Here is a 56,146-nt window from a genome sequence, read left to right as displayed (position 1 = left end):
GGTTGCGGAGGGGGCTTTGGGCAGACGGTTACCTCAGCTAATGAAAATCCCGTCTGTGCAGGACGTTTCCGGCAGGCTTTGCCCTTTCTTCTGTGTGAACTTTCCTAGAAAATCTCAAGCCCTTGCGCCTGTGAAATCCCGACACTAGGCTGCGTCGGTCGCTGAATATCAGCGATCGGGTTTAGCAGCCTGAATCAGTTTTTCCAGCGCAAGTTCCGCTATGGCGGCTTTGCGTGGGGCACTTTCGAGTGCGCCGGAATTGGGAAAACTGCCGGTCTGCTAACCCGCGTCAAAGCTGCCACCCTTGTTTGTTTAGCAGCAAACATCCGATGGCTTTATCGGAGTTTTCCCAATGATCGATTCAACACCGTCACCCCCCTTCCCATCACTGGAAGAGTCCCTGCTGCACGTCAGCGACCTGCTACGCTGTGCCGCTGCAACCGCCTATGAAACCGGCGATACCCTCAACGGCCCCAAGCGTGATCTGGCCTTTTCGGTCGTGCATCTGATCGGCATGGCCAAGGCCGAACTGGAGCGTTCGCTGGCGCATGTCGAGGTGCGCAGAGCCTGAGTGTATAAGCGAATTTATTCGCGAGAGGCAGGTACATCCCATAGCGATATGTCGTTTGAACCTCTGCCTACGCGAATGAATTCGCTTCTGCATGTCTCCAGTGCATTCGTTACTTCAGTCTGTCCGACACTTTTTCAACTAGCGAGATTTTTTATGCAGAAGAGAGTTGAAGCACATATCTTTCTATCTGCGTTTTTGCGTGATCACTAACTTTTTGGTGCACCTTGCTCAACCAGAGCGCGCCAGGTCTGAACGCTTGGGCGTTCTTGCATTTTGGCATGCCATGCTCGCAACGCTACGCACTCTTCCGGTACCGGGAGTTTTACCAGCGAGGCGAAGATCATCCCTCCTAGTACAGCGATGTCCGCCATCGAAAATCTGTCGCCTGCAACGAAAGGCCGATCTTTGAGCAGGTCGTCGAAATAACGCATCCCTCTGATCGCTTTCTCGCCCATTTTTGCGCCCCACTCGGCGTTCTGATACAGCTCGACCTTTGGCCCCAGGCCCAGAGTGGCGTGATGAAAGTAGACGCTCACAGCATCGAGAAATTCGATTTCGGCGCGCTTGGTCATCATATGGATGAGCCCCTTCTCCAGAGGCGTTTCACCCGTGAGCGTCGGCTTACCGTCCAGGCTGTCTAGATACTGGGTGATCGCGGTGCACTCTGCGATCAGCGTTCCGTCTCCGAGCTCAAGCACAGGGAGCGTGCCAGAGTAGTTGATGGCAAGGAACTCGGGTTGCTTGTGTTCGCCGGTCCAGAGATTCACTGAGACGAATTCAATCTTCGGCAACAGCCCCTTTTCGGCGAGAGCTATGCGGACCCGAGCCGGGTAGGGTCCATCGAACCAGTCATAAATTTTCATCGGGGTAACATTGGAAGCGTCAACGCGTTGCTGTGAAAGAGTCATGGTAGAATTACCTGCCTGTCAGTTGGTAGGTAAAGATTGGGCGAAGATTTTCTCTCTGTCAATACCCTACCTGTCAGTTGGCAGGTGGATGTGTAGCGAGTAGACTGCCTGGCACACAAGGTCTGAATAAAAGTCGAGGATTACACGTGAGCGAAAACGCCCGAGAGGCCATTTTGGCGGCCGCGAGATCCGCGGCGCAGTTGCATGGATACAGTGGCATCAATTTCCGTAGCATCGCCGAAGAAGTGGGTATCAAGAACGCAAGCATCTACTACCACTTTCCAAGCAAAGCGGAGTTGGGCGCTGCCGTTGCTGAACGCTACTGGCAGGATACGCTGGCTATGCTGGAAGACATCCGGGCCTCTAACTCTGATCCGCACCAGTGCTTGCAGTTGTATCCGTCCATCTTTCGCAAGTCATTGAAGGACGATAACAGGCTCTGCTTGTCCAGCTTTATGGCTGCAGAGTACGAAGATCTGCCTGAGCAGGTTTCAAAAGAGGTCCAGGCATTTGCGGACGTTAATGTGAAATGGCTCGCTGAAGTGCTGGCAGATGCCGGTGGGGACGCTGGCCTGAGCTGTGAGCGGCGTGCTCGCGCCATCTACACCGCCGTCGCAGGCGCACAGCTCATCGCGCGGACAAAGGCGGATCTGGATCTGTTTGATGATTTGATGCGCAGCTATCAGGAAGCGGGCCTGATTCCGGCCTGATAACTCACCTGTGCAATCATCCATGCCGTGATGGAAAGACTGATCAGCCCAATTACGCAACAGGTTTGTGTCGTCTGAAGTGTCTCTGGTACAGCGCTGGTAATGCTGTGGGAGGCAGCTTGCTGGCGACAACGGTGAAGTCGCCAGCAAGCTGCCGCCCACACTCCTCTGACGGACTTGCAACACTTCATGCAGACAGAGCGAATGAATTCCTGCGGTTGACTGAAATGATCAGTGCTTCAAAGGCTTGAGCCCGCTGTCTTCGATTGCAGCGTCGGCCTGGCGAGAGGCCAGGTAGTCCAGCAGGGCCTGTGCCTGTTCCTGGTGCGAGCTCTTGCTGACGACGGCACCGGAGTACATGGTCATCTTCTGTGCGTCGGCCGGAATCAGGCCAACGATATCGATGCCGCTGACCGGTTTGAGTTCGCTCAGTTGCTGGAAGCCGAGCTGGGCGTCGCCGCGTGCGACGACGGCACCGACAGGTTCGGCGGGGATCATGCGTGCCTTGGCAGTGAAGTCGCTGCCCAGGTTCATGCTCGGGAACAGGGTGGTGGACAGATACACACCGCTGGCGCTGTCGGAGTAGGCGACCGACTTGCTGTCGAGCAGGCTCTGGCGAAAGCTGTTCATGTTGCTGATATCGGGTTTGGCTTCGCCCTTGCGCACAGCCATGGCGATGTACGACTCACCCAGATCGACCCGGCTGGCTTTGTTCGCCTGACCGTTGGCCACCAGCTTGTCCAGTGCCGAACCGACCATCAGCAGCACATCGGCCTGTTCGCCACGTGCCAGACGGTTGGGGACTGCCTGGGGCGTTTCGCCCATGGAGGGGGCGGCCTGGATGTTCAGTTTGATATGGTGGCTTTTCTCGTAGGCCGGAGCGACTTCGCGGATGGCTCCCATGATGCCGCCTGAGCTGAGTACGGTCAGCGTGTCGGGCTCTCGGGTTGCCGCATCTGCTGCCGAAGCCGCGAATGTGGCAATTAGCAGGGCGGTGCATGACAGTGCTCTGAGCATGGTGTGAACCTCCGTTGAGAAAACGCCGATTTTACAGACGCAGGGTCGGCATAAGGTCTTGATCCCAATGAAGAATTGTTCACGTCAACGAAAAGGGAAGCTGCAAATAGGCTCTATCGCACGTTATACGGCGGCGTCCCGGACAGGTGGCGATAAGGTTTTATGGATAGCCGTTCTCGACAATCGGTCGCAGCCCTTGAACATCAGTGCTCATGCTGATATTCGCGCGGAGTACACCCGAATTCCCGCTTGAACACCGTATGCAGATACTGCGCAGACTTGAAGCCGCAATTGCGTGCCGTATCTGCAATCGTCGAGTCCGTGCGCTTGAGCCCCTTGGCTGCGGCCGCCAGTTTGAAACGCAGTATCTCGTCATGCACGCTGCAGCCGCGCACGCTGCGAAAGTGCGACTCCAGCGATGAGCGCGATACGCCGACATAGGCCGCCACCTGCGCGGTCTTGATGCCCTGGCAGGCGTATTGGCGGATAAACAGCAGGGCCTGCATGACGTAGGGGTCGCCCAATGGCTGATGCAGGCTCGATACCTGCACGTTGATCGAGTCGGGCGGGATCAGAATCTGGGTGCCCTTGGTCGGCATGCCGTGCAGCATCTGGTGCAGCAGTTGTGCGGCGGTGCGGCCCATGGTTTCGGTGCCCTGGACCACTGAGCTGAGCGGTACGCGGGTCAGGCTGCGGGTCAGCGGGTCGTTGTCGATGCCGATCAGGGCCACCTGTTCCGGTACGGCAATCCCGGCGGTCAGGCAGGCTTGCAGCAGTTGCCGGGCGCGAGCATCGCTGACGGCGATGATGCCGATGGGTTTGGGCAGGCTTTGCAGCCAGGCGATCTGCTGTTCGACGGCGCTGTCCCACAAGGGCGCGCTGGTGCCCATGCCACGGTAGACCTCGGCATGCAGGCCATCGCGGTACATCAGCCAGCGAAAGGCCTTTTCCCGTTCCTGAGCCCAGCGATTGGCCTGGGCTTCGGGCAGGCTGAAGCAGGCGAAGCGCGTCAGTCCGGCCTCGATCAGGTGTTCGTAGGCCAGGGTGATCATGGCCTTGTTGTCGGTGGCGACGTAGGGAATGCCTTTGGGGTAGGCGCGTTCGTCCTGGTAGGAGCCGCCCACGGCTACGACCGGTAATCGGCTTCCGGCCAGCGCTTCGCCGATCAGCGGGTCGTCGAAGTCGGCAATGATGCCGTCACCTTGCCAGCGCTCGATCCCTTTCAACCGGCACAGGAAATCCTCCTCGAGAAACAGGTCCCAGGAGGCGCGGGTGCTGCTCAGGTAATTGCCGATGCCGCTGATGATGCCGCGGTCATAGATCTTGCTGCCGTTGAACAGCAGGGCAACGCGGTGAACGGGCGGTACGGTTTTCATTATTGTTGTCCCGGGTCTGCCAACACCAAGGTGGTCGTCACAGCCTAGGCGTGCTTGCAGTGAATCTCAATACGCAAAATCGCACTCGCTGTTGGTGACTTTCATAATTTCCGGGCACAGGGCCGTTGCTAGTATCGAGGCACCGACAAGAACAACAAAAGGACACGAGCCATGCCGTTCTTCCCTGATATCGACAGGATTCGCTACGAAGGCCCGGCCAGCGATTCTCCTCTGGCTTTCCGCCACTACGACGCCAACAAAATCATCCTCGGCAAACCCATGCGCGAGCACCTGCGCATGGCCGTCTGCTACTGGCACACCTTCGTCTGGCCGGGCTCCGACGTGTTCGGTGCGGGGACCTTCAAGCGCCCGTGGCAGCATGCGGGCGATCCCATGGAAGTGGCCATCGGCAAGGCTGAGGCAGCGTTCGAGTTCTTCACCAAGCTGGGGATCGACTACTACTGCTTCCACGATACCGATGTGGCCCCGGAAGGCCGTTCGCTGAAGGAGTACCGCAACCACTTTGCGCAGATGATCGATCATCTGGAGCGGCATCAGGAGCAGAGCGGCATCAAGCTGCTGTGGGGCACCGCCAACTGTTTCAGCAACCCGCGTTTTGCCGCAGGGGCCGCCAGCAACCCGGACCCGGAAGTGTTCGCCTGTGCCGCCGCTCAGGTGTTCAGCGCCATGAACGCCACCCAACGCCTCAAAGGCTCCAACTATGTGTTGTGGGGCGGCCGCGAGGGCTATGAAACGCTGCTCAACACCGACCTGAAGCGCGAGCGCGAACAGATGGGGCGCTTCATGCAGATGGTGGTCGAGCACAAGCACAAGATCGGTTTCAAGGGCGACCTGTTGATCGAGCCCAAGCCGCAGGAGCCCACCAAGCACCAGTACGATTACGACAGCGCTACGGTCTTCGGCTTCTTGCAGCAGTTCGGTCTGGAGAACGAAATCAAGGTCAATATCGAAGCCAACCACGCGACCCTGGCCGGTCATAGTTTCCACCACGAGATCGCCACGGCCGCTTCGCTGGGGATCTTCGGCAGCATCGATGCCAACCGCGGCGACCCGCAGAATGGCTGGGACACCGACCAGTTTCCCAACAGCGTCGAAGAAATGACCCTGGCCACCTATGAAATCCTCAAGGCCGGTGGTTTCAAGAATGGCGGGTTCAACTTCGACTCCAAGGTGCGCCGCCAGAGCCTCGATGAGGTCGACCTGTTTCATGGCCATGTGGCGGCGATGGATGTTCTCGCCCTGTCCCTCGAACGTGCCGCCGTCATGCTGCAGAACGACCGGCTTCAGCAATTCAAGGATCAACGCTATGCAGGCTGGCAACAACCGTTGGGGCAGAAGGTACTGGCGGGCGGGTTCAGCCTGGAGTCACTGGCCGAACATGCCTTTGCCAACGATCTGAACCCGCAGGCCGTGAGCGGCAGGCAGGAAATGCTCGAAAACCTCGTCAACCGGTTCATCTATAGCTGACGGACAGGCTGTTACATTCCCACGACAAATCTGTGCGGGTCCGGCTTCATGACGCTCTACAGTTGTACCAGCACGATACTCATCGTCAGGCAGTGTCTTTCAAACAACAATAAAAGGACGCACCACCATGAATAAAGTCAAACGCACCTTGCTGGCCGGCGCTCTGGCCCTGCTGTCCATCCCGGCCATGGCCGATTCTGCCAACCCGAAAATCGGTTTCTCCATCGATGACCTGCGTCTGGAGCGCTGGTCACGGGATCGGGATTACTTTGTCGCGGCGGCCGAACAGCTCAACGCCAAGGTCTTCGTCCAGTCGGCCGATGCCAACGAGCAGAAACAGATTTCCCAGATCGAAAACCTGATCTCCCGTGGTGTCGATGTGATCGTCATCGTGCCGTTCAACGCCACCGTCCTGACCAACGCCGTGGCTGAAGCCAAGAAGGCCGGGATCAAGGTGGTGTCCTATGACCGTCTGATTCTCAACGCCGATATCGATGCCTACATTTCCTTCGATAACGAAAAGGTCGGCGAGATGCAGGCCAACGGCGTGCTGCAAGCCGCGCCCAAGGGCAATTACTTCCTGCTCGGTGGTGCGCCCACCGACAACAACGCCAAGATCCTGCGCGAAGGTCAGATGAAAGTGCTGCAACCGGCCATCGACAAGGGCGATATCAAGATCGTTGGCCAACAGTGGGTCAAAGAGTGGAACCCCACCGAAGCGCTGAGCATCGTCGAGAATGCCCTGACGCGTAATAACAACAAGATCGACGGCATTGTCGCTTCCAACGACGCCACTGCAGGCGGGGCCATTCAGGCACTGGCCGCGCAGAAACTGGCTGGCAAAGTGCCGATCTCGGGTCAGGATGCCGACCTGGCTGCGGTCAAGCGAGTGATCGATGGCACGCAGACCATGACCGTCTACAAGCCGCTGAAGCTGATCGCTTCCGAAGCCGCGAAGCTGTCGGTGCAACTGGCGCGTAACGAGAAACCCACCTACAGCTCGCAGTACGACAATGGCAGCAAAAAGGTCGACACCATCCTGCTCACGCCAACCCCGTTGACCAAGGACAACATCGACCTGCTGGAAAAGGACGGCTTCTACACCAAGGCACAGATTGCCGGGCAGTGATCTGACCGACCGGAGTACAACCCCCGGCCTTGCCGGGGAGTGGACCTTTTGTGTGAGCCTTTGCCATGTCCGACTACCTGCTGCAAATGAACGGCATCGTCAAAACCTTCGACGGTGTCAAAGCCCTCAATGGCATCGATATCAAGGTCAGGCCGGGTGAATGTGTCGGATTGTGCGGCGAGAACGGGGCCGGTAAATCCACGCTGATGAAAGTGCTGTCGGCGGTCTACCCGCATGGCACCTGGGAGGGTGAAGTCCTCTGGGACGGCCAGCCGCTCAAGGCCCAGTCGATCAGAGAAACCGAAGCTGCCGGTATCGTCATCATTCATCAGGAACTGACTCTGGTTCCCGACCTGTCGGTGACCGAAAACATATTCATGGGCCATGAACTGACATTGTTCGGCGGGCGCATGAATTACCCGGCCATGACCCACCGCGCCGAAGCCCTGATGCGTGAGCTGAAAGTGCCGGACATGAACGTCTCGCTGCCGGTCTCCCAATACGGCGGTGGCTACCAGCAACTGGTGGAAATCGCCAAGGCACTGAACAAGCAGGCACGGCTGCTGATCCTCGACGAGCCGTCCTCGGCGCTGACCCGTTCGGAAATCGAGGTGTTGCTGGACATCATCCGCGACCTCAAGGCCAAGGGCGTGGCGTGCGTCTATATCTCCCACAAACTCGATGAAGTGGCCGCCGTATGCGACACCATTTCGGTGATCCGCGATGGCAAGCACATCGCCACGACCGATATGGCAGACATGGACATCCCCAGGATCATCACCCAGATGGTCGGGCGGGAAATGAGCAATCTGTATCCCACCGAACCCCACAGCATTGGCGAGGTGATTTTCGAGGCGCGTCACATCACCTGCTATGACGTCGATACCCCTCGGCGCAAGCGGGTCGATGACATTTCCTTCGTTCTCAAGCGCGGTGAAATCCTCGGGATCGCCGGATTGGTGGGGGCCGGTCGCACCGAGCTGGTTTCGGCGCTGTTCGGCGCATATCCCGGTCGTCACGAAGGTGAAGTCTGGCTGGGAGGCCAGCAGATCGATACCAGCACGCCGCTCAAGTCCATTCGTGCCGGCCTGTGCATGGTCCCCGAAGACCGCAAGCGCCAGGGCATCATTCCGGATCTTGGCGTCGGCCAGAACATCACCCTGGCGGTGCTGGAAAACTACTCGAAGCTGACCCGCATCGACGCCGAAGCCGAGCTGCATGGCATCGATCAGGAAATCTCGCGCATGCACCTCAAGACCGCGAGCCCGTTTCTGCCGATCACCAGTCTCTCTGGCGGCAACCAGCAAAAAGCCGTACTGGCGAAGATGCTGCTGACCAAACCCCGGGTGCTGATTCTCGATGAGCCTACCCGGGGCGTGGATGTCGGCGCCAAGTATGAAATCTACAAACTGATGGGCGCACTGGCGGCCGAAGGCGTGTCGATCATCATGGTGTCCTCGGAGCTGGCCGAAGTGCTCGGCGTCTCGGACCGGGTGCTGGTGATCGGCGAAGGTCAGTTGCGCGGCGATTTCATCAACCGCGATCTCACTCAGGAGCAGGTGCTTGCCGCCGCCCTCAGCCAGGCCGCTGGCCATAACAATAATGATCGGAAGTCTGCGTAGATGAACCAGGTCAAACAGCTCTTCACTCGCTACAAAATGCTCGCGCTGGTCATCGCCGTGGCGATTATCTGGCTGTTTTTCAGTTGGCAGACCGAAGGCGGATTCCTGACCCCGCGCAACCTTTCCAACCTGTTGCGCCAGATGTCCATCACCGGGATTCTGGCCTGCGGCATGGTGCTGGTGATCATCAGTGGCGAGATCGATCTGTCGGTGGGCTCACTGCTGGGGCTGCTCGGTGGACTGGCAGCGATTCTCGACGTGATCTATCACATACCGCTGCTGGCCAACCTGAGCATTGTGGTGTTGTGCGGGCTGATGATCGGCATCGCCAATGGCTACATGACGGCTTATCTGCGCATCCCGTCATTCATTGTCGGGCTGGGCGGCATGCTGGCGTTTCGCGGCATTCTGCTGGGCATTACCGGCGGCACCACCATCGCTCCGGTTTCGCCGGAACTCGTCTATGTGGGGCAGGGCTATCTGCCGCATGCGGTGGGCACGGGCCTGGGGATTGTGCTGTTTGCCCTGACCCTGTTCCTGACCTGGAAACAGCGCCGCAATCGCGCCCTTCACGGGCTGGCTGCGCATTCACTGGTGCGCGATATCCTGCGCGTGGTGCTGATCGGCGCGGTGCTGGCCGGTTTCGTCCAGACGCTGAACAGCTACGACGGCATCCCCGTACCGGTACTGCTGTTGCTGATTCTGCTCGGCGTGTTCAGCTACGTGACCAGCCAGACCGTCTTCGGACGCCGCGTCTATTCGGTGGGCAGCAATATGGAAGCCACACGGCTGTCCGGCATCAATGTGCAGTTCGTGAAGCTGTGGATCTTCGGCATCATGGGCGTGATGTGCGCGCTTGCCGGCATGGTCAACACCGCACGCCTGGCAGCAGGCTCACCCTCGGCCGGCAGCATGGGCGAACTCGATGCCATTGCCGCCTGCTTCATCGGCGGCACCTCCATGCGCGGCGGCTCCGGCACGGTGTATGGCGCGTTGCTCGGGGCGTTGGTCATCACCAGCCTGGACAACGGCATGTCCATGCTCGACGTGGACAGCTACTGGCAGATGATCGTCAAAGGCAGCATCCTGGTACTGGCCGTGTGGGTCGATGTAAGCACCCGGACCGAACGGCGCTGACGGGTGAAGACTTGCAGACCCGCCGGAAGCAATGGCAGTGTGTCATTCGCTCACTCATCAGCCGGGAATATCATGGACACTGACAGCCGCGATCATGTGACAGACCTGCAGGCGCTGGAAAAACTCTACGGCCCCATCGCTCGCCCGTCCATCCTCAAGGAAGTCGATCATATTCATGCTGCCTACAGGCCTTTTATCGAGTCGGCTTCCTTTGTCATCCTGGCTTCTTCAGGCCCTGGCGGGCTGGATGCGTCTCCTCGCGGCGATCAGGCCGGGTTTGTCCATATCGAAGACAGCAAGACGCTCTATCTGCCGGATCGACGCGGTAACAACCGGATCGATACGCTGCGCAATATCGTCGAGGACCCTCGCGTTGCTCTCTTGTTTCTGGTGCCGGGAGTCGGGGAAACCCTGCGGGTCAACGGAACGGCAAGGATATCGATCCATCCGCCATTGCTGCAGCGTTTTGCCGTCAATGGCCAACTGCCGAAATCTGTCCTGCAGATCACGGTGAGCAGTGTGTATTTCCAGTGCAGCAGAGCGGTTATCAGGTCCGGTCTGTGGGATGTGACACGCCACATCGAGCGCCATGCGCTGCCGACGGCAGGACAGATTCTCAAGGCCGTCTCTGCCGATGAAATCGATGGGGATGCCTACGATAAAGCCTTGCCGGGGCGCATTGCGGACACCTTGTACTGATGGTGTTCAATAGCGCCTTGCCGCCAGCGTGGGGCAAGGCGCTCAGTCTTCCTCAGTTCGCCTTCACGCTATACGACGGTCCCCACACCGACTTGCCGCTGGTTTCGCGAGCCTTGATAGTGATCGGTCGATAGGTCAGCCCTTTGAGGACCTCTGCCATTTTCGGCAAACCCCAGTCAGCCGGGTTCTGGCTTTTTCGGACTTCCTCGATTTCACCCAGCAGTTGCACCAGGGTCACTTGCTTCAGCTCACAGCGCATCCGTTCCTGATCGGCCTGCTTGCAACTGTTTTCCCGCAGTTCGGCGGCAGGCGGTTCGGCAAAGAAACCATCGATCAGGATCACTTCACCCGAGGCAATATCGAAGCTCGCGAATTCCTTGTTGATAGTGGCTGTCACGCTGCGGGCTTCGATGGTTCGCTGCTTTATGCTTTCCGTCCAGCCTGCTGGCGAGCTCTCTCGTTTGACGTCGTAGGAGGTTTTCCCCCAGCTTGTGCATTCGTTATTGACCACGCGCACCGAGGTGCAGTAATCCTCCTGCACGGTTTCGTTACGGTAGCTGGCGTCTTCCCACTTCTTGCCCCGCTCGAACTCATCGAATGTGATCGACTTGAGCATGGCGTAACCCAATGGCGAAGGCTGAATGTTGCGTCCGCCAGGCGGCTCGAATGCAGCTGTGCGGGGCAGGTTATAGCTCACGCCACTGATGCTGTAATGGCCGGGATCGACCAGATAGATCTTGTAGAGCGTCCTGCCGAATACCAGCTGGAAGTAGGAGTTTTCTCCGTTGTTTTCTTCGGGTTTGTTACTGGTGTCGTAACCGACCTTGATCCTGGAAGACGGGCGAGAGGTGTTGGTCCATTCGGTGACTCCCGAGCGCAGTCGCAGGAACGTGGCGATGTCATCGTTGTTCCCGAAGTCTGTCTTGAGGCTGTCCAGACTGGCGCTCGGTACGACCAGAATGGCTTTGCCTGAGGCCTTGAACCGGGCAAACATCTCGTCGTGCGCCTTGCGAACTTCCAGCATCGAGGCTTGCTGCGAAACCGGCTGGCCCGACATGGCGTTGAACCCTTGAGCGGACGGCGCTATCGGCACGCAACCGCTCAGTGCCAGGCTGCCCAGCGTCAGCGTGAACAGTGCGCTAACGGAACCTTTCATGATCCGCAGCGCCCGGCCGCTTTCAGTAACGCATTGCAGTTGGCAGGGGCCGCAGCTTCAGATGGAGTCTGTTTGCCGGAGCCTTCCACCGGGCCGGAGCAAAGCGTGTCGGAATCCAGAGCCACGAGGGTGGTGTAGTAGCAGTTATAAACACCTTTGCTGCTTTGTGCCTTGAACTTCACCGAGTCCAGCTCGCCACGCTTGTCGAAAATCCGTACTTTTTCCGGCGTGGTGTTGAGTGTCACGGCTGCCTTTTCCTGCAAGCTGCTGTCACTGACCGTCTTGGATGCCACGATCCCGCAACCCTGAAGCAACGATACCGCCGCGCCAGCCATGAGTAGTTGAATAACCGTTTTATTCAGGGGCATCTTTCGTATCCACGTGATGTACAGGTAGGTAGTGAGGGCCTGATAAGCGGCAACACTGTTCAACAGGACATTCTCCACGCGGGGTCGATAATGCATATAGCTCAGGCAGTCTATTTAATCCTCTTCAGGCGTGTGCTAGCCCAGTCTGTCTTTGCGTTATTGGCCAAACATTTGAAATCCCCGCCATTACTCGACAGAATCGCGCCCCGACCGGCCAGAGGTGCCGCTCGTTCGTGGGTGAGGGTCAGCAGTTGAACGAACAGACATTGTCCATGCGCCTGGAGCGTGTAGCGGCCCATGTGCCAGCAGATGCGCGGCTGGCCGATATCGGCTCGGATCACGCTTACCTGCCTGTGGCCTTGATGCGCCGTGGCGCTATCGCGTCGGCGGTGGCGGGAGAGGTGGCGTTGAGACCCTTCCATGCGGCGCAACGCACCGTGCGCGAGAACGATCTGGAACAATCGATTACCGTGCGCCAGGCCAACGGTCTGGCGGCGATCAGACCGGAAGACGAGATTACGGCGATCAGCCTGTGCGGCATGGGCGGCGAGACGATTCGTGACATCCTCGACAGCGGTAAAGCGCACCTCACTGGCAAAGAACGCCTGATCCTGCAACCCAACGGTGGCGAGCAACCGCTGCGCCAGTGGCTGATGGAAAATGGCTACCGCATCCTCTGCGAGGAAGTGCTGCGGGAAAACCGCTTCGACTACGAAATCATCATCGCCGACCGTTCCGGGCCGGTGATCTACTCCGCCCGGGAACTGTTCTTCGGCCCGCTGCAGATGCAGGCCCGCAGCCCGGCTTTCCTGCTCAAATGGCAGCGCTTGTTACTCAAGAAACAGAAGACCTTGAGTAACTTCGGCCGGGCGCAGGCGGTGCCTGAAGAGAAGATGCAGGAAATTACGCGGCAGATTGGCTGGATTAACGAGTTGTTAGGGGAACAGGTTTTGTAGCCTGTGCATCAAGTGCCTTTACCTGCTCAACACAAGTTTTGTTCAATCCACTGGCCGACCGTGACGGTATCGATCTGCCGGTTGGCGTTGTAGCTATGTGCCTTGGGCCAGGCGACCCCTTTGCCTTGCGCGAACACCGCCCGGTACTTGCGTAGGGAGTCGTCGGGTGCGGCTGCCAGATCGGCCATGAGCGCAGGCACCGTCCATTCCACACGTTCAACGGTGCGATCGAGCAACTGATCGACCGTGTCTGCCAATTGCCGGTAAGTGATGGTGTCGCCCGCCGTGAAAACCACTTCATTGACCAGCGTCGGCTCGAAGAGGATGGACGCAGTCAGGCGACCGATATCCTCCGGCGTGGTAACCGTCACGGCCGTATCCCAGCTCCCCAGGGCGCGCACGATGTTCTGGTCGAGGTCGACCACGCCGAACGCCGGTTCAAACAGAAAACTGGTGAACATGCCGGTGGAAATGATCAGCCATTGCACACGCGACTGGCCGCGTAGCATCTGGCGCACGTCCAGTTGCTCGTCAAACAGGGTTTGAGGGCTGCCGTAACCGATCACGTCGTAATCCACACCGAATTGCCACGGTACATAACGCTTCACGTCGGACTGCAAAACGGCGCGGGTCAATTTGAGCTGTGTCCCGGAACCGCCAGCGAAGCCAAGGCAACTGACCACGGTATCGAAACCGCTGAACAAGGCGGCAAGGCTTTCCTCTGAGTCGTTTGCCGCATCGGCAGACACCACCTCGATACCCAGGGTTTTCAGGGTTTCGAGTGTCTGGCGCCTGGGTTCAGAGGTAGCGTCGAGCGCGGAGGGGCGCAGCATGACAGTGACACGCGCAGCAGGCCGCGCTGCCAGCTCGCGAAGCACCGCCATGCCCAGTTCGCCCGCGCCCAGGACCAGAATAGTGCCGGTTGTTGCAGAGTCGTGTGAATGCATCAGTAATTCCCGGTGAATGATCAGCGATGTTTTATCCTGTCATCCTTGGCGAACATTCAGAAGAAGGCACACGAGTGATACCGCATGAACGCAATGAGTGAAGATGAGGTCATCCGCCTGTCCCAAGCCACCTGCGATGCGCTCAGCGCCGAGGACGACGGACTCAAACGCGAAGTCCTGACCCATGCGGGCAATCGCTGGTCGCTGGGGATCGTCCATACACTGGGCGTGGAAGGCAAACTGCGCCACGCAGAAATCGGCCGCCGCCTGCAAGGCATCACCCAACGCATGCTGACCCGCAGCTTGCGACAACTCGAACGAGACGGCTTGATCTCGCGTTGCGATCACGGCGAGGTGCCGCCGAGGGTTGATTATGAACTGACCCCGCTGGGGCGGAGTTTTCTGGTGCATATGGTGCCGCTGTGGACGTGGTTGCTGGAGAATGCGGAGGAGTTTCGGGCGGCTCGGGGGCGGTTTGATGGGGGGAGGGGCCAGGAATTGCTTTAGGTCCAAGGCAGTCCTTTGTAGAGGACTGCTAATGGCCGATTCTGTTGAAAAAGTCCCGCCGCGATTTTTTCCCATGAAAGAGCGTCAACGACGTTGAAATCTGGTGCGTTCAGAAGACAGAGCTGTCTTGGTTTTTACGTAGCAACGCCGAAATCGAGCATTTTTTGAACCGCCGAAAAGCTGCTCTCTCAGAAACCGACTTTTCAACAGAATCGGCCAGGAGCTGTCATTCAGAGGGCTACGAAGGCGGGAGCGCTCTAGATAGCTATGAATACACCTTTGAAATCATAGTGCTCACGGAAAAGCAAAAAATCATCGGCGGCAGCCTTATGTTCTTGATGGACTTGAGCCTCGTAGTCAATCTTTGCGTTTTTCCAGCCATTGAAAAATATGAAATTCACTGATATTTTCTATTGATGATGACTTTCATTAAGCTGTTTCCTTACAAAGCAAAAAATGATTAAGATCAGAGTTGTACTCATAGAGAAACAAAGCAATGAACCCAACGGATTTGGAAAGCGCATTACAATCAATTAGCGAAAACTCTACTCGCCTAGAGGTTTCGCAAGCAGCGACAAAATTCAGGACGATTGGAGATTTGGCTTCCGCCATTAAAATCTGCGAAAGGGCAATTTTACTATCGCTGGATAATAAATTCTTCTACAAAATACTTAGTGATCTGCATTTTCAGAATGATGAATTTGATCAAGCTTTTATAGCTCTTGCGAGACATCTTCAACTAATCTCAACTTATCATCGTGAAGTTAACGGGTTTGCAAAAAGATATCATCGTTTCAGGCGCTCCATTTCACAAGAAAAAGCACTTGAACTTACAGATATGGTTTTTTCTACTATTAACGAAAAAAACTTTAAGCCAGCGGTAGCGACGGCCGTCAAAGCTATAATAAGCTCGGATATTCACGTCGTAAGCGAAGAAACAGACCAGCAAAGCCGTTTATTTCTAGAACTTCTAAAGGACGATTCCCAATTTGAGTCTTTTGTGAAGTTGGAAAAGCGAATTGAGGAGGATAGTAGTGAGAATTTGTCTGCGATATTAGATGCCCATATCCTCAACAGAAAAAGAACTTTAAAAACATTTAGAATAGATCTTTACTGTGTTTCGCTTTATGAGAAGCTAGGATCGCTAGCTAGCGCATTAAAAATTATTACCGAGCTTCTTGCTGTAAAGGTTCAGCCTATTGCGGTTCGATCGCTATTTCGAATATGCAGGCTGCGAAAGGACTACGGGCCAGCAGATATCCTATTAGAAAGAGAACCTGCACTTCTACGCGCCCGAGACTTCAACGTATTGTACGAAATGGTGTACTATTTTGAAGCGAAAAATGACTACCACACGGTACAAAGTATACTTCGCACAATTGATAAAGGTTTCGCCACTAATCTACCCGTACTGCGCACAGTAAGAAACTTTTATATCAGGTTTGGGATGCTGGAGGAAGCAAAGAGATTAGAGCACACAATTTCTTTTCTCTACCAAAAAAGAGAAAATAGCGATCAAAAATATATCGCAGAAGTAGCAGAGAGTGAGACGGAGCTCGCCTCCAAGGTTCAAGATCTATATTCTCAACTTGAACATCAAAAACAACTTGCTGCTATTAGTGATCTAACAACAGGTATATCTCACGAACTTGGCCAGCCGATAACAAATATAAGATATACCATACAGTTTTATCAAAAGCTGTTTGAAAAAAAATTAACCTTGTCTGCAGTGTCGACGGTATTTGCTTCAATTTTAGAAGAAACCGAACGAATGGGGGGGCTTATACGTCGCCTTTCACCACTTACCTCTAGCAGAGGGGTTATAGAATCGTTTGATATTATGGAGCGCATACGGAGGCGAGCCGATGGAGAAAGTCCGCGCCTTATCCAGAACAATATAAGCGTGAAAATTTCACCTAAAGGGGCAATAACTCTAGTTGGAGATCCGGTGAAATTTGACCAGTTGATAAGCAATTTGCTGTTAAATTCTATAGACGCTATTTCTGAAAGAAAAATTAGCAGGGAAAACATTGTCGATATCAGAGTTGAAAGCAACCCTAAAGAAGTGACAGTGTATTTTTCTGACTCTGGTGTTGGGATACCTATGAGCAACAGAAATAAAATTTTCGATCCGTTTTTCTCTACAAAAGCGCCAGGGCAAGGAGAGGGACTAGGTTTGTTTATCGTTTGGAACTTGCTTAAAATGCTAGGCGGAAAAATTTCGGTGGACGTTCATTATAATCAAGGTGCTCGTTTTCTAATAACATTGCCAAAACAACCATCTAACTCGGAGGTGGAGACAGCATGAACAGCCTATTATTAGTTGAGGACGAGAATAAAACCGCAGAAATGCTCAAGCAGGGGCTTGAGAGTGAAGGCATCGAAGTGACTTGGGTTACAAACGGAAAGGATGCGATAGATCTAATAAAGCCGGGAATTTTTGATTTGATTATTTTGGATTTGAAGTTGCCGGGAATGACTGGCGATCAAGCTCTAGAAGAAATCAGAAAAATAGACCCCTATGTTGATGTTGTTGTATATACAAATTATCAAGAACCACCAGTAATGCAAAAGCTTATTAATTTAGGTGTAGAGGGATATATCAGTAAAGGAGCCGATGCTGACTTGTGGGAAACTGTCAAAATAATCAAGAAAATGCTTGATCCACTTAGTGAAGAAGATCGCGATCAACTCCTTAGCTTAGTGCCGAGTGAGACTTTTAAAAATCTATAAGGATGCAGATTATGACTCAACCTTTTGCACTAGATACAAACGCTTATGCATTGTTGTTTCAGCACCCTAAAACTGATGCGTATTACAATTTGGAAAAAAAAATAAAATCCGGTGACACCCTAAGTTTTTTCATTCCAGAAATCGTAGCTATGGAAATTCATTCCGTTTTAGGGAAATATCGCCGTGGTGGAGTGAACGCTCAAAAAGAAGCTTGTACACGAAATATCCTGAATGAGGACAAACATGTTCCTTGCTCTAATATTTGCGTAACAAATCCACGCCCACGAATGAACCCTAAAGTTTACAAAGCCCTTCAGAAACTTATGAAGGATATTGAGGGTAAGTCTGGCAGTATACAAGCTGACTTATTGCCATTGGGAACGTCTGAAATGTCGGAAGGCAAGAAGCTGCTCATGCAACTGTCCCATCGTTTTGCATTTGGGTCTCATGATGCATTGGTAGCAGGAACCGTTATTGCTGCTGCTGCGAATGGATTGAATCTCACTTTAGTGACATCTGACAAAAGTTTAAAAGCTGTATGTAGTAAGGAAGGCATTCCTTTTTTTGATCCGTTAATACAAATTCCAACTGAAACTATTGAGCAAGCAGAAGCGTCTTGAATTCTTGATGAGTTAAAATCCTTATCATCACTTTCGTGATTACGAATTGTTGACAGTAGTTGGATTGCACCCACCATAGTGGGTGCCCTATTGCTCTTGGTTTGCCAAAGAGGGCATTTCAGAGTTTTCCGTTTTGGCTGGAAAAGACTGAGTTGAGCGTCTGCTATTGGCCCTGGAGTGTGTAAAAACAGATGTTCAGCCGGCGTCAGGGGAGACAGGCATCCCGCTGAAGGATTTGGAAAGTACCTCCGCGCGACGCTTGTGTTTCTAGGTGGAACTGGCGAAATGTCAGCTTGGGATCGTTTAGCCGAAATCTACATCTGATGCGAGCGCTGGGTACTCAACCTTCATTTCGGTAAGGCATTCATGCATGAGCCTCGCATCCTCAGGTAAGCGCTTGGATAGCATGTTCCACCCTGAAATTTTCAGGTGCTCGGGCATTTCCACTAGACTCGTTATCGCGTCCCAGAAAGCATCCCAATTACAGCCATACCACTCAGGAAAACCGAGCGCGTCCTTCAAGACAAAATGGAGTTCCTCAGAGCTTGACACCCCACTCAGGTCAATATTTACCATGTGCAATCGGCTCATCGTCATTACCTCAAAAAACTGTTGACCGGCGAACGCATGCCAGCGGCTGAATCAGGATGCTTTTGCTATCATTTTTGGCGTGATCAATTCGGGGGGCGGCAATGAAGCGCTTCATTCAGGGTGAGCATCGCGGACAAAGCACTTTGCTTCCCGAAAGCCTTGAAGACTACGTCAGCAACACAAATCCGGTGCGAGTAGTCGATGTTTTGAAGGCGTCATTCCAGCCGATACCGGCCGACCTGCTTACCACCCCGCAATCTTGCTGAAAATCTACATCTAAGGCTATCTCAACCGCATTCAGTCGAGTCGGCGGCTGGAACGAGAAGCTCAACGCAACGTCGAGCTGATGTGGTTGACCGGGCGTTTGATGCCGGATTTTAAGACCATCGCCAACTTCCAAAAAAATAACAGCAAGGCCATCCGCGGCGTCTGTCACCAGTTCGTAGTGCTGTGTCAGCAGTTGGGATTGTTCGGTGAAAATCTCGTCGCCATCGATGGCAGCAAATTCAAAGCCGTCAACAACCGCGACCGTAACTTCACCAGCGCCAAACTGAAGCGGCGCATGGAAGAAATCGAATCGAGCATCAACCGTTATCTGACGGCACTTGATACTGCGGATCGGCAAGAGCCTACATCCTGTGAAGCCAAGACGGTGCGGCTGGAGGAAAAAATCGCCAAGCTGAAAGTGCAAATGAAGGAGCTTCACGCGATTGAAATACGGCTCAACGACTCACCGGATAAACAGGTCTCACTGACCGATCCAGACGCGCGTTCAATGATGACGCGTGGTACAGGAATCGTTGGCTACAACGTGCAAACAGCAGTCGATGCTCAGCACCATTTGATCGTTGCCCATGAGGTGACCAATGTCGGCTCTGACCGGGATCAGCTCAGCTCAATGGCCAATCAGGCGCGCGAGGCCATGGCATCGGATTCGCTTGCAGTGGTGACTGACCGAGGCTATTTCAAAGGAGAGGAAATCCTGGCTTGTCACAACGCGGATATCACTGCGTATGTGCCCAAGCCAATGACTTCTGGAGCTAAAGCTGATGGGCGCTTCAACAACGATGCCTTTATCTATGACACGGCGAAAAATCACTATGTATGCCCAGCTGGAGAAACGCTGATATGGCGTTTCTCCAGCGTCGAGAAAGGCATGAAGCTGCATCGTTACTGGAGTTCAAAGTGTCAGGCCTGCGCCGTAAAAACGCGGTACACACCGAGCAAGCAACGCCGTGCTCGGCGCTGGGAGCATGAGTCGATACTGGAAGATATGCAGGTTCGGCTGAGCAACGCGCCGGACATGATGCGAATCCGCAAACGCACGGTTGAGCATCCCTTCGGGACGCTCAAACAGTGGATGGGCGCTACGCATTTTTTGACGCGAAGGCTGGACGGCGTCAGTGCAGAAATGAGCTTGAACGTGCTCGCCTACAACATGAAGCGCGTTATGAAAATCCTTGGCACCAGCAGCTTAATGAAGGAGTTGTCAGCCTGAAATGGTTGGCTTTGTTGCCCACTTGGTATCGTAGAGGCTTTATTGAAGCTTCCCAGACCTTAGTGACGACCCGCAGGGCTTACCGCGAGCGACTACATAGTAAAAACCGCCGGGGCTAGGTGCTGACATTGCACTGGCGCGTTTTTACACACTCTGGGCCAGAAGCAGACTGTCAGCACGGTTATGATTTCTCCCAAGAGAGATACCAGTAATGGTTTAAATGACATTTCAGGCGAGCCGGCGGTGCATGCAGTTCTATGATTAGAATTTAGCTGGGCAACGGACTGACATGCAGGACCGGGTTGTTCCTGACCTTGGCCAGTCGGATCTTGACTCGACTACCTGTTTTGCCAAAGAACCTCGCGGCCCTTACACCCGTCAGCTTGTGCCCCGCCGTGTAGTTGAAACTCTCGGTAACGCTTCGGCGAACAAGCAGTTCAAAACTGCGAGAGTTCTCCGTGATCCACGTAATCACTTCTCTTGTAAGCGTGGTTGGTGCGGGTTGAACGGGTTTGGGTCGCCCTTTGATTTTTGGCCTTGCTGGCTTCGGTCGTTTGGCTTCAAACAAAGTGATGTCATCAAGCTGGAAAGAACCAGGCACTGTGCATACGTGCGATTTCCCCCACCACAAACTCACGACGAGGTTGGTGCCGTTTGGATGGCCGATCAAGCTCCTCGCAGCCGAGGACATCTGGAGAGACAGGTTCGGGAAAGCGTTGAATACCCCTGGCCCGAAAGTGATCCCTCGACCAATCAGGCTGATTTGTTGGCCAGCGACCCTTGCCCAGCCAAAGTCATTCGATTCCAGGAAGCACAAATAGCGGTCACCTTTATCTAACGTTGCTTCAACCTTTCCGTTCGACCGTTCCCATACCAGTAAATTGGCTTTATCTTCGGTCTTAAGAACAGAATACTGGTCTATGCGCTTTACCTGAGCGGTTTTTGTGACGCTCGCTCTCAAGACTTTTTTGAGCTTGCTGGCGATCGCAGCTCGATTTTTCGCATGCGCTTCGAAGCGCTCACGTCGGGCGCGTCGCCGGGACTTGTCAACGAAATCCTTTTGGTGCTCCGCACATTGTTTCTGGAACTCGTTGTACAAGCCCTTCAAGCGTTCGATGTCCACCTTCATATCCGCGACCATTTCTGGCGTAATGCGCTCGGCATCATCCAGCCAGGGCTCAACGATGTCCATCGCCTGCCGGCGAGCCGGTTCGTCATTGAGGTGGACACTGAGCTCGAGATTGTGCTTTCCACCCTGAGTCAGGTTCTGGCTGCCTACCGTGACAAAGGTGTCTTTGTCAGTCACCAGCTTGGCGTGCAGCCCATCGAGCTGGTAGACCTCATGTTTTTGCATCAACTCGACGATGTCCTCCAGATCCGAACCGCCGGTAGCAAAGACGTTGGTGTCAAACAACGTGTAGATCCGCGCGCCTGTCTTGCCTTTAACCAGACTCAATGCAACGTCCTGGGTGATATAGGGCGACAGGATGATCAATGGTTGGGAAGAACGCTTTGCCTGTTGCTGCCAGCGTGGGTGGATATCCTTAAACATGCGCATGTAAGCTTCTTCCTGAAGTGCTGCCCGCCCGGAAAAACCGAGCTGATTCCAAGGGTGGGCGTTGTATTAGGGGAGGATAACGCGTTCATAGAGATTAAACGGCTCAGCATGAACCGCCTGGCCCGCGCCGGGATGCGGAGGGTTGGACAGGTAGTTGAGTATGTGGGGCATGATCGCACTAGGGACCGGTAGCAGCAATGAATCACCGTGAATGGTCCTGAGTTTCCTAGACACCTATGAGCGGCAGCTACTGGCCGAGAACTGCCGGTCTCGAACAACTGCTTCTGGCCGATTCTGTTGAAAAAGTCGGTTTCTGAGAGAGCAGCTTTTCGGAGGTTCAAAAAACGCTCGATTTCGGCGTTGCTACGTAAAAACCAAGACAGCTCTGTCTTCTGAACGCACCAGATTTCAACGTCGTTGACGCTCTTTCATGGGAAAAAATCGCGGCGGGACTTTTTCAACAGAATCGGCCGGAAGCAATCTCTCAAAACAAACCCACCCCACCATAAACCTAACCAAGTATATTTCCCCGGCAGCTAAGCCTCTGTGTCCGTCGCCACCACCCTCAAGGAGCGAATATGAAAGCAAGGATCGCAGCAGCACTGTTTGCCGTTGCAACCTCTTCCACCGCAGAAGATCTGAAGGAGTTCAAATTCTCCGCGCCGCCTCCTGTTGTTCAGAATGACACCCCGGCTACCTGTGCTTTCAAGGACTTCAAGGCTCCCGACGCCATGGTGGTGTATGCGGCGGGAGCTTATTCGGGGCGTGAGTTGCCGTTTCAGATTGATCAAAGCGGCCATCAGGCCACTCAGTTCGATATTGCGGTCAACAGCCCTGAGCAACCGGTTGCGTTGATACTCGGTGCGTATGAACCGACAGTCTGGAATATCGGCTGGAGTCAGGGCACGAAGATCGTGGCGGTGTATGTCTCGGGGTATTACCGTCAAGGCGTGGCGGGTCTGGATGCCAAGGTGCCTGTGCTCAACAGCAGTTATGAAAACAAAGGCCCGTGCGGTTATTTCTATGTGGGTAAAGAGCAAAATACCGGGCTCAATCCATTGTCGCGGCAGTTATTCGGCCAGCCCGTGAAGCTCGTTTATCCAGCCGACAAGTCCGGGAATGTTCTGATCGGTCAGCCACTCAGCGCGGGCTCCAGGCTTGTCACCTCAACGGCGATAACCCCCGAGAGTTTTCAAGAAAAGGATGCCCCGCTGGCCGGTCAGGCAGGACTTGAGGAGGCGGTTGCCAATGGCTTGCTCCGCGCCGCCACGAATGAGGATGCCCAGGCATGGGTGAATGCCATGGCTGCCAGCACGCCCGAACGCGATGTGCCGCCGGTGGCAGGTATCGGGAAACCGCGTCCGAGCATGCCAGACTTGTTCAACGCCTATGTTGTGCTTGAACCTTTTACTTACCCTGCTGGCTTGTACGGTGGAAATGCCGCGACGTTTTTTATTCCCAAAGGCGTTCCGATGCCGAAAGGGCAGATTGGCCATTCAGCGGTATATGACTTCAATTCAATGCGTTGTATCGGGGCCGTGTGCCGGTAGAGCGGAGTTCGGATAAGGTTCGCCAAGCTCCCGACACGACTCCCAGTACACGACATACTGGCGCGTGACAGATACATTTCTCGGTGAATCAACGATCAGGCGGTCAATGTCATCAGCTCAGCCGCCCTTGCTCTTCCCTCTACACTTCACCGGCAGAAGATGCTTCATGCACGCGATACGCCAGAGAAACAAGATGATGAAGCTCAGTCTGCTGTCTTCCGGTCACTTTGGCCGCTTCATCCCAGCGACGTAACTTCAGGCTGTCGGCAAACAATGGATCGCTCTCGAAAAGAGTTGCTTGCTCTTCAGTCATTGGTCCTCCTTGCCAGGCCAGTGTCTGCAGGCTGGCCTCACTCAGTGACTGCAGATACCCATTCTCGCGGTGGCACAGGTATCGTTTTGCATCGACGTGGCGTTCCACCAGACCGCAAAGGCGCAGTGGAAAGCCCAGTTCGCGCAGCCACCGGGCTCCGACTTTCTCGTGCTCCTTGCGGCCCCACCGGGTCGTTGGCGTGCTGGATGCTGGCATCGTGCAGAAATGGCCAACATCATGACAAAAGGCTGCCAGCACCAATTCATCGTCAGCCCCTTCGGCGATTGCCAGCTCGGCAGCTTGCACCATGTGTTCGAGCTGGCTCACGGCTTCGCCAAGGTAGTCAGCCTCGGCTTGCTGGCTGCACAACTCGAACAGCAGACGCACTGCTTTTTCGCTATTTACCCTCACGCGGGCAGGACTGTTGGCCATTGGCTCTCTCCCAACAGTGCGGCGACCGTTTGCTCACCCAGGCCCAGGCCGACGCTCATGCCAAGACCGGTGTGCATCAGCACTGCAGTTATGCCATCGCAGACGCGCAGGATACTGAACGGGCCAGGGCCACGTGCCCCGTACACCCCTTGCCAGCGCTCCAATATCTGGAGACCTCCTCCCAGAGTATGCTCGGCCAGGTCGATCATCAGTTGATCAACCGCTTCGGCGTTGAATGGAGCGGCATCGCTGCCGTAGTCGTGGGAGTCTCCAATGATCAGATCGCCGTAAGGCGTCGGGCTGATCAGCAAGTGAATGCCATGCGCTTCCAGCGCAGGGCTGTTGCGCCGAATTTCTGCGCGGATGGCCTCAGCCTCTGGCAGGTCGGAGAACGCGCCGTAGTGAACGCAACTAAGGCCGGTCAGCACCGCATGCTGCAGGTCGAAGGGCTCTTCCAGTCGGGCCCGCAGCATTTGAAGGCGACACACTGATGGTTTTAGTGCGGCCATCTGTTCGGCCAGCAGCGTCTGGTAATCATGCCCTGAGCACACCAGGATATGCCGTGCCCTGAAACGCCCTGCTGTGGTCAGTGCACTGCCTGCTTCGATGTCCCTGACCAGAGTAGAGAAGTGGAAATCGACGCCAAGGCCACGCAGATAATTCACGATCTGAGGAAGTGCCTCGCGTGAGTACAGCTGTTGGTCGTCCAGACCATGCAGCGCTGCGCGATGATGGGCAAATCGTCCGTCATACAGGCTCTGCAACGCTGCGCCGCGCAACAAATCGGTTCGGTAACCGAGCTCGCGACCTCGACCTGCGCAGAACGCTTCGAGCATGGCTTCCTCGGATTCAGTGCGGGCGAATATGAGCGCACCCTGCTTTTTCAACGTCAGCCCGGCAGCCTCACCCAGCTCTGCCCACAGTCCATGGGTCTGACGGGCGAGGTCAAGCATTGGCCCTGGTGCCTGGCCGGTTACCAGCGCCTGACCAAAGTTACGGATGGATGCGCCCGATGCCCGATCGCTACGCTCAAAAACCCGGACTTTCAGACCCCGACGGATACCCGCCCAGGCATGGGCCAGACCGAGAATACCCGCACCGACGATCAGCAGATCGCAGTCTTGTTGGCTCATTTATAAACTCCTGAATGAGGGAAATGTGGCAGGAGCAGGCGTAGCCCCAGTGACAGGACTACGCCTCGGCGTCACTTGCCGACGGGCTCGGACTTCCCGTCATAGCGTTTGCGCCACTCGGCGAGAATGCGATCACGATTCTCCGAAGCCCACTTGAAGTCGTTGGTAATCAGGCGCTGTTCATAGTCCGCCGGAAGTTCCTGAAACGGCTCGGCGATTCCCGGTTGGGCCAACACGGCGAAGTTGGCCTTGTAGAGTTCCATGGCCTCACGGCTGGCGGAAAAATCTGCAAGCTTTCTGGCTGCTTCCAGATGCGCAGTGCCCTTGATGATCCCGGTCGCTTCAATCTCCCAGCCCAGCCCTTCCTTTGGCAGCACAATGTCCAAGGGCGCGCCTTTGCGTTTCAATTGAATGGCTGGATATTCGAAGGAGATACCGATAGGGAATTCACCTGCTGCTGCCTGCTTGCAAGGCTTGGAGCCCGAATGGGTGTACTGGCCGATGTTCTGGTGGAGCTTATCCATATAGGCCCAACCGCCTTGCTCACCAAAAGTCTGCAACCAGGCACTGACATCCAGATACCCGGTCCCGGATGAGGCCGGGTTGGGCATGACGATCTTCCCCTTATAGACAGGGTCGGCCAGATCTTCCCACCTGGCTGGTTTCGGCAGTCCCTGCTTCTCGGCCTCGATGGTGTTGAAGCAAATAGTTGCAGCCCATACATCCATGCCGACCCAGGATGGCGGGTTGGCGTTATCTCGGTAGTTGGAGCCAATCTGATCCAGGCTACTCGGTGCATAAGCTTCGAGCATGCCTTGCTGCTTGAGAATGGCCAGGCTGGAAGCTGCCAGTCCCCACACCACATCCGCTTGCGGGCGATCTTTTTCGGCCATCAGCTTGGCCGTTACGATCCCGGTCGAATCACGTACCCACTTGATCCTGATATCCGGATTCTGTTTCTCGAAGGCCTGTTGGTAAGGCTTGAGTTGTTCGACTTCCAGAGCGGTATAAACGGTCAGTTCGGTAGCTGCTTGTGCCTGTAGAGCGACGGCTGCGAAGAGGCCGCAGAGCAAGGAAAACGGTTTGAACATGATGAATCTCCGGGAGTGTGGGCGACGTGACAGATCAGTTGGCTTGGGGGCTTTCGCCACGACTCAGGCGCGCGTTGATGGCTTCGATGATCGGTGGCAGGTCGGCCAGTGTGTCGATCAGGTAATGCGGTTGACTGGCAACGAACAGCGAATCGATGCGCTCGCGCTCAACGGCCAGTTGCTCTTCGGAAAGCGCCTGGAATTGCTCCCAGTTCAGGCCCAGGAAATTGCCCGAGAAACGTAAGGCCACCGTCCACATACCGGCGCCACGCCCTTCGAGAATGCCGGGTTCGGTATCGTCGACCTTGACGCAGGCAGCCACGTCATCAATCTCCAGGGCGATGACGTTCGCCAGCGCCTGGGCAGGACTCGGACGGCCTTTGGGAACCTCATCAGTCGCCACCACATGGTCAGCGCGGTAGCCGGCAGCAGCGGCAAGATCGACCACCTTTTCCATCACGGCTTTGGGGTATCCAGAGCAACTACCAATTTTCAGACCGCGCTCGCGCAGCTTCGCTACAGCCTCCAGTGCACCTGGTATCGGTGCCGAATGCTCGGCGACCCTGGCGATTTGCAGCGGCATGAAGCGTTCGTAGATTGCAGTGACATCGGCATCGCTTGGCTGGCGCCCGAACCGTTTGTAAAACTGCTCGGCCACGGCTGGCTGATCGCACAGGGTTCGAATGTGATCCCATTTACCCATGCCCATCGGGCCACGGGCCTGCCTCAAGCTAATGTCGATATCGAACTCGGCGAAGGCTTCGACGAAGATACGGGTGGGTGCGAATGAGCCGAAATCAACCACGGTACCTGCCCAGTCGAGAATGACCGCCTGCAGTCGATCGGGGTACTGATAGCGCATGAGAGGTCTCCAGTGAATCAATGGCCGGGCACCACACGCCAAGCCTGGGAGCGGCGTAGCAAGCCACGCGAAGCCCAGGCCAGCAGTAGGGAAACACCGGCAGATGTAAGAAGGATCAGGGTGGACATGGCAGCAGCACCGCCCACGTTGCCAGCGTCGTCCATATTCAATACGGCGACTGACGCCAGCACGCTGTCCGGGCTGTAGAGAAAGATCACCGCAGAGACCGTGGTCATGGCCGATACGAACAGATAGCGAATGATGTCCAGCAACGCGGGCAAGCAGACAGGTAGCGTTACCTGCAGGAAGTGGCGATACAGCGGAACCTTGAGCGAGAGAGCGACCGCCTCGAACTCGCCATCAAGCTGCCGCAGCGCTGTTGCGGCGGTCATTTGCGCGGTGGTCAGGAAATGCGCCACGGTGCAGATCACCAGCAACGTAAGGCTGCCGTAAAAACCGTGTAAGGGGTTGGTCGGGAGATTGAAGAAAAACACGTAGCCCAGCCCCAGCACCAGGCCTGGCACGGCCATGGGAATGAAACAGAGCAGGCGCAATAGTTGAGTGAGTCGGCTTTGCCGGGTTTTCTCGAGCAGGTAGCTGCCCGTGAAGATCAGTACGCTGCCGAACAGTGCACACCCACTCGCGAGCAGCAGACTGTTGCGATAAGCCAGCCAGCCGCCGGGCAAGTCCGAGAACGCATAATTGTGCAGCGACAGGTTCAGGTCATAGGGCCAGAACTTCACCAGGGATGAGTACACTGCCATCCCGAACACCCCGAGCAGCACGGCACAAATCAGAGCCACCATCACTAGAAAACTGGAGTCACGGCGATGATTCGGCATGGGGTGGTAGACCTGCGCACGCCCTCCCATGGCGCCTCGCTGCTGGCGCCGCAACCACAGATCGACAGCAAAACTGAGCAATGCCGGCAATAGCAGGAACAGACCAATCAGTGCGCCACGTCCAAACTGCTGCTGGCCGAGAACGGCCTTGTAAGCCTCCAGAGCAAGTACCTGATAGTCACCGCCAACCACCACCGGCACGCCAAAATCGGTGACGCAGAGGGTGAACACCAGGCAACTTGCAGCGAATACACCTTGCCGACTGCCTGGCCAGGTGATGCTGCGAAATGCTCGCCAGGGCGATGCGCCCATACTCGAAGCTGCATCGAAAAGTCGTGCATCCGAAAGTGCCAAGGCACTTATCAGCACCATCAGGGCGTGGGGAAATGTATAGATCGCCTGACCGAGCACGATGCCCCAAAAACCATAGATGCTGCCTGGAACCCAGTCACGCAACACACCCTGATTGCCGAACAGGTAGATCAACGCGATACCCGGCAACATCGATGGGGCCAGCAACGGCAGCAGCGAAATGCCACGCCATAGTCCTTTGGCGGGTATGCAAGTACGCTGGAGGGCGTAAGCGAAGCCATAGGCCGATGGCACGACGATCAGCACGACGGCGACAGCACCGGTCAGGCTATTGCCCAACAACCATCGAAAATTTGCACTACCAAACAGCTCGATGGCAGCAGCCAGCCCGCCACCCTGGCCCGGGTCTCCGGCAAGCCCCCGCCAGATCATGGCCAATAGCGGTAGCACGACAGCCAACAGCAGCAGGAGCAACATCAGCCATTGCCCGCCTTGCACAAACAGTCGGTCGGCCAGAACCGCAGGCCGCCGAACGTTCACTGGCCGCGCCGTTGAGACGGCTACCTGCTCCATCAGACGAACACCTGAAGACTATGGGGTGGCAGGGCAACACTAATCTGATTACCTGGCAGCGGCGGCATGGCCTCTGGTGTCATTTCGGCCAGCAGGGCATGGCCCGGTAGATCATCGAGCTCGAAGCTCATGCGGCAACGATTACCGAGGAAGGTTATTTCTCGCATGCGTGCCGGGAACAGGTTTTCCTGGGCTGACTGCGGATTGATAACCACAGCCTCAGGCCGGCAGAACAAGCGGCCTTGGGCATTGTCCCCGACCTCGGCCAAACGAAGGCTGATCGCCCCGACCCGAGCCTGGCTACCTTCGCGTCGGCACGGCAACCAGTTACCCTGGCCAACGAACCCGGCGACAAAAGGAGTCGCGGGTCTGTCGTAGATAGCCTGAGGCGTTGCGTACTGCTCGACACGTCCCTGATTCATGACCGCGATGCGGTCAGCCATCAACATGGCTTCATCCTGATTGTGGGTCACCATCAGGGTGGTGATTCCGAGCTGACGCTGAAGGCTTCGCAGCTCTGCACATAGATGCTCGCGTACCCGGGCATCGAGCGCTGACATGGGTTCGTCGAGCAACAGCAGTGAAGGGCTCGGAGCCAACGCACGGGCTAACGCAACACGTTGTTGCTGACCACCGGAAAGCTGTGCCGGATATTTCTCTGCACTACCGCAAAGGCCAACAAGCTCAAGCATTTCGGCAACGCGTGCGCGCATCGCCTCTCGTCCCTGCCCAGTCAGGCCATACGCGATGTTCCGCGAAACAGTCAGATTGGGGAACAGTGCGTACGACTGAAACAGGATGCCGTAGTCACGCGCTTGTGGTGGTAGCGCCGAGACGTCACGACCGGAAAAATGGATGCGGCCCTGATCCTGGCTCTCGAGGCCTGCAATGCACCGAAGCAAGGTTGTCTTGCCGCACCCGGATGGGCCAAGGAGGCAGACAAGCTCACCGGCTGCGATGTCCAGAGACACACCGTCCAGCGCCTTGAATGTCCCGAAGCCTTTATGAATGTCGCGCAGTTGCAGATCGACGGTGGCCATGCAAGTAACCTCGTTTGGAATCGAACGAGTGTCAGCTTAGGCCTGGCTTACTAAGGCTTTGTGGCAAAAGGGCAAAAGCTGCCGATAGTGGTATCGGCATTTTTAGGAAGGGAAACTTCGCGCGGCGCTAACCAGTACCTCTGGCAATGCCGAGGAATGCTGCTGGCAACCTGGCCTGGCGACGCTCGCGCAAACAGTAGAGGTATTCGGAAATCATCGGCGCATCATCTAACGCGACTACTCGCAGATCCGGATTATCCGGCACTTCATGTCGGGCAATGACGCTTATGCCGATATTGCGCAGAACAGCCTCGCGAATCGATTCGCGGCTACCTATTTCCAACAGCGGACCAGGAGCCACGCAGGCCGCTCGCAGCATCTGCTCGGTGAGCAGGCGAGTGGTGGAACCTGTCTCGCGCATCAGCAGGCAATGCCCGGCAAGTGCCGAAGGAGACAACCGCGTATGGACGGATAATGGATGGCTGCGATGAACAGCCAGCACCAGCGGATCCTGGCCAAGCAACAGCCGAGTGAAGCGCCCATCCTCTTCCAGCTGTGAAGAGGCAGACAGGTCGACCCGGTACTCCTCCAGCGCTTCTATCACCTGTTGGGAGTTTCCAATCTCCACGGTCACCTGAATCTGCGGAAAACGATCACGAAAACGCCGTACCAGATCAAGCACGTAGTAAGGGGCGGTGGCCGCGATGCGCAGACAACCTTGCATGTGCCCACTGTTACGCAGAAAGAACTCGATGTCGGCCTCCTGCTGCAGCAGTTTCTGCACCATCGGCAACAGGCGGGCACCTTCCTCACTGAGCGTCAGGCGGCGGCCTCCCCGATAGAACAGCTCTACGCCGTATTGCGCCTCCAGGCTGCGAATCTGAGTAGTGACCGTCGGCTGGCTCAGACCAAGCTTCTTGGCTGCCTGGGTGATGCTGCCCTGGCGAGCAACCATATAAAAGGATTTCAGCTCGGCAGATAGCATCGTGTATACGACTCTCGTCAGGTAGCCCGCTCACACGGGATGAGGCTTTCTCGGGAAGAATGGCGCTTTTCAACGGTGAAACCGTGCCCAGAGAGCGTACCGAGCTTCTCAGAATTCGATCGGGTGCTCAATCGGCATTTTGGGGGATTGCTGGCTGGTGCGGATGGCGGAAAGCTGCCAGAAGCGGTCACTTCGGATTGCTCAGGGATGCCTCTAACACGTCGAGAAAGACGCGCACACGATGCGGCACCTGCTGCCGGGTAGGTAGCACAGCAGTGATGCAAAGCTGCTCGGGAGTTGCATCCTCTAATTCCACTAGACGCAAGCTCTCATCTTCAAGGTCGTCGCGAACATCCCAATACGTGAGCATTGCTAGCCCCAACCCTTGTTTGCTCGCGGTGCGCACCGCTTCGACGCTATTCGCAGAGAACAGGCTTTCACCTTTGAAGCCAACTGTTTCCCCTTGCTGGACGAAAGGCCAATGCGGCATACCGTGAAGTGCTATGCAACGATGCCGGCGTAGGTCAGCGAGAGTAGTGGGCGCGCCGTGCTGCTCTAGATAAACGGGACTTGCGCAAAGCACGCGGGGATTGGGAGCCAGCGAACGAGCAACCAACCCAGAATCGCGAAGGGTCGCAATTCTTATAGCTACGTCTATTCCCAGGCTGACAATGTCTACGATGCTGTCCGAGAGGTGGAGGTCTATTTGCAGAGCAGGATGCTCGGCCAATAACTGCGGGATGAGCGGCATGATGACGGCCTGGCCGAAGACCGTTGGAGCCGTCACCTTCAGTACACCGCTGGCGGTTCCTGCGTTCGCCCTCAAGGTGACTTTCGCCGCCTCGCTCACGCCAAGAAGTGTCTTGGAAAATGGTAGGAAAACCTCCCCTTCAGGCGTAAGCGAAACCGAGCGAGTAGTGCGATGTACCAACCGAACCTCCAGCTCACGCTCAAGAAAAGCTAGCCGCCGCGACACGGCCATGGGAGACAGTCCTAACCGCCGAGCTGCGCCCGAAAGACTGCCGCTTTCAGCAATGGCTGCGAACACTTCAACGTCCGAAATCTGCATCTTTATATCTCTTTCTGTTAAAGCGCTTTATCCATTACGCCCAATTCTCATTGTCTCCGCTGGCGCATAACCTCTGTGCATCGCCTTACTTGGCAGAACGCAAAAAGAGGAAACCAATGATGCTCAATTCACGGATTTTAACTCCATATGATATTTCCGGCCTCTCGTTGAAGAATCGTCTGGCGGTCGCGCCTATGACACGCGTCAGCGCTACCGACACGGGGCTCGCAACCCGGCAGATGGCCCGGTATTACGAGCGCTTCGCCCAAGGAGGTTTTGGCCTGGTCATCACCGAAGGTATTTATACCGATCAGAAGCACTCGCAGGGTTACCCCTTCCAGCCCGGCATTACCGATGACCAGCAGGCCCAAGCTTGGCGAGCAGTCACGGACAGCATCCACGCTCACCAGGGTGCCGTCTTTGCCCAGATCATGCACGCAGGTGCTCTCAGTCAGGGCAACCGCTTCGTCGACGTTTCGGCAGCACCCTCAGCGCTGCGCCCGAAGGGAGAGCAGATGAAGTTTTATTATGGCGCGGGCCAATACCCCGTACCCCGAGCCATGTCCGAAGAAGATATTACCGATGCCATTGAGGGCTTCGCACAGGCTGCAACCCTGGCAATCAAATCTGCCAATTTCGACGGCATTGAAATTCACGGCGCGAATGGATATCTGCTTGATCAGTTCCTCACCGATTACACAAATCAGCGTAACGACCGCTGGGGTGGCTCCGTACAGGCTCGACTATCCCTGACCCTTGAGGTCGTCAAAGCGGTAAGGAGGGCGGTAGGCGCGGTGCCTGTGGGTGTTCGAATCTCGCAGAGCAAGGTCAATGACTACGAGCACAAATGGGCCGAAGGAGAGCTGGCTGCCGAAGTGATCTTCGGCTCGCTCAGTGATGCTGGAGTCGACTTCATTCACGTCACGGAATTCGAAGCCTGGAAACCAGCATTTCCAACCAGCCATAACAGCCTAGTATCGTTCGCTCGTCGTTACGCACCGCAGGTGGCGTTGATTGCAAATGGTGGCTTACATACGCTTGAGCACGCGTTATCTGCGATGAAAGAAGGTGCCGAGATCATCGCAATCGGAAAGGCTGCGCTCGCGAACCCGGATCTACCTCGGCGACTGGCCAACAAGGAAGCTCTAGATGGGTTTGACGCCTCGATCCTGGGGCCTATCGCGAACATCAAAAGTAGCGAGTTGGCTTTGGCCTGAAAGCAACGCCAGAAGCGGACGGCGGTGTCAGCTCTTGGTCGGGAGCTGACTATTGGAAATCCTGAACTTGAAGGGGCGGTAGGCAGTTGGTACGTTTGGTCCCTTTACTGATGGGCGCCTGACATGGGAGGTGATTTTTCGTTGCAGATCGAACGCGCCGCTTATGAGGAGTTTGCTCCGCTTTGGAGCCAAGGGCGCTTTGAGGATCAGCGACTGGGACAAGCGTTCTACAACCACTTCCATGGCAAAGGCGCGACAGTTTTCTTCAATAGCTCATCCGTACTATAGATTCGAGGCGCAGGGCAACCTAGCCTTGAGTGCTCCCCTGTCAGGACTTGTTCCGATGAGCATTCCGCTGTTGCTGTTCAAGACCGTCACCCCAATGGCGGTCCTCGCTTTTCTTTCGGGCTGCGCCAGTGCACCGCCTGCGTTGCCGGAGGGAGCTGTCTATACGCCAACGCAGTGCGGGATAGTGAAAACCGACAGCGTCGCGTTTCTCACCAAGACCTGCGAGACCCAGCTCAAACTGAGCTCCCAACCGGTGGCATGCAATGCATTGCACGCCGAGTTCGGCAACGTGATCAAACAAGCGGAACAGCAGGTCGAGCGCATGCGTACAACACAACGCGGTATCGACTGCCGTGAAACCATCATGACTCAGATTGACGGTGACATGGAAAAGGCCACCCAGGCCATGAAAAAGTTTCAGGAGTGGAAGGTCAACTCCTGGATACCGCCGCAGTGCGCCAGAATGGATCTGGAAAAACTCAACCAGCTCACCGAAAGTTGTGAGGCGCAACTGGCGCAATCAGGCGATCAGCCATCCTGCGCAGCGATCCAGGTGGAGTTTCAGGCAAGAATGCCTGAGATGCAACGCGCCCTCGCAAAGAACCAGGCAAACCCCAAAGACTGCTCTGATGCGACCGAGATCTACAGCAAGCAATTCAGAAGGACGCTGGAGGCTTATCAAAACTTTGATCGACAACAACGTCTGAAGAAAGCAAACCCATGAAAGTCAATGGCCTGCTAATAATCACGTTGGCGGTCAGTACCGCTATCTTGGGAGCGTGCGCTTCAATCCCTGAGTTGATGGCACGCAAAGACTGGGAGGGGCGTGACATCAACGATGCCTTCGAGAAATGGGGGCCACCGCAAAAAATGGAGCAGACGCCGAACGGCGTGTTCGCGTTCACCTGGACCATGGCGCACGATGTAACCGAAAGCGTTCACCAAGGTACCTCCCAAAATTACAGTAATGGCGTTCTCTACCTTACGGACCATTACGCGGATGAGACAAGGCGCGTGGGCTGCAAAATCGTGATGTATGCGGCGCCTGATCAAAAAATCCTCAAAGCCTATTCGCAAGGCGGTTGCAACGGTTACATGACCTCGCCTGTTAAATAGAGTGCGGCAGGTTGTGTGCTGTCATATGCGGTCTGCGCTCAGAACTCGAGTGGGTAGTCCCGAGATCCTGGTGTCGTGTGAGTATGAATTCACTTCTGCGCACCATGCCTCCAGTGGATTGGCCATTGAATTTCTGCCCGATGGAGACCAGTTCAGTGCCGCCGACAATACGCACCCACGGCGTATTCTGGCCAGCGGCGGGCGGGGGTGAAAAAACGATGGTGCGGAAACTGGCTACAGCCACCAGATAACATCAGCGGCAGGGCTGCAGCAGTTTTGCGATACATGCACTTTTCTCGATGAGTCAACGATCAGGCAATCAATGTCATCAGTTCAGCCGCCAGCTCACGTGCGTCCTGCTGATAGGCGTTGTGCCAGGCGGCTGACCAGTCGGCTGGCCGACCTTGCTCCTCCCACTCTGCCAGCGCCAGGCCACTCAGGATCTCCAGCTCGTACCACAGGCTTTGCCAGGCTTCTGCATCCTCAATCAGTGTGTTGTCCTGCCACAGAAACTCGGTTTGTGCGACAAAGTCGGTCCAGGCAAACATATCCTCGGATGCCCGTTCTGCCTGCTTCAGCAACTGCGCCTTGTCTGTCATATGTCACCGCCGTCACTTTTACAGAACGACTATTAACCGTCGCGTGCGCGAGGTCTTGGGTTTGGTGTCTTTGGTCTGTGTCGAGACTGCAAGTTCCGCAGCATAAAGGAGGCGATTGAATCCCAGTTTTGAATCATTTCAGTTGCATGACGTTAGCCAGACGAAGTGCTACAGCCGATGCCTGTTCGACGCTGACGATGTTCGTGAAGCCCAGTATCAGACCGTGCCTGGGTTTGACTTTCAAGTACCACTGTGACAGCGGTTCGACCGCGATGCCAACGGACTGGGCGCGCAGAGCGAGCTCTGCATCATTACCTTCCCGAAGCCCTGCGACCAGATGCATACCGCTCACTTGATGGTTGACCAGCAGGCGGTCGCCGAACTGTTGTTGCAATGCATCGACCAGCCATTGACGGCGGCGTGAGTATAGCGAGCGCATTTTCTTTAAATGTCTGGCGAAGTGCCCCTCGTTAAGGAACGCCGCGACCGTCGCCTGAAGCAAGTGTGGGCAGTGATTATGCAGACGATCGGCCTGACGGGCGAATGCCAGGGTCTGTTCGGCTGGCACAACCAGATAAGCCAGGCGCAGGCCGGGGAACAGAACCTTGCTGAAGGTCCCGGTATAGAGAACGCGGCCTTGCTGGTCGAGGCTTTTAAGGGATGGCAAGGGCTTGCCCTGATAGCGGTATTCGCTGTCGTAGTCGTCCTCGATGATCCAGCTACCCTGGCGGTTTGCCCAGTCCAGCAAGGCCAGACGGCGCGGCAGTGATAGAGACATACCCAGCGGGCTCTGGTGGGTCGGAGTGACCACTGCGAAGCTCGCATCCGGGCAACTGGCGATGCCATGCGCGACGTCCAGGCCCTCGTCATCTACTGGAACCGGCACCAGCTCTGCGCCAGCGTCCAGCAGGGCGTTTCTGGCCATGAAGTAGCCGGGCTCTTCCATCCAGCATTTATCGTCAGGACGCATCAACGTGCGGCTGATCAGGTCAAGGCAGGCGCGATAGCCAGCACACACGAAGACCTGATCTGGATGGCAGGAGATACCCCGTGAAATCCCCAGGTAGGCAGCGATGGCAGAGCGCAACGGTGCGTAGCCTTGCGAGTCTGGGTAGACAAGGCCTTCCAGCCCGGCTTGTCGCAGTTGACGACCCACGAGTCTTGTCCAGAGCTTTCGTGGAAAAGCATCCAGTGCGGGAATCCCCATCTGCAGGGCTAGCGGCAATGTTCCTGCGTGGTTGACCTGGTACTTCGTCGAAACGATCGGCGTGCGGAGCATCGATGAGCAAGCGGGCATCAGGTGCGGTGTAACAAATGTTCCAACTGCTCCGCGAGCGGTCAGGTAACCCTCGCCAATCAGCAACTGATAGGCCGCCTCCACAGTGCCGCGGGCGAGATTCAGCTCCGCAGCCAGCGCACGAACGGCTGGTACCCGGTCTCCCGGGCGCAGGCGGCCGTCTGCAATAGATTCACGAAACCTTTGATAGATCTGGCGATAGATCGGCGTGGTCTGGCCTGGAGCTACATCAAGAGGAGTAATCATGGCCTAGTCGTTTATGCATTATTTGGCTCTACAGAATAAGCCATCCCGACGATAGAGTGGCCCATCTCTATTTAACGGACGGCGTAATGCCTTACACATTCGAACATCTCAAAAGCGAGAAGGACTTTCAGGCCAGTCTCGGTCTGATGCAGGTCTTGCGACCGCATATTGTTGCCCCGACTACCTATGTGGCGCAGTTGGTTCGGCAGACCGAGCAGGGCTACCGTTTACTGGCAGCGTACGATGGCGAGGACATAGTCGGCCTGGTGGGTTACCGCGAGTTGGAAAACCTGCTCTACGGGCGTTTTACCTACGTTGACGATCTCGTGGTGAGCCCAGACCTTCAGTGCACCGGTTTGGGCGGGCGGCTGTTGACGACTATTTGCGATCAGGCTGTGAGCCGCGGCTGTGATCACCTTGTGCTGGATACTGGCTTGCACATGGCGCTGGCCCAGCGCTTCTATTTTCGCCAGGGGCTGTTGGCCCGTGGCATGCATTTTACCAAGAGCCTTCGGGCAGAGCGCCAGGTATGAACAATGTCCTGCTGATCAATGCCAGTCCTCGTGGCCGAGATTCCCATGCGAACCAGTTGGCGCTGGAACTGGTGATGTTCTTGCGCAACCGCTATCCGAAACTTGAGCTGTTGGAGCGCGAACTGGGAGTGGATGTGTTGCCACCGCTCGGCGCGGGCTATGCCCATGCTCTGACCACGATCACGCCTTTCGACTCGCCGGTGTTCGACCTCTCTGAGGTGCTGATCGCAGAGTTGGAGCGAAGCGATATCCTGATTATCGCTACCCCGATGCACAACTTCACGCTCCCTGCCGCTCTCAAGCTCTGGATCGACTACGTCCTGCGTATTCACCGGACATTCAGCTCAAATTCAGAGGGTAAGACCGGTCTGCTGACTGACCGTCCTGTGTACGTATTAGTTGGATCGGGTGGCTTTCACCGCGGCGAGCTAGCACGTCAACCGGACTTCTTGACGCCTTACTTGCGCCAAGTGCTTAACACCCTTGGGCTGTTCAACGTTTCCTTTATCTATCTCCAGGGGTTGGTATTCGGTGACGAAGCCATTCGCGCAACGATTACAGATGCCAAGGCCATGCTTTCACTGGAATCACAGTTCAACGGCCTTGTTTAAACCTGATCACTTCTCCTGCATGGGACCTTCACTATGAGCCAACTCAGACTGCCATTCACCAGCTTGTCGCCTGCTGCGTACCAAGGCCTGCTTGCCACCAACAAGGCACTGGCTGCGAGCCCGTTAGGTCTGCCGCTGCTCGAATTGGTGTACTTGCGTATCTCGCAGATCAATGGCTGCGCTTTTTGCCTGAGCAAACATTCGCAGACCCTGCGCGAATCTGAAGTGCCGCAAGAGAAACTGGATTGCCTGGCCGGCTGGCGAATCAGCGAACTCTTCGACAAGCGTGAACGCGCTGCACTCGCATGGGTAGAGACGCTCACATACATTAGCGAGAGGGGCGCGCCCGACGAGTTGTATGATCCTTTAAAGGCGCACTTCTCCGATGCAGAAATTTCTGATCTGACCCTGGCCGCAGCCTTGATGAATGCCTTCAACCGGCTGGCGGTGGGGATGCTTCTTTAAGCGCATATAGTCGTCGATCATGTATTTCAGAACGGCTACCGATGTCGAATCGATCTTGATGACTTCGGTATGCCGACTTGCTGGCGTGCGTGTCCGGCAGCCAGGGGAGCTGCCTTCTCAAAGATAATGGAGCCTTTGTGATCCCGGGATATCGCGTACGCATTTACTGTTTCATCGGTGCCTTCTTCTGCCTGGGTATTGCGTGGGCGATGATGACTGACGAGCTCTATGACGCATTTACACTTTGGCAATTCGATGTCTTCACAGGGCCGCGTAGCCAGAGAGTCAAAGAACACCTCATCTTCGACGAGCAGCCAGTACGTTTTCTCTTGTATCTGCTGAAAACCCTGGTGATTTTTATTCTTCTTGGCGGTGCAGGGCTTGCGATGTCGTGGGGTGTGTTGCGAGGGCGCAAGGCGTTCAAGCGCTGGCACAGAAGCTCCTGACAGGTGGGATATTCATCTCTTGATGGTGGACAACCATCAGTCCTTCTTTATCTCTTCCAGACGTCCACGACAATTAATGAACGATGGCAGAACACAAATGACGCAAGCACCCCAACACCTGTTCGCCTTCGTACAGCAACGCTGCGAGTATCGTCCTGCCGTAACCGCTATCGTGCTGTTTGGTCTCAAGGTCGAGGGGGAGGGCGAATCACCGGTTTATATGGAGATTCGTTTTATTGACTACGGCAGTCAGCAGGTTGAGGGCGAGCACTTGATGTTGTCTCTGGAAGAGGCACTTGAGCATGCTCGTGATGATTACGGAATTCTTCAAACCGATTGGCGTGCGATGAGCCGGGAAGAAATGGATCGGATTGCCTGGTAGGTATTGGTCATCCGGACAGTCACCGGCAGATATTTTGCGTCTCAGTCGCCAGCAATCCGCCTCCCCCAAAATGATCCATTGACCTCAACCGCTCGGCAGGACTCCTGCCTGTTTGCCGCACGCCAGCGACCTTTTGTGAAAATTTAACTGCGGCACAATGCCGCATTCCGGTATGGTTCTGAAAAATTGAGACAAATTGTTTCAGTTATTTCGTGATGAAACCGTGTCGAGAAGGGGTTTACGTTGGATCTGTCGTCTGCTGCCTGGGTGTTGCATGACACCCGCCTGATTATCTGCTGCCTGATTGCGATTGCCACGATCATCGTTTTGATCAGTGTCACCAGGCTTCCTCCGTTTCTGTCGATTCTGGTGGGGGCTTTCATTGCAGGGATCGGCGCGGGGTTGCCGCCGGAAGCCGTTGCCAAAGCGTTCAGTAAAGGCGCAGGCGGTATTCTCGGGGAGGCGGGGATCATCATTGCCCTAGGGGCGATGCTGGGTGCGTTGATGGCCGAGTCGGGGGCCGCAGACCGGATTGCTACCACTTTGCTCGGGCTGGGCAAGGGCAAGACGTTGCCCTGGGTCATGGCGCTGGTGGCGATGGTCATTGGCCTGCCGCTGTTCTTCGAGGTCGGGCTGGTGATGATGGTGCCGATCATTTTTGTGATGGCGCGCCAGTCCAATCAGCCGCTGCTGAAGATTGCCATTCCGGCACTGGCGGGCATGACCACGCTGCATGCCTTGATGCCTCCGCATCCGGGGCCGCTGATTGCGGTCAGTGCCTTGCACGCCGATCTGGGGCTGACCATGTTGTTGGGGCTGTGCATTGCGGTTCCGGCGGTGATTCTCGCGGGCCCTCTTTATGGCAACTGGTTGTCGAAACGCATGCACATCGCAGAGCCTGCCGAATTGGGTGAGCTGTTCAGTGCCAGGCCCAATGTCAGCCGCCGGCCGAGTTTTGCCATTTCGTTGCTGATCATTCTTTTGCCGGTGATTCTGATGCTCGGCAGCACCCTGGCCAAGGTGCTCATGGAGCCTGAAAGCAGCCTTGCGCTGACCTTGAAGTTTCTCGGCGAGCCGCTGGTTGCCCTGGGTATCGCGGTGCTGGCTGCAACGGTGTGTCTGGGTTGGGCCAACGGTCTTTCCCGGGAACATGTGGGCGGGACCTTGCGTAAAAGCCTGGCGCCGATTGCCGTGCTGTTGCTGACCATCGGTGCCGGTGGCGGTTTGAAGCAGACCCTGCTGGATGCGGGTGTCAGTCAGACGATCAGTAAAGTGGCGGAGGGCGCACACATGCCCTATCTGCTGCTGGCTTGGCTGATTGCCGTGGCGCTGCGGCAGGCAACCGGTTCTGCCACCGTGGCGACCACCACGACCGCGGGCATCCTGGCACCGATGATGGCTGGACTTGCACCGGTCGAGGCCTCGCTGGTGGCCCTGGTAATCGGTGCAGGCTCGGTGTTCTTCTGTCACGTCAACGATGCCGGCTTCTGGATGGTCCGCGAATACTTCGGGCTGCAACTGAAGCAGACGATCTGGGTCTGGTCAGTGCTGCAGACCATCGTTTCGGTGGTCGGGCTGGTTGGCACGCTGCTGTTATGGCACTGGCTGGCGTGACGCCGTAGCCTCGGGAATGCGCCGCAAGACATCGTCATAAGGCGCAAGGTCGAGAAAGGCAGTGACTTCCACTGCCTTGCCGTTGCGCATATGAAAGATCCAGGCATAGCTGTTGTTGTAAGCCTGTCCGTCACGGGCCATGCCGGTACCGTCCCACTGGATGATGACGTGATCGCCATCCGCCCAGACCTGCTTGCTGACGGGCCTGACCGGTCTGGACAGCCGGGATACGAATGGCCGGATCGCCTGTTCGATAAACGGCTCGAGACCTCGGTAGACCCCGGCACTCGGCCCCGAACCCTTGATCGTCCAGACGATGTCCGGTGCCAGCATTTCACCGAAAAAACGGTTGCCACCTGCGGCCCAGCGATCGAATGCCTCGCTGACGATTTGCTTGTTGCGTGCCGCAACGTCTGGCTCCGAAGCAGCAGCTACCGTGCTCGACATGATCAGCGCAACGAGCGCCAGGACTTTTCCAGCGTTTGAAAGGCTCATGGCAAAGACTCCCTTTTGAAGAAGCCGCCTGCGGGAGGCGGCTTGCCGGCGACTGTCAGATGGTTTTACCGCCCTTGCCACGAACCAGAGAGCGGTCCACGAGCCCCACCAAATATCAGTTGTTGCACCATCGGCCTTGATACGAAACGGGCCGGGAAGATCGGCTCGGGCGCACTGGCCCGATCCAGGCGTGCAATATGTTCGTCGTCCAGTTGCAGGCTGAGCGCGCCCAGATTGTCCAGCACCTGAGCCAGAGTTCTGGCACCCATGACCGGCGCGACGACGGCGGGATTGTGCAGTGTCCACGCCAGCGCCACCCGGGAAGGCGTCGTATCGGTTTCTCTGGCGATATCGCCGACAACGCTGGCGATTTCCAGAGCGCGTTCATTCATGTGGCCGGATGAGCTGATCACGCCCTTGCGGGTCGGAGAAACATTCGCTTCGCTGGCCTGACTCAGATCGTCGCGGCTGTATTTGCCGGTCAGAATGCCGCCACCCAGCGGCGACCACGGCAGCACGCCAAGGCCCATTGCCTGTGCCATCGGGATCAGTTCGTGCTCGACGCTGCGCTCGACCAGGCTGTATTCGATCTGCAAGGCCACCAGAGGCGACCAGCCGCGAAGGTCGGCGAGGGTTTGCAACTGCGCGACCTTCCACGCCGGGGTGTTGCAGATGCCGAGGTAGAGCACCTTGCCGCTGCGCACCAGATCGTCCAGCGCCCGCATCACTTCGTCGGCAGAGGTGGTGAAATCCCAGGCGTGCAGGTAAAGCAATTCGATGCGGTCCGTATCGAGTTGCCTGAGGCTGGTTTCCACCGAGCGAAGCAAATTCATGCGGTGGTTGCCGCCCGAGTTGGGGTCACCGGGGTCGCGGGCCATGGTGTATTTGGTCGAGACCACCAGACGATCACGCTTGCCCTTGAGGAACTGACCCAGGATGCGCTCCGAAGCACCGTTGGTGTAGTTGACGGCGGTATCGATGAAGTTGCCGCCATGATCGACGTAGGTATCGAAGATCTGCCGCGCCTGGGCTTCATCCGCGCCCCAGCCCCAGTCGGAACCGAAGGTCATGGTGCCAAGGGCGAGTGGCGAGACGCGCATGCCTGATCGTCCGAGCAGGCGGTATTGGTCGAGTGCTGAAAGAGTGGACATACTGAACTCCTGACAGAAAGTGGAACCTGAAATCCGTAGGCATCAGTCTGCATTCTGTGGCGCGCCTGCCTGTAGCCGGATCGTCCGCTGTCCTTGCACGATTATCCGGGAGCGCAACAGGCCTGACCCTCAAAGGAGCAAACATGGGCCCTCTGGAAACGCTGGTCGATCTCATCAGCCGTCACGCTCCGACTGACGGCATACACCCGACACCGATTGCCGGTGTCAGTCTGGTTCGCTCGGATTCGCCGACCGTTCCGATGCCTGTGGTCTATGAACCGACTCTTTGCCTGATTGCCCAGGGCCGCAAGCAGGTCATGGTCGGGACTACGTCCTATATCTACGACGCAGCCAAATACCTGGTGGCGTCCGTGGACATTCCCGTGACCGGATCGGTGATCGAAGCGAGCGAGGCAGAGCCGTATCTGTGCCTTGTGCTCGACCTGGACATGACGGTGTTGAGCGAGCTGGTCCTGCGCTATCCGGCCCCGGACGAGACGAATGGTCTGCCCGCTGCCGGCATCGAACTCAACGACACGACCCCCGAACTGCTGGACGCCGTTGCAAGGCTGGCCAGGCTGCTGGAGACGCCGGACGATATCGAAGCCCTGGCCCCGCTGACGATTCGCGAGATTCTTTACCGGTTGCTGATCGGCAGCGGTAACGGCGTGGTTCGGCAAATGGCCAGGGCAGACAGTCGCCTTAGCCAGATCGCCAGGGCCATTGCCTGGCTGCGCAGCCATTACAGCGAAACCTGCCGCATCGATGACATCGCCGATATCGCAGGCATGAGCCGTTCCACCTTTCATGCGCACTTCAAGGCGGTCACCTCCATGAGCCCCCTGGAGTTTCGCAGCCAGTTGCGGCTCCAGGAGGCCCGTCGGTTGATGGTGGCCGAAGCGCTGGATGCGGCAGGTGCCGGTTACCGGGTGGGCTACGAAAGCCCTTCGCAGTTCAGTCGGGATTACGCCCGCATGTTCGGGTTGCCACCGGCCAAGGATGCCGGTCGCTTGCGTGGAGCCGTTCAAGCACCTCTCACTTCGACGTGACTTCAAAGAGTCATGTGGGGCTTTTCAAACTATTTTGGTGTGGTACTGTACCGTACCAAATTTATTCAAAGGCACCCATTCCATGGCTATACAGCGCAGCACGGCCTCCAGCGCGCATCGCACCCCAAAAGGCGCGCAGCGGGTCGACAACCTGACGGTGGTTGCGGCGCAACTGTTTCTGGAGCGTGGTTTCGACGCCGTGGCTGTCGACGATCTGATTGCTCGCGTGGGGGGCTCGCGACGCAATGTGTACAGCCATTTTGGCGGCAAGGAAGGCCTGTTCGAGGCCGCGATGATGCATATCTGTGCCGAGATGGCCAAACCCCTGGAAGAAATGAACATTCAAGGGCTTGAAGTCGAGCGGGTTCTCTCGGGCTTCGGGATCGAACTGGTACGAATCGCACTGTCGCCGCGAACACTGGCCGTTCACCGCCTGCTGACCACCGAAGGCAAGCGCTTCCCGGAAATTGCACAGGCCATGCTTGCGTGCAGCTACCAGAAAGTCATCGGGATTCTGGCGCGCTGGATTGCCGAGCAGCAGGCCCAGGCAGAACCCGCTTTCTCAAGCGCGATTCCGGCCGATGCGCTGGCTGTGCAATTTGTCAGCATGATTTCCAGTGATCTCAAGTTACGCGCCATCGTCGGGCTGATCCCCACAGAGCTTTCTGCCGAGAAGGTCGACAGCATTGTCGCCAGCGCCGTGCACACCTTTCTTTATGGCGCGGCAACCGGTCGAGTGGACCGTGCCGGGCTATCACCCCGTCAGCCGTGACTGGCTGCTGGATGCACTTGTGTTCCATCAGGAGAGTTGCACCATGAAAGCCATTCGCATCGATGCCTTCAACGATATCCCCAGTCAAAAGGAGGTACCTGTTCCCGTTATTGCGCCGGATGAGGTGCTGGTCCGTGTCCAGGCAGCGGCGCTCAATCCTCTGGATGCGCTGGTGGTGTCAGGCGTCGCAACCCGGTTCTTTGATATCGCGCTGCCGTTGACCCTCGCCACTGACTTTGCGGGCACCGTGGAGCGGGTCGGTTCGGCGGTCAGGCAATGGCTGCCAGGCGACCAGGTGATTGCCTGGGCCGACGCAGGCAAATGTGGCGGCCTGGCGGAGTTCGCCGCGATACCCGCCAGTGCGTGTGTGCGTTTGCCCGGAAACCTGTCGTATGTCGAAGGTGCCGCAATTCCCACCGCAGCGGTAACGGCCTGGTATGCGCTGTTTGCGGGCGCAGGTCTGAAGCGCGGCGAAACCGTCTTGATTCATGCGGGGGCGGGTGGCGTTGGCACGTTCGCCGTTCAGTTCGCTCACAAGGCCGGTGCGCGGGTGATCGCCACGGCGTCGGGAGAAGGTCTGGAACTGGCGCGCAGTCTCGGTGCGGATCATGTCATCGATTACAGATCGCAGGACTTCACCGCTGTCGTTTCCGAGGTCGATGTCGTGCTTGATCTGGTCGGGGGCGACACTCAGTTGCATTCCTATAAGGTTCTGCGCAAATGGGGACGGCTGGTATCCACAGTGATGCCGCCGGATCAGGCCGCAGCCGGGGTCTACAAGGTGACGGCAAGCATGTTCTACGCCAAGCCTTACGCCGAGCAACTGGGCGAGCTGGTGTCATACATCGCCGAAAACAACGTGCGGGTGGTGATTGATCTTGAGCGGCCTTTCGAGGCGTTCGACGAAGCCTGGGCGCGTCAGTTGTCCGGGCGGGCGCGGGGCAAGATCGTTATTGCCGAACCTGAGGGTTGAATCCTGCAGAAGCGTTCGTCGCCCTGCCCGATGAGGGCGGGGCGGTTCAGCCTGCCTTGATGAAATCAATGAAGGCCCGCAAGGGCGAGGGCAGGTAACGACGCCCGGGGTAATAGAGAAACGGCCCCGAAAAGTTCTGCCACCAGGGCTCGAGTACCGGTTCGAGGGCGCCACTGTCCAGATGAGGCCGTAACCAGTCTTCGAACAGATGGATAATCCCCAGGCCATCGATGGCCGTCTGTATGGCCATATCCATTGCGCCGCCTATCCTGACCACCAGCGGGCCACTGGGCTCGACGCAGATCACTTCGCCATTGCGCTCGTATTCCCAGGCAGGCATTGCGCCGCTGGGAAATCTGCCCCGCAGACAGGCATGCTCAAGCAGGTCGCGTGGATGCTCGGGACGCCCCCGTGCGTCCAGATAAGCCGGTGAGGCTGCCGTAGCACAACGCTGGATACGCGGCCCGATGGGGATCGCAATCATGTCCTGTTCCAGACGCTCATCGTAACGAATACCCGCGTCGCAGCCCGCCGCGAGCACATCGACGAAGCTTTCCTCTGCAATCACTTCCAGGCGGATCTCGGGATAGGCTTGCAGAAATGGCGTGATGATCGAAGGCAACACCACCCGCGCGGCGCTCAGGGGCACGTTCAGCCTGAGCGTGCCGGAAGGTCTGTCGCGAAAGTCGTTCACCACATCCAGTGCCGCCTCGACTTCGCCCAGTGCCGGTACGATGCGTTCCATCAGTTTTCTGCCGGCCTCGGTCGGTGTCACGCTGCGCGTGGTGCGATTGAGCAGACGCACTCCCAGGCGTGCTTCCATGCGGCGTACTGCATCGCTGAGGCTCGATGCGGACTTGCCGCTGACCCTGGCACCTTCACGAAAACCCGCAGCGTTGACCACCGCCACGAATGCCAGCAAGTCCTGAATGTCTGTTGTCACTGTTCGCTCTCCCGTACAAGCTGTGCTGATTGCAATGGATTATCAGATCAGTCGTCAATACCTATAGTGGCTGCACATCACTATTGGACAGAGGCAGATCACATGAGCGACGCCAGCAAGGCAGGTACATTTCTACTGGGTGACCGCACAATCAATCGCATGGGCTACGGCGCGATGCAGTTGGCAGGTCCTCATGTCTTTGGTCCACCCAAGGACCCGGACGCGGCAATCGCAGTGCTGCGTGGCGCGCTGGAGTCCGGTGTCAACCATATCGACACTGCCGACTTCTACGGGCCGAACATCACCAACCAGTTGATTCGTCAGGCTCTGCACCCTTACGCCGATAACCTGGTGATTGCCACCAAGGTGGGTGTCCGGCGTGGCAGCGATGCTTCATGGCTGCCGGCCCATGATCCGGACGATCTGATTCGTGCCGTACACGACAACTTGCGCTATCTGCAACTGGACGTGCTGGATGTCGTGAACTTCAGGGCCTGGGGTACTCAAAACGCGCCCGCCGAAGGTTCTATCGAAGAGCCGTTCACGGTACTGGCCGAACTGCAGCAACAGGGATTGATCCGGCACCTTGGGCTGAGCAACGTCACGGCCTCTCAAGTCAAGCAGGCGCAAGGTATCGCCAGGGTCGCCTGCGTGCAGAACCACTACAACCTGTCGCATCGCAATGACGAGTCTCTGATTGCCGATCTGGAGGCCCAAGGCATCGCCTATGTGCCGTTCTTTCCTCTGGGTGGTTTCACGCCGCTGCAGTCCGAAGTCCTGGCGAGCGTTGCCCGGCGTGCAGGTGCATCACAGCTTTGTGTGGCGCTGGCGTGGCTGCTCAAGCGCTCTCCCAATATCCTGCTGATTCCCGGCACATCGTCTGTGGCTCATCTGCGAGAGAACCTGACAGCCAGCGAATTGAACCTTGCGCCAGAGCTGCTGGCCGAGCTCGATGCCATGGCCTGAGCCGCAGCCGTCCGCAAAGCGCAAGACTTCCAGCTGAAAAACCGGATAATGGGCGCCAATCGTTTGCTCGCTATTCTGGTAATCCCGCATGGAAATCAAGGTCAACTTTCTCGACAACCTCCGACTTGAAGCCAAGTTCGATGACTTCACGGTGGTTGCCGATCAACCTATCCGCTACAAGGGCGATGGTTCGGCACCGGGACCGTTCGACTATTTCCTGGCTTCATCGGCCTTGTGTGCGGCTTACTTTGTGAAGTTGTACTGCGAAACCCGCAATATCCCCACCGACAACATTCGCCTGTCGCAGAACAACATTGTCGATCCGGAAAACCGCTACAACCAGATCTTCAAGATCCAGGTCGAACTGCCTGCCGATATCTCCGCCAAGGACCGTCAGGGCATCCTGCGCTCCATCGACCGTTGCACGGTAAAAAAGGTGGTGCAGGCCGGGCCTGAGTTCGTGATCGAAGAAGTGGAGAATCTGGACGCCGATGCTCAGGCGTTGCTGATGCCGAGTCTGTCCTCGGGAGAGGGCACCTGCATTGTCGGCAAGGATCTGCCCCTGGAGCAGACCATTGCCAATATGTCGGGCATCCTGGCGGGTCTTGGCATGAAGATCGAAATCGCCTCGTGGCGCAATATCGTTCCCAATGTCTGGTCGCTGCATATCCGCGACGCGCAATCGCCGATGTGCTTTACCAATGGCAAGGGCGCGACCAAGGAAGGCGCACTGGCGTCGGCGCTGGGCGAGTTCATCGAGCGGCTCAACTGCAACTTCTTCTACAACGACCAGTTCTGGGGCGAAGACATCGCCAATGCCGAGTTCGTGCATTACCCGGACGAGCGCTGGTTCAAGCCGGGCCGTAAAGACGCGCTGCCGGAAGAAATCCTCGACGAATACTGTCTGGACATCTACAACCCCGACGGCGAACTGCGCGGCTCGCATCTATACGACACCAACTCCGGGAATGTGGAGCGTGGCATCTGCTCGCTGCCGTATGTGCGCCAGTCGGATGGCGAGGTGGTGTACTTCCCGTCCAACCTGATCGAAAACCTGTTCCTCAGCAATGGCATGAGTGCTGGCAACACACTGGCCGAAGCACAGGTTCAATGCCTGTCGGAAATCTTCGAGCGGGCGGTGAAGCGCGAAATTCTGGAAGGTGAAATCGCCTTGCCGGATGTGCCGCAGGACGTGTTGGCGAAATACCCCGGCATCCTGGCCGGTATTCAGGGTCTGGAAGAGCAGGGCTTTCCCGTTCTGGTGAAGGATGCGTCCTTGGGCGGCGAATTCCCGGTGATGTGCGTCACCCTGATGAACCCGCGTACCGGTGGCGTGTTCGCCTCGTTCGGCGCGCACCCAAGCTTTGAAGTGGCGCTGGAGCGCAGCCTGACCGAATTGCTGCAGGGCCGCAGTTTCGAAGGCCTGAACGATTTGCCGCAGCCGACCTTTGAAAGCCATGCGGTGACCGAGCCCAATAACTTCGTCGAGCACTTTATCGACTCCAGCGGCGTGGTGTCGTGGCGCTTCTTCAGTGCCAGATCCGACTTCGAATTTGTCGAGTGGGATTTCTCCGGCGAGGGCGAAAACTCCAACGCCGAAGAAGCCGCAACACTGTTCGGCATTCTCGAAGACATGGGCAAGGAAGTGTACATGGCGGTGTACGAGCACTTGGGTGCGTCGGCCTGTCGCATTCTGGTGCCGGGTTATTCCGAGATCTACCCGCTGGAAGACCTCATCTGGGACAACACCAACAAGGCGCTGCTGTTCCGTGCCGACATCCTGAACCTGCACAGCCTGAACGCCGCCAGCCTGAAAAAACTGGTCAAGCGCCTGGAAGACAGCGAGCTGGATGACTACACCGACATTACCACCTTGATCGGCATCGAGTTCGACGACAACACGGCCTGGGGCCAGTTGACGATCCTTGAGCTGAAACTGCTGATCTACCTCGCCCTGCAGAAGTTTGAAGAGGCGAAAGAGCTGGTAGAAGCCTTTCTGCAATTCAACGACAACACTGTCGAGCGCGGCCTGTTCTATCAGGCCTTGAATGTGGTGCTGGAAGTTGAACTGGACGAAGAACTGGCGCTGGAAGACTACGAAGTCAACTTCCGCCGCATGTTCGGCAACGAGCGAATGGACGCGGTGCTGGGCTCAATGGACGGCAGCGTCCGCTTTTACGGCCTGACGCCGACCAGCATGAAACTCGAAGGCCTCGACAGACACCTGCGCCTGATCGACAGCTACAAGAAACTGCATGCGGCACGGGCGAAGGCGGTATAGCGATACGTGGTTTGAAATGAAGCTGTCGCGACCCTCTCACAGGATGAACACCTCGTGGGAGGGAGCTTACCCGCGACATATCAGTTGGCCTTGCGCCCGCGTGCGGCGGGCTTGACCGGCACGCTTGCTCCATATTCGCTCCACCAGGCAGCGAGCGCTTCCATTGTTGGCCCAAGGCCGCGAGCCTTCCGGGTGATTTCATATTCGACGCGCGGTGGTACTTCCGCAAATACGGTGCGCGATACCAGGCCGTCGGCCTCCAGTTCTCGCAGTTGTGCTGTAAGCATGTGCTGAGTAATACCGGGAATGGCTTTGCGCAACTCACCAAAGCGATAGATTCGCTGATTGAGCAGCCACATGATTTCCAGTTTCCATTTACCTGAAAGCAGAGCAAATGCACGACGCATTTCTTCATGCATATTGACTGTAGTTTCCTCAATAGTCTGGTTTTCCATACTAGCCACCATTAATTCATCCTACTTGTTGAAGTTCATGTGAGGCGACATCCTCGCCACTTATTGAACTTACTTTCAAGTCAGAGAGAAAAAATGACCACTTATTACCTCTACTGGATCAGCACTGTATTGTTGTCGCTGCTTTATTTCACGTCAGCAGGTCTTTATATCGCCAAAGGCGACTTTGTGCGAAAGGCCCAGGCGGAGCTGGGATATTCGGCCCCGTGGCTTGTACCGTTCATGATCGTCGTCAAGGTACTCGGCCCCCTCGCCATTCTCTGGCATTTCAATGTAGCGCTGAGTGATCTTGCCTACGCTGGCATGTTCTATCACCTGATATTGTCCGGGATGGCTCACCTGGGTGTCCGCAATCCCAAAAGCGCACTGCCTGCTGCCTTGGGCCTCATTTTTCTGATGGCTTCCTTCTCAACGCAAAACGCTGTTCGTGACCTGCAGTCGCCTTATGCGCCTGCGGCCACGGTTCTTGAAACAACTCTTGGTTGATGGAGGGCCGGCCCTCTGAGCAGGGCCGGCCGGAAGGCGTTTACCGAGAGCCGCTGTCGTAAGCGGCCTGCCCGGCGTCGGCGTCCTTGCGGCGTGCCGGGTCTCCGAGCCAGAGCATCAGGCAGGTGCCGAGCATCAGGATCGAGGCGACCACGTAGAACGGGACGGCGAAGGACTGGGTGGCGTCCTTGATCAGGCCGATCAGGAAGGGACCGGCAAAGCCTCCAAGGTTGCCGATGGAGACGATCAGCGCCAGCCCGCCTGCTGCGGCGCGTCCGGTCAGGATGGTGGACGGAATGGCCCAGAAGGTCGCCTGGAATGACAGGATGCCGGATACGGTCAACGCCAGGCAGGTGACTTTCATTATCGGCTCGTCAGTGAGCGCAGCACCCACCAGAGCCACGGCCGCAAAGGCGAGTGCGCCGGCCACATAGGGCAGGCGTTGCTGGCTGCGGTTGGCCAGGCGTGCCCAGATCGTCATGGATATTGCACCGAGAACATAAGGCAGTGCTGTGACCAGACCGACGGTGGTGTTGGTCATGCCCAGGCTTTTGATGATCTGTGGCATCCACAGGCCGATGCCGACAGAACCGACGATGCAGCAGAAGTTGATCGCGGCCAGTGTGAAGACCTTGGGGTTGGTCAGTGCGCTGCGCAAGGTGTTGCCGTGGGAAGAGCCGATGGCCTGCTGCTCTTGCTTGAGGCGCTCGCCCAGCCAGGTTTTTTCCCGATCATTCATCCAGCGCGCCTTGGCCGGAGTGTCCACCAGCACGAACAGGCAGGCAATGCCCAGCAGCACCGCTGGCAAGGCTTCGGCGATCAGCAGGAACTGCCAGTTTTTCAGCCCCATGATGCCGTGCATTTCCATCAGCCAGCCGGACAATGGCGAACCGATGATGTTGGCGGTGGGAATACCCAGCAGGAAGGCAGCGATAGCCTTGGCACGCCATTTACCGGGAAACCAGTAGGTGAAATACAGATAGACCCCGGGCGTGAAGCCGGCTTCTGCCACGCCCAGCAAAAAGCGCAGGATGCTGAAGCTGATCGGCCCGGTGGCGAAGGCTGTGGCCATGGAAATCAGGCCCCAGGTGATCATGATCCGGGCAATCCAGACCCGGGCACCGAAGCGTTGCATGAGCAGGTTGCTGGGGATCTCGAAAATGAAATAACCAAAGAAAAACAGGCCTGCTGCCCAGCCGAACATGGTGGCGGTCAGGCCCAGATCCTTGTTCATGCTGATGGCGGCAAAACCGACGTTGGTGCGGTCCAGGTAGCTGATGACGTAGCACAGGAATATGAAGGGTAGGATACGCAGCATCACGCGGCGCAGCAGTTTCTCGCCTTCTTCATCGGACAGAGGAGGGAGCGGATCGGGAATGTTCTGGGTCATGGCGTCACTTCTTTTGTAATTGTTTTGAAGACATGGTGAGGCGCGTGAGTCAGCTATGCGAATACATGGCCAGCCCCGGCGTTGTTGTGGTCACTTGCAGGATCGAGCCCGACTCCGACTCGGTGATGTAAAGGTTGCGGTTGTCCTGACCGCCAAAGGCCAGGTTCGTGTTGCTGATGCCCTGGCAGGAGACGATGCGTTGCAGCGGTTCGCCGACTTTCGACAGTTTCCATACCGAGCCGAAACCGGTGTGCGCGATGTACAGGTTGCTTTCGCTGTCCAGCGCCAGACCATCCGGCCCGCCCAGACCGCCGTGCAATTGAGCGAAGACCCCGACCTTGCCAATGATCGAACCGTTGCCCAGTGGAATACGCCAGATCTGCTGGGCGCGGGTCACCGCTATCAGCAGGTGATTGAGGTGTGGGTCGAAAACGATGCCGTTCGGGCTGGGGATGGTGTTGATCAGGCAGGACAGGTTGTTGTCACTGCTCAGTTTGTAGACTCGCCCGGTAGGATCCTGCAGGCCGGTCTGGCCCTGATCGGTGAAATACAGGTCGCCGTTGGGGGCGAAGACCAGATCGTTGACCCCCTTGAAGCCTTCGGAGCCTGCCGATTCCAGAAGTGGCTCGATATGCCCGCTCTGAGGCTCAAGCACCATGATTCCGCGTTTGTAATCGGTGATGAAGATTCGCCCGTCGCGATGGATCTTCAGGCCATTGGGCCAGCCGTCGTATTCGCATACCAGCTCCCATTCACCTTGCGGGGAAATCCTGAAAATCCGGCCATAAGGGATATCGGTCACATAGAGGTTGCCGTTGCGGTCGAAAGACGGGCCTTCCAGAAACGAATCGATTTCACGACTCTGACGGTTGGCATCCGCCCACGCGGTGCGACGTGGTTTGCGGAAATGGTTCGGCAAGCGGGTGAAAACAGTGGTTTCGACGATGGAGGGTGCGGGAAAGAAGCTCATGGTCGCTCCTGAGGTTTGAATTGTTATGGTTAAAGTAAAACCTGATTTCAAAATAATGCATTTTATGTCGTTGATCGACATTTAATTCTTGAAAATTGAATTTTATTGAAATGTTGTTCTGATTTTTTTGATTTCGCTTGTGCGACAGGCGAGGCGGGCGCTGCGGGTGGTGGGGCATGCCTGCAACGATGGCGAGGATGACCTCGTTGTCGGATAATGCCCGGTCAAGCCTGCTGATGGGCTCCACAAGTCGAGGTGTCTGTAATGGTAAAAGCGCGGCCGCGCCCTGCGGTGAATGGTGTGGCTTCGGCCGACAGGGTCTTGACGGTGCTCACAGCATTTCAGGTTGGCGATAAGGCGCTGAGTCTGGTCGAGTTGGTCGAGCGTACGGGGCTTATCAAAAGCACGATCATGCGCCTGATGGTTTCACTGGAAAATCATGGGTTCATCACGCGAATGGCTGACGGGCGCTATCAGTTGGCCAGTGAAGTCATGAGGCTCAATGCCGTTTACCAGGAGTCGCTCGATCTGGAAGGCCATGTAATGCCAAAACTGCATTACCTGTCCGAGCAGACCGGTGAAACCGTATCCTTTTACGTTCGCCATGGTGCCTACCGCATGTGTCAGTACCGGGTGAATTCTGTGCATCGGCTGCGGCTCAATATGCAGCCGGGTGACATGCGTCCAATGGATGAGGCTGCCGGAGCCCAGGCGTTGCGCGCTTCTTTCCAGACCGCAATGGCGCTGGAAAAACCGTTTTATTCCTGTGGCGCGACCGACCCTCATGCCGCCTCTGTTGCACTGCCGATTTATGGCGCCCAGCAGGAACTGATGGGCGCTCTGGTCATTTCAGGACCTGCAAGCCGCTTGACGCAAGAGGCTGCCGAGAGTTTCAGGGCCGTCTTTTTTGACGCCGCCCGCGACCTGATGCGTAGCCTGGGTTGCAAGGCGGCAAGTCACTCCGGTGCTGTCGAGTCAGAATCCGTAAAGTGATACGGGGTTATCGCGCAGAATCAATGTGCGCTTTTGCTCGTCGCCAGCCCAGGCCCACAGCAGGTCCAGAATGGCGGCGTCGTCGGGTTTCAGGTCCGCAGCCAGCGTAGGGTGGGGCCAGTCGCTGCCCCACAGCATTCGTTCGGCGTTTCTCTTGATCAATGCGCTGGCAACCTTTCCCGAGTCTTCATAGTGCGGCGCTCCCGAGAGCGAGCGAAGGTAGGGAGCGGAGAGCTTGACCCAGGTTCGTTCATTGTCCAGCAGCCGGGTTAGTGAGGCGAATGCATCGGACTTCACGCCTTCGGGCTGGGGGACGTGCCCCATGTGATCGATCACCAGTTTTGTCGGTAGTCTGGCTAGGCGTGGCTCCAGTTCCACCAGATGAGGTCCGGTGGCGACTTGCACGTTCCAGCCAAGCTCGTTCACTCGAGGGGCGAGTTGTTCAAGGTCATCGAGTGACGTATTGCCGACGCTGAAATTGAAGCGTATGCCACGCACGCCAGCATCATGCAGGCGGCCCAGTTCCTCGGCGCTTATCGACGGATCCACAACGGCTACCCCGCGCGCGTTACCTTGGCTGCGCAGGAGCCCGTCGAGCAGGATGCGATTGTCGGTGCCGTAAGTGGACGGCGTCACGATGAGCATTCTCGACATGCCCAATCGCCGTTGCAACTGGCGATAGTCATCGAGTGAGGCGTCGTCCGGGAGCAGCTTGGCAGTGGCGACGGCAGGGTAGCGTCCATCATAGAGGTGCATGTGGCAATCAACGCTACCGGCCGGTGGAGAGTGTCTGGGTGGGGCGTCACCGCGGCTGAAAGGGACGTTGGCAAGAACGCCCATGGACGCGAGTGCACTCAACGCGCTTCCTGCCTGCAGGAAGCGGCGACGAGATAAAGCCATCTGATAAACCCTCTTTGTTGTATTGAGGCGTTGCTCGGTGTGGTGTTTCAGCTCTTGGCGACGGCAGCCTCGCTCTGTTCGGCCTGCTCGCGTTCACGCTTGCGGCCGATGACCAGAACCATGACGCCTGCAAGCGTGCACAGCGCCGCCAGGGGCATCAGTGCCAGGGCATGGCTGTCTGTTGCGTCATGAATCGCGCCATAGGCATTTACCATGATGCCGCCGCCGATCAGGTTGGCCAGTGCGCCTACTGCTGCGAGCCCCGCCGCGGCAGTAGAAGACGAAAGCCAGCCGGAAACCAGTGCCCAGAACGGACCCTTCATCGAGTAGGCCCCAATCAGCACCAGGCTCAGCATGATCACCGTGGCCACCAGCGATGAAGTGAACAGGGTCAGCAGCAGGCCGCCCGCGATCATCAGCATGGTCATTGCCGTATGCCAGCGACGTTCGCCGGTGCGATCGGAACTGCGTCCCCACACAATCATCAGTACCGAAGCGAGGCCATAGGGAATGGCGTTGACCAGACCGATCTCCATGGCACTCAAGCCAAAGGTCTTGAGCAGTTGCGGGGCCCAGACGCTCATGGTGCTGCCAGCGGCAGAGGCACCCGAGTAGATCAGTGCCAGTACCCAGATATCCTTGTGGCGAAGCAGCTTCCACAAGGAAATGTGTCCGATGGTGGTTTTTTTCGAGGCCTCTTCTGCCAGACGCCGGGTCAACCAGTTGCGTTGCTCGTTACTGAGCCAAGTGGCTTGCTCGGGGCGGTCGGTCAGGACGAACAGGCAGGCGATCCCCAGCAATACGGCCGGAATGCCTTCGATGATGAACAGCCAGTGCCAGCCGCGCATGCCCATCCAGCCATCCAGGCTCAGTAACAGCCCCGACAGAGGAGAGCCAATGAAGTTGGCGGCGGGAATGGCAACCATGAAGATGGCAACCATGCGGGCACGATAAGCGGAAGGCAGCCAGTAGGTGAGATACAGCAGCACGCCGGGGAAAAAGCCGGCCTCGGCAGCGCCGAGCAGGAAACGCATCACGTAGAGCGAGTTGGCTCCCTGCACGAAGGCCGTCCCTGCGGAAATCAATCCCCAGGTAATCATGATCCGGGCTATCCAGATACGCGCGCCATACTTTTGCATGGCCAGATTGCTGGGGACTTCCAGAAGAAAGTAGGAAAAGAAAAACAGACTGCTGGCAAAACCGAATACTTTGGCGGTCAGGCCCAGGTCTTCATTCATCTGCAGCGAAGCCATGCCGATGTTGCCACGGTCAATGATCGCAATCAGGTAGCAGACGATGAGAAAGGGCAATATGCGCCAGGCCACCCGGTGCATGGTGCTGCGTTCAAGTTCGCTGACGCTTGAGGTTGTTGATGTCATGTGACTCTCCGGTTCTTGTTTTTCTGGAGTGTTTCAATGAGCAGAGCTTCCCTCCCTTGAGGGAAGCTCAGGGTCATGGGATCAACGGTCGAGCAGGTGGCGGTTGACCACGCACCGAGGGTCCAGAGGCGTGCCCTCCCAGACATCGATGATCTGGCGGAGTGCGACGAGCCCCACGCGATCCCGCGCCTCGGAGGTGTTTGCGCCCACATGCGGGGTAGCGACCAGCGTCGGCAGCCCCCAGAGCGGACTGTCGGCAGGTGGCGGCTCAGGGTTGAAGGTGTCCAGACCGGCACCCGCTATCTTGCGTTCGCTCAG

At 56.8% G+C, this 56,146-nt stretch carries 57 protein-coding genes and 1 pseudogene (1 of these 58 cut by a window edge); 31 read left to right on the top strand and 27 right to left on the bottom strand.

The genetic code is table 11. The annotated features are described in order from the left end of the window. Positions 1-352: 352 nt before the first annotated feature. A complete protein-coding gene (locus tag JSY17_RS16120) occupies positions 353-571 on the top strand; it encodes a DUF6124 family protein (RefSeq protein ID WP_117165195.1) in 219 nt (72 codons plus the stop codon). Between the two features lie 206 nt (positions 572-777). Here the strand turns inward: JSY17_RS16120 and JSY17_RS16115 are convergent, their stop codons facing one another. After that, complete coding sequence (locus JSY17_RS16115) at positions 778-1,479, bottom strand: glutathione S-transferase (RefSeq protein WP_404823383.1); 702 nt, start codon at positions 1,477-1,479, stop codon at positions 778-780. A 146-nt stretch (positions 1,480-1,625) separates the two neighbouring features. On the opposite strand from JSY17_RS16115, the gene JSY17_RS16110 reads away from it, so the two are divergent. Next, the gene (locus JSY17_RS16110; RefSeq protein WP_206402319.1) at positions 1,626-2,189 is read left to right on the top strand and encodes a TetR/AcrR family transcriptional regulator; all 564 of its coding nucleotides are present in this window, start codon (positions 1,626-1,628) and stop codon (positions 2,187-2,189) included. Positions 2,190-2,420: 231 nt separating this feature from the next. Here the strand turns inward: JSY17_RS16110 and JSY17_RS16105 are convergent, their stop codons facing one another. Both JSY17_RS16105 and JSY17_RS16100 read right to left on the bottom strand, forming a co-directional pair. Continuing rightward, the gene (locus JSY17_RS16105; protein WP_117183650.1) at positions 2,421-3,206 is read right to left on the bottom strand and encodes a substrate-binding domain-containing protein; all 786 of its coding nucleotides are present in this window, start codon (positions 3,204-3,206) and stop codon (positions 2,421-2,423) included. 203 nt (positions 3,207-3,409) lie between these two features. Further along, entirely contained in the window at positions 3,410-4,582 is a 1,173-nt protein-coding gene (locus tag JSY17_RS16100; protein WP_200999283.1) for a XylR family transcriptional regulator, read from the bottom strand. 171 nt (positions 4,583-4,753) lie between these two features. Between JSY17_RS16100 and xylA the strand changes: the two genes are divergently transcribed. From xylA to JSY17_RS16075, 5 genes are all read left to right on the top strand, one after another. Next, positions 4,754-6,070: a xylose isomerase gene (gene xylA, locus JSY17_RS16095; RefSeq protein WP_206402320.1), complete on the top strand. Its 1,317-nt coding sequence runs from the start codon at positions 4,754-4,756 to the stop codon at positions 6,068-6,070. A gap of 127 nt (positions 6,071-6,197) precedes the next feature. Then, a complete protein-coding gene (xylF, locus tag JSY17_RS16090; RefSeq protein WP_117165201.1) occupies positions 6,198-7,199 on the top strand; it encodes a D-xylose ABC transporter substrate-binding protein in 1,002 nt (333 codons plus the stop codon). Positions 7,200-7,264: 65 nt separating this feature from the next. Continuing rightward, positions 7,265-8,821, top strand: coding sequence for a D-xylose ABC transporter ATP-binding protein (xylG, locus tag JSY17_RS16085; RefSeq protein ID WP_206402321.1), 1,557 nt, complete (start codon positions 7,265-7,267; stop codon positions 8,819-8,821). Further along, positions 8,822-9,958: a sugar ABC transporter permease gene (locus JSY17_RS16080; protein WP_206402322.1), complete on the top strand. Its 1,137-nt coding sequence runs from the start codon at positions 8,822-8,824 to the stop codon at positions 9,956-9,958. A gap of 72 nt (positions 9,959-10,030) precedes the next feature. Further along, positions 10,031-10,657 (top strand): pyridoxamine 5'-phosphate oxidase family protein, encoded by a 627-nt coding sequence (locus JSY17_RS16075; protein WP_206402323.1) that lies wholly within the window; start codon positions 10,031-10,033, stop codon positions 10,655-10,657. Between the two features lie 52 nt (positions 10,658-10,709). Here the strand turns inward: JSY17_RS16075 and JSY17_RS16070 are convergent, their stop codons facing one another. Together JSY17_RS16070 and JSY17_RS16065 are read right to left on the bottom strand one after the other, a co-directional pair. After that, positions 10,710-11,813, bottom strand: a complete 1,104-nt coding sequence (locus JSY17_RS16070; RefSeq protein WP_232849483.1) for a hypothetical protein — start codon at positions 11,811-11,813, stop codon at positions 10,710-10,712. Continuing rightward, positions 11,810-12,181 carry a hypothetical protein gene (locus JSY17_RS16065; RefSeq protein WP_206402324.1) on the bottom strand — a complete coding sequence of 124 codons (372 nt, stop codon included), beginning with the start codon at positions 12,179-12,181 and terminating at the stop codon, positions 11,810-11,812. Before JSY17_RS16065 ends, JSY17_RS16070 begins: the two co-directional genes overlap by 4 nt. Positions 12,182-12,432: 251 nt before the next feature. Here JSY17_RS16065 and JSY17_RS16060 point away from each other — a divergent pair, with 251 nt between their 5' ends. Next, positions 12,433-13,137 carry a tRNA (adenine(22)-N(1))-methyltransferase gene (locus JSY17_RS16060; protein WP_318277248.1) on the top strand — a complete coding sequence of 235 codons (705 nt, stop codon included), beginning with the start codon at positions 12,433-12,435 and terminating at the stop codon, positions 13,135-13,137. Between the two features lie 26 nt (positions 13,138-13,163). Here the strand turns inward: JSY17_RS16060 and JSY17_RS16055 are convergent, their stop codons facing one another. Then, positions 13,164-14,084, bottom strand: a complete 921-nt coding sequence (locus tag JSY17_RS16055; protein ID WP_206402325.1) for an aromatic alcohol reductase — start codon at positions 14,082-14,084, stop codon at positions 13,164-13,166. A gap of 93 nt (positions 14,085-14,177) precedes the next feature. Between JSY17_RS16055 and JSY17_RS16050 the strand changes: the two genes are divergently transcribed. The 5 genes from JSY17_RS16050 to JSY17_RS16030 all read left to right on the top strand — a co-directional run bounded on the left by JSY17_RS16050 (position 14,178) and on the right by JSY17_RS16030 (position 17,944). Further along, on the top strand, positions 14,178-14,591 hold the full coding sequence (locus JSY17_RS16050; protein ID WP_117165207.1) for a winged helix-turn-helix transcriptional regulator: 414 nt from the start codon (positions 14,178-14,180) through the stop codon (positions 14,589-14,591). 164 nt (positions 14,592-14,755) lie between these two features. Next, positions 14,756-14,995, top strand: a complete 240-nt coding sequence (locus JSY17_RS16045) for a hypothetical protein (RefSeq protein ID WP_206402326.1) — start codon at positions 14,756-14,758, stop codon at positions 14,993-14,995. Between the two features lie 92 nt (positions 14,996-15,087). Further along, positions 15,088-16,899, top strand: a complete 1,812-nt coding sequence (locus JSY17_RS16040) for a sensor histidine kinase (protein ID WP_206402327.1) — start codon at positions 15,088-15,090, stop codon at positions 16,897-16,899. Then, positions 16,896-17,324, top strand: coding sequence for a response regulator (locus JSY17_RS16035; protein WP_206402329.1), 429 nt, complete (start codon positions 16,896-16,898; stop codon positions 17,322-17,324). Before JSY17_RS16040 ends, JSY17_RS16035 begins: the two co-directional genes overlap by 4 nt. Positions 17,325-17,335: 11 nt before the next feature. After that, positions 17,336-17,944 (top strand): PIN domain-containing protein, encoded by a 609-nt coding sequence (locus JSY17_RS16030; RefSeq protein WP_206402332.1) that lies wholly within the window; start codon positions 17,336-17,338, stop codon positions 17,942-17,944. Between the two features lie 303 nt (positions 17,945-18,247). Here the strand turns inward: JSY17_RS16030 and JSY17_RS16025 are convergent, their stop codons facing one another. Next, positions 18,248-18,535 (bottom strand): barstar family protein, encoded by a 288-nt coding sequence (locus JSY17_RS16025; protein ID WP_206402334.1) that lies wholly within the window; start codon positions 18,533-18,535, stop codon positions 18,248-18,250. Between the two features lie 101 nt (positions 18,536-18,636). Between JSY17_RS16025 and JSY17_RS16020 the strand changes: the two are divergent. Further along, positions 18,637-20,033 (top strand): annotated as a pseudogene (locus JSY17_RS16020) (IS1182 family transposase). A 268-nt stretch (positions 20,034-20,301) separates the two neighbouring features. Here the strand turns inward: JSY17_RS16020 and JSY17_RS16015 are convergent. Further along, positions 20,302-21,591, bottom strand: coding sequence for a phospholipase D-like domain-containing protein (locus JSY17_RS16015; protein ID WP_206402336.1), 1,290 nt, complete (start codon positions 21,589-21,591; stop codon positions 20,302-20,304). Positions 21,592-22,169: 578 nt separating this feature from the next. Here JSY17_RS16015 and JSY17_RS16010 point away from each other — a divergent pair. Beyond that, positions 22,170-23,141 carry a hypothetical protein gene (locus JSY17_RS16010; protein ID WP_206402337.1) on the top strand — a complete coding sequence of 324 codons (972 nt, stop codon included), beginning with the start codon at positions 22,170-22,172 and terminating at the stop codon, positions 23,139-23,141. 139 nt (positions 23,142-23,280) lie between these two features. Here the strand turns inward: JSY17_RS16010 and JSY17_RS16005 are convergent, their stop codons facing one another. The 8 genes from JSY17_RS16005 to JSY17_RS15970 all read right to left on the bottom strand — a co-directional run bounded on the left by JSY17_RS16005 (position 23,281) and on the right by JSY17_RS15970 (position 31,793). Further along, on the bottom strand, positions 23,281-23,886 hold the full coding sequence (locus JSY17_RS16005; RefSeq protein ID WP_206402339.1) for an HD domain-containing protein: 606 nt from the start codon (positions 23,884-23,886) through the stop codon (positions 23,281-23,283). Then, positions 23,862-25,019 (bottom strand): TIGR03364 family FAD-dependent oxidoreductase, encoded by a 1,158-nt coding sequence (locus JSY17_RS16000; RefSeq protein WP_206402341.1) that lies wholly within the window; start codon positions 25,017-25,019, stop codon positions 23,862-23,864. Before JSY17_RS16000 ends, JSY17_RS16005 begins: the two co-directional genes overlap by 25 nt. Positions 25,020-25,090: 71 nt before the next feature. Further along, positions 25,091-26,110, bottom strand: a complete 1,020-nt coding sequence (locus tag JSY17_RS15995) for a putative 2-aminoethylphosphonate ABC transporter substrate-binding protein (RefSeq protein ID WP_206402344.1) — start codon at positions 26,108-26,110, stop codon at positions 25,091-25,093. 34 nt (positions 26,111-26,144) lie between these two features. Next, positions 26,145-26,972 carry a phosphonoacetaldehyde hydrolase gene (gene phnX, locus JSY17_RS15990; RefSeq protein WP_206402346.1) on the bottom strand — a complete coding sequence of 276 codons (828 nt, stop codon included), beginning with the start codon at positions 26,970-26,972 and terminating at the stop codon, positions 26,145-26,147. Between the two features lie 17 nt (positions 26,973-26,989). Continuing rightward, positions 26,990-28,699, bottom strand: a complete 1,710-nt coding sequence (locus JSY17_RS15985) for a putative 2-aminoethylphosphonate ABC transporter permease subunit (protein ID WP_206402348.1) — start codon at positions 28,697-28,699, stop codon at positions 26,990-26,992. Beyond that, a complete protein-coding gene (locus JSY17_RS15980; RefSeq protein WP_206402350.1) occupies positions 28,699-29,739 on the bottom strand; it encodes a putative 2-aminoethylphosphonate ABC transporter ATP-binding protein in 1,041 nt (346 codons plus the stop codon). Before JSY17_RS15980 ends, JSY17_RS15985 begins: the two co-directional genes overlap by 1 nt. 127 nt (positions 29,740-29,866) lie before the next feature. Beyond that, positions 29,867-30,724, bottom strand: coding sequence for a LysR family transcriptional regulator (locus tag JSY17_RS15975; protein WP_122371853.1), 858 nt, complete (start codon positions 30,722-30,724; stop codon positions 29,867-29,869). A gap of 187 nt (positions 30,725-30,911) precedes the next feature. Continuing rightward, positions 30,912-31,793: a LysR family transcriptional regulator gene (locus JSY17_RS15970; RefSeq protein ID WP_200999265.1), complete on the bottom strand. Its 882-nt coding sequence runs from the start codon at positions 31,791-31,793 to the stop codon at positions 30,912-30,914. Positions 31,794-31,909: 116 nt separating this feature from the next. Here JSY17_RS15970 and JSY17_RS15965 point away from each other — a divergent pair, with 116 nt between their 5' ends. The 3 genes from JSY17_RS15965 (at position 31,910) to JSY17_RS15955 (ending at position 34,414) form a co-directional block, all read left to right on the top strand. After that, the gene (locus JSY17_RS15965) at positions 31,910-33,010 is read left to right on the top strand and encodes an oxidoreductase (protein WP_206402352.1); all 1,101 of its coding nucleotides are present in this window, start codon (positions 31,910-31,912) and stop codon (positions 33,008-33,010) included. A gap of 343 nt (positions 33,011-33,353) precedes the next feature. Continuing rightward, the gene (locus tag JSY17_RS15960; protein ID WP_206402354.1) at positions 33,354-34,022 is read left to right on the top strand and encodes a hypothetical protein; all 669 of its coding nucleotides are present in this window, start codon (positions 33,354-33,356) and stop codon (positions 34,020-34,022) included. Beyond that, positions 34,019-34,414, top strand: coding sequence for a hypothetical protein (locus JSY17_RS15955; protein ID WP_206402356.1), 396 nt, complete (start codon positions 34,019-34,021; stop codon positions 34,412-34,414). Before JSY17_RS15960 ends, JSY17_RS15955 begins: the two co-directional genes overlap by 4 nt. 311 nt (positions 34,415-34,725) lie before the next feature. Here JSY17_RS15955 and JSY17_RS15950 read toward each other — a convergent pair whose 3' ends face one another. Then, complete coding sequence (locus JSY17_RS15950; protein WP_206402357.1) at positions 34,726-35,013, bottom strand: hypothetical protein; 288 nt, start codon at positions 35,011-35,013, stop codon at positions 34,726-34,728. Positions 35,014-35,146: 133 nt separating this feature from the next. Further along, positions 35,147-36,556 carry a MocR-like pyridoxine biosynthesis transcription factor PdxR gene (pdxR, locus tag JSY17_RS15945; protein WP_206402358.1) on the bottom strand — a complete coding sequence of 470 codons (1,410 nt, stop codon included), beginning with the start codon at positions 36,554-36,556 and terminating at the stop codon, positions 35,147-35,149. An 86-nt stretch (positions 36,557-36,642) separates the two neighbouring features. Here pdxR and JSY17_RS15940 point away from each other — a divergent pair, with 86 nt between their 5' ends. From JSY17_RS15940 to JSY17_RS15915, 6 genes are all read left to right on the top strand, one after another. Then, on the top strand, positions 36,643-37,089 hold the full coding sequence (locus JSY17_RS15940; RefSeq protein WP_117183660.1) for a GNAT family N-acetyltransferase: 447 nt from the start codon (positions 36,643-36,645) through the stop codon (positions 37,087-37,089). Further along, positions 37,086-37,700, top strand: a complete 615-nt coding sequence (locus JSY17_RS15935; RefSeq protein WP_206402359.1) for an FMN-dependent NADH-azoreductase — start codon at positions 37,086-37,088, stop codon at positions 37,698-37,700. Before JSY17_RS15940 ends, JSY17_RS15935 begins: the two co-directional genes overlap by 4 nt. A gap of 33 nt (positions 37,701-37,733) precedes the next feature. After that, positions 37,734-38,165 (top strand): carboxymuconolactone decarboxylase family protein, encoded by a 432-nt coding sequence (locus JSY17_RS15930; protein ID WP_206402360.1) that lies wholly within the window; start codon positions 37,734-37,736, stop codon positions 38,163-38,165. 137 nt (positions 38,166-38,302) lie between these two features. After that, positions 38,303-38,611: a hypothetical protein gene (locus tag JSY17_RS15925; RefSeq protein ID WP_117183663.1), complete on the top strand. Its 309-nt coding sequence runs from the start codon at positions 38,303-38,305 to the stop codon at positions 38,609-38,611. 97 nt (positions 38,612-38,708) lie between these two features. Then, positions 38,709-38,993: a hypothetical protein gene (locus tag JSY17_RS15920; RefSeq protein ID WP_205417954.1), complete on the top strand. Its 285-nt coding sequence runs from the start codon at positions 38,709-38,711 to the stop codon at positions 38,991-38,993. Between the two features lie 243 nt (positions 38,994-39,236). Then, positions 39,237-40,607 (top strand): GntT/GntP/DsdX family permease, encoded by a 1,371-nt coding sequence (locus JSY17_RS15915; protein ID WP_206402361.1) that lies wholly within the window; start codon positions 39,237-39,239, stop codon positions 40,605-40,607. Here the strand turns inward: JSY17_RS15915 and JSY17_RS15910 are convergent. Then, positions 40,587-41,102: a nuclear transport factor 2 family protein gene (locus tag JSY17_RS15910; protein WP_206402362.1), complete on the bottom strand. Its 516-nt coding sequence runs from the start codon at positions 41,100-41,102 to the stop codon at positions 40,587-40,589. The genes JSY17_RS15915 and JSY17_RS15910 overlap by 21 nt on opposite strands. A gap of 65 nt (positions 41,103-41,167) precedes the next feature. After that, positions 41,168-42,253 carry an aldo/keto reductase gene (locus JSY17_RS15905; protein WP_201013238.1) on the bottom strand — a complete coding sequence of 362 codons (1,086 nt, stop codon included), beginning with the start codon at positions 42,251-42,253 and terminating at the stop codon, positions 41,168-41,170. Between the two features lie 143 nt (positions 42,254-42,396). On the opposite strand from JSY17_RS15905, the gene JSY17_RS15900 reads away from it, so the two are divergent. The 3 genes from JSY17_RS15900 to JSY17_RS15890 all read left to right on the top strand — a co-directional run bounded on the left by JSY17_RS15900 (position 42,397) and on the right by JSY17_RS15890 (position 45,047). Then, complete coding sequence (locus JSY17_RS15900; RefSeq protein ID WP_206402363.1) at positions 42,397-43,302, top strand: AraC family transcriptional regulator; 906 nt, start codon at positions 42,397-42,399, stop codon at positions 43,300-43,302. An 82-nt stretch (positions 43,303-43,384) separates the two neighbouring features. Next, positions 43,385-44,074: a TetR/AcrR family transcriptional regulator gene (locus JSY17_RS15895; RefSeq protein ID WP_200999252.1), complete on the top strand. Its 690-nt coding sequence runs from the start codon at positions 43,385-43,387 to the stop codon at positions 44,072-44,074. Continuing rightward, the gene (locus JSY17_RS15890) at positions 44,019-45,047 is read left to right on the top strand and encodes an NADP-dependent oxidoreductase (RefSeq protein ID WP_206402364.1); all 1,029 of its coding nucleotides are present in this window, start codon (positions 44,019-44,021) and stop codon (positions 45,045-45,047) included. Before JSY17_RS15895 ends, JSY17_RS15890 begins: the two co-directional genes overlap by 56 nt. A gap of 46 nt (positions 45,048-45,093) precedes the next feature. Here the strand turns inward: JSY17_RS15890 and JSY17_RS15885 are convergent, their stop codons facing one another. Continuing rightward, complete coding sequence (locus JSY17_RS15885; protein WP_122372882.1) at positions 45,094-45,990, bottom strand: LysR family transcriptional regulator; 897 nt, start codon at positions 45,988-45,990, stop codon at positions 45,094-45,096. Positions 45,991-46,092: 102 nt separating this feature from the next. On the opposite strand from JSY17_RS15885, the gene JSY17_RS15880 reads away from it, so the two are divergent. Further along, a complete protein-coding gene (locus JSY17_RS15880) occupies positions 46,093-46,956 on the top strand; it encodes an aldo/keto reductase family oxidoreductase (RefSeq protein WP_206402366.1) in 864 nt (287 codons plus the stop codon). Positions 46,957-47,044: 88 nt separating this feature from the next. Next, positions 47,045-49,237 carry an OsmC domain/YcaO domain-containing protein gene (locus tag JSY17_RS15875; protein ID WP_117183672.1) on the top strand — a complete coding sequence of 731 codons (2,193 nt, stop codon included), beginning with the start codon at positions 47,045-47,047 and terminating at the stop codon, positions 49,235-49,237. 80 nt (positions 49,238-49,317) lie between these two features. On the opposite strand, the gene JSY17_RS15870 is transcribed toward JSY17_RS15875, so the two are convergent. Next, on the bottom strand, positions 49,318-49,644 hold the full coding sequence (locus tag JSY17_RS15870; RefSeq protein ID WP_200979077.1) for a winged helix-turn-helix transcriptional regulator: 327 nt from the start codon (positions 49,642-49,644) through the stop codon (positions 49,318-49,320). Positions 49,645-49,785: 141 nt separating this feature from the next. On the opposite strand from JSY17_RS15870, the gene JSY17_RS15865 reads away from it, so the two are divergent. Next, positions 49,786-50,196, top strand: coding sequence for a DoxX family protein (locus tag JSY17_RS15865; protein WP_206402368.1), 411 nt, complete (start codon positions 49,786-49,788; stop codon positions 50,194-50,196). Positions 50,197-50,236: 40 nt separating this feature from the next. Here JSY17_RS15865 and JSY17_RS15860 read toward each other — a convergent pair whose 3' ends face one another. Then, on the bottom strand, positions 50,237-51,586 hold the full coding sequence (locus JSY17_RS15860; RefSeq protein WP_206402370.1) for an MFS transporter: 1,350 nt from the start codon (positions 51,584-51,586) through the stop codon (positions 50,237-50,239). A gap of 49 nt (positions 51,587-51,635) precedes the next feature. Continuing rightward, a complete protein-coding gene (locus tag JSY17_RS15855; protein WP_206402371.1) occupies positions 51,636-52,556 on the bottom strand; it encodes an SMP-30/gluconolactonase/LRE family protein in 921 nt (306 codons plus the stop codon). A gap of 264 nt (positions 52,557-52,820) precedes the next feature. On the opposite strand from JSY17_RS15855, the gene JSY17_RS15850 reads away from it, so the two are divergent. Further along, complete coding sequence (locus tag JSY17_RS15850) at positions 52,821-53,549, top strand: IclR family transcriptional regulator (RefSeq protein WP_122370212.1); 729 nt, start codon at positions 52,821-52,823, stop codon at positions 53,547-53,549. Here the strand turns inward: JSY17_RS15850 and JSY17_RS15845 are convergent. From JSY17_RS15845 to JSY17_RS15835, 3 genes are all read right to left on the bottom strand, one after another. Beyond that, the gene (locus JSY17_RS15845; protein ID WP_232849482.1) at positions 53,532-54,305 is read right to left on the bottom strand and encodes an amidohydrolase family protein; all 774 of its coding nucleotides are present in this window, start codon (positions 54,303-54,305) and stop codon (positions 53,532-53,534) included. The two genes, JSY17_RS15850 and JSY17_RS15845, sit on opposite strands and share 18 nt — an antisense overlap. A gap of 191 nt (positions 54,306-54,496) precedes the next feature. Further along, complete coding sequence (locus JSY17_RS15840; RefSeq protein WP_200999242.1) at positions 54,497-55,828, bottom strand: MFS transporter; 1,332 nt, start codon at positions 55,826-55,828, stop codon at positions 54,497-54,499. Between the two features lie 81 nt (positions 55,829-55,909). Next, positions 55,910-56,146 carry the 3' end of a hydroxyacid dehydrogenase gene (locus JSY17_RS15835; RefSeq protein ID WP_206402374.1) on the bottom strand. It continues 741 nt past the right edge of the window, so the window shows 237 of its 978 coding nt (coding positions 742-978); its start codon lies off the right edge, out of view; its stop codon occupies positions 55,910-55,912.

It is taken from the genome of Pseudomonas capsici (genome assembly GCF_017165765.1).
Classification (GTDB): Bacteria; Pseudomonadota; Gammaproteobacteria; order Pseudomonadales; family Pseudomonadaceae; genus Aquipseudomonas; species Aquipseudomonas capsici.
This window is presented reverse-complemented; position numbering and strand designations above follow the sequence as displayed.

Coding starts and splice junctions, on each gene's coding strand:
- JSY17_RS15995 (WP_206402344.1), bottom strand. CDS start 26,110: ATGTTCAAACCGTTTTCCTTGCTCTGCGGCCTCTTCGCAGCCGTCGCT.
- JSY17_RS15875 (WP_117183672.1), top strand. CDS start 47,045: ATGGAAATCAAGGTCAACTTTCTCGACAACCTCCGACTTGAAGCCAAG.
- JSY17_RS16075 (WP_206402323.1), top strand. CDS start 10,031: ATGGACACTGACAGCCGCGATCATGTGACAGACCTGCAGGCGCTGGAA.
- xylA (WP_206402320.1), top strand. CDS start 4,754: ATGCCGTTCTTCCCTGATATCGACAGGATTCGCTACGAAGGCCCGGCC.
- JSY17_RS16035 (WP_206402329.1), top strand. CDS start 16,896: ATGAACAGCCTATTATTAGTTGAGGACGAGAATAAAACCGCAGAAATG.
- JSY17_RS15890 (WP_206402364.1), top strand. CDS start 44,019: ATGGCGCGGCAACCGGTCGAGTGGACCGTGCCGGGCTATCACCCCGTC.
- JSY17_RS15935 (WP_206402359.1), top strand. CDS start 37,086: ATGAACAATGTCCTGCTGATCAATGCCAGTCCTCGTGGCCGAGATTCC.
- JSY17_RS15840 (WP_200999242.1), bottom strand. CDS start 55,828: ATGACATCAACAACCTCAAGCGTCAGCGAACTTGAACGCAGCACCATG.
- JSY17_RS15905 (WP_201013238.1), bottom strand. CDS start 42,253: ATGTCCACTCTTTCAGCACTCGACCAATACCGCCTGCTCGGACGATCA.
- JSY17_RS16030 (WP_206402332.1), top strand. CDS start 17,336: ATGACTCAACCTTTTGCACTAGATACAAACGCTTATGCATTGTTGTTT.
- JSY17_RS15960 (WP_206402354.1), top strand. CDS start 33,354: ATGAGCATTCCGCTGTTGCTGTTCAAGACCGTCACCCCAATGGCGGTC.
- JSY17_RS15845 (WP_232849482.1), bottom strand. CDS start 54,305: ATGCACCTCTATGATGGACGCTACCCTGCCGTCGCCACTGCCAAGCTG.
- JSY17_RS16120 (WP_117165195.1), top strand. CDS start 353: ATGATCGATTCAACACCGTCACCCCCCTTCCCATCACTGGAAGAGTCC.
- JSY17_RS16065 (WP_206402324.1), bottom strand. CDS start 12,181: ATGCCCCTGAATAAAACGGTTATTCAACTACTCATGGCTGGCGCGGCG.
- JSY17_RS16070 (WP_232849483.1), bottom strand. CDS start 11,813: ATGAAAGGTTCCGTTAGCGCACTGTTCACGCTGACGCTGGGCAGCCTG.
- xylF (WP_117165201.1), top strand. CDS start 6,198: ATGAATAAAGTCAAACGCACCTTGCTGGCCGGCGCTCTGGCCCTGCTG.
- phnX (WP_206402346.1), bottom strand. CDS start 26,972: ATGCGCTATCAGTACCCCGATCGACTGCAGGCGGTCATTCTCGACTGG.
- JSY17_RS15950 (WP_206402357.1), bottom strand. CDS start 35,013: ATGACAGACAAGGCGCAGTTGCTGAAGCAGGCAGAACGGGCATCCGAG.
- JSY17_RS15910 (WP_206402362.1), bottom strand. CDS start 41,102: ATGAGCCTTTCAAACGCTGGAAAAGTCCTGGCGCTCGTTGCGCTGATC.
- JSY17_RS15870 (WP_200979077.1), bottom strand. CDS start 49,644: ATGCGTCGTGCATTTGCTCTGCTTTCAGGTAAATGGAAACTGGAAATC.
- JSY17_RS16005 (WP_206402339.1), bottom strand. CDS start 23,886: ATGGCCAACAGTCCTGCCCGCGTGAGGGTAAATAGCGAAAAAGCAGTG.
- JSY17_RS15880 (WP_206402366.1), top strand. CDS start 46,093: ATGAGCGACGCCAGCAAGGCAGGTACATTTCTACTGGGTGACCGCACA.
- JSY17_RS15895 (WP_200999252.1), top strand. CDS start 43,385: ATGGCTATACAGCGCAGCACGGCCTCCAGCGCGCATCGCACCCCAAAA.
- JSY17_RS16025 (WP_206402334.1), bottom strand. CDS start 18,535: ATGAGCCGATTGCACATGGTAAATATTGACCTGAGTGGGGTGTCAAGC.
- JSY17_RS16010 (WP_206402337.1), top strand. CDS start 22,170: ATGAAAGCAAGGATCGCAGCAGCACTGTTTGCCGTTGCAACCTCTTCC.
- JSY17_RS15955 (WP_206402356.1), top strand. CDS start 34,019: ATGAAAGTCAATGGCCTGCTAATAATCACGTTGGCGGTCAGTACCGCT.
- JSY17_RS16115 (WP_404823383.1), bottom strand. CDS start 1,479: ATGACTCTTTCACAGCAACGCGTTGACGCTTCCAATGTTACCCCGATG.
- JSY17_RS16055 (WP_206402325.1), bottom strand. CDS start 14,084: ATGCATTCACACGACTCTGCAACAACCGGCACTATTCTGGTCCTGGGC.
- JSY17_RS15900 (WP_206402363.1), top strand. CDS start 42,397: ATGGGCCCTCTGGAAACGCTGGTCGATCTCATCAGCCGTCACGCTCCG.
- JSY17_RS15850 (WP_122370212.1), top strand. CDS start 52,821: ATGGTAAAAGCGCGGCCGCGCCCTGCGGTGAATGGTGTGGCTTCGGCC.
- JSY17_RS16040 (WP_206402327.1), top strand. CDS start 15,088: ATGAACCCAACGGATTTGGAAAGCGCATTACAATCAATTAGCGAAAAC.
- JSY17_RS15920 (WP_205417954.1), top strand. CDS start 38,709: ATGACGCAAGCACCCCAACACCTGTTCGCCTTCGTACAGCAACGCTGC.
- JSY17_RS15980 (WP_206402350.1), bottom strand. CDS start 29,739: ATGGCCACCGTCGATCTGCAACTGCGCGACATTCATAAAGGCTTCGGG.
- JSY17_RS15975 (WP_122371853.1), bottom strand. CDS start 30,724: ATGCTATCTGCCGAGCTGAAATCCTTTTATATGGTTGCTCGCCAGGGC.
- JSY17_RS15855 (WP_206402371.1), bottom strand. CDS start 52,556: ATGAGCTTCTTTCCCGCACCCTCCATCGTCGAAACCACTGTTTTCACC.
- JSY17_RS15965 (WP_206402352.1), top strand. CDS start 31,910: ATGATGCTCAATTCACGGATTTTAACTCCATATGATATTTCCGGCCTC.
- JSY17_RS16100 (WP_200999283.1), bottom strand. CDS start 4,582: ATGAAAACCGTACCGCCCGTTCACCGCGTTGCCCTGCTGTTCAACGGC.
- JSY17_RS15930 (WP_206402360.1), top strand. CDS start 37,734: ATGAGCCAACTCAGACTGCCATTCACCAGCTTGTCGCCTGCTGCGTAC.
- JSY17_RS15940 (WP_117183660.1), top strand. CDS start 36,643: ATGCCTTACACATTCGAACATCTCAAAAGCGAGAAGGACTTTCAGGCC.
- JSY17_RS15985 (WP_206402348.1), bottom strand. CDS start 28,699: ATGGAGCAGGTAGCCGTCTCAACGGCGCGGCCAGTGAACGTTCGGCGG.
- JSY17_RS16105 (WP_117183650.1), bottom strand. CDS start 3,206: ATGCTCAGAGCACTGTCATGCACCGCCCTGCTAATTGCCACATTCGCG.
- pdxR (WP_206402358.1), bottom strand. CDS start 36,556: ATGATTACTCCTCTTGATGTAGCTCCAGGCCAGACCACGCCGATCTAT.
- JSY17_RS16050 (WP_117165207.1), top strand. CDS start 14,178: ATGAGTGAAGATGAGGTCATCCGCCTGTCCCAAGCCACCTGCGATGCG.
- xylG (WP_206402321.1), top strand. CDS start 7,265: ATGTCCGACTACCTGCTGCAAATGAACGGCATCGTCAAAACCTTCGAC.
- JSY17_RS15860 (WP_206402370.1), bottom strand. CDS start 51,586: ATGACCCAGAACATTCCCGATCCGCTCCCTCCTCTGTCCGATGAAGAA.
- JSY17_RS16015 (WP_206402336.1), bottom strand. CDS start 21,591: ATGCGCATGTTTAAGGATATCCACCCACGCTGGCAGCAACAGGCAAAG.
- JSY17_RS16080 (WP_206402322.1), top strand. CDS start 8,822: ATGAACCAGGTCAAACAGCTCTTCACTCGCTACAAAATGCTCGCGCTG.
- JSY17_RS15865 (WP_206402368.1), top strand. CDS start 49,786: ATGACCACTTATTACCTCTACTGGATCAGCACTGTATTGTTGTCGCTG.
- JSY17_RS16000 (WP_206402341.1), bottom strand. CDS start 25,019: ATGAGCCAACAAGACTGCGATCTGCTGATCGTCGGTGCGGGTATTCTC.
- JSY17_RS15970 (WP_200999265.1), bottom strand. CDS start 31,793: ATGCAGATTTCGGACGTTGAAGTGTTCGCAGCCATTGCTGAAAGCGGC.